The organism is Erwinia sp. SLM-02, assembly GCF_037450285.1.
In the GTDB taxonomy this organism is placed as follows: domain Bacteria; phylum Pseudomonadota; class Gammaproteobacteria; order Enterobacterales; family Enterobacteriaceae; genus Erwinia.
The window spans coordinates 2,455,210-2,512,880 of record NZ_JAQISN010000001.1; the positions used below are offsets into that span (position 1 = coordinate 2,455,210).

The 57,671-nt window shown below is 57.0% G+C and carries 50 protein-coding genes and 1 pseudogene (2 of these 51 only partly in view); 9 read left to right on the forward strand and 42 right to left on the reverse strand.

Annotated features, from left to right (window positions below):
- The 4 genes from menB to elaB form a co-directional block, all read right to left on the reverse strand.
- On the reverse strand, positions 1-60 hold the beginning of the coding sequence (gene menB / locus PGH32_RS11340) for a 1,4-dihydroxy-2-naphthoyl-CoA synthase (protein WP_337894075.1). It extends 798 nt beyond the left edge of the window; the window shows 60 of its 858 coding nt (coding positions 1-60); the start codon lies at positions 58-60; the stop codon falls past the left edge of the window.
- A gap of 11 nt (positions 61-71) precedes the next feature.
- Positions 72-839, reverse strand: coding sequence for a 2-succinyl-6-hydroxy-2,4-cyclohexadiene-1-carboxylate synthase (gene menH / locus PGH32_RS11345; protein ID WP_337894076.1), 768 nt, complete (start codon positions 837-839; stop codon positions 72-74).
- Positions 836-2,503, reverse strand: a complete 1,668-nt coding sequence (menD, locus tag PGH32_RS11350; RefSeq protein ID WP_337894077.1) for a 2-succinyl-5-enolpyruvyl-6-hydroxy-3-cyclohexene-1-carboxylic-acid synthase — start codon at positions 2,501-2,503, stop codon at positions 836-838. The genes menH and menD overlap by 4 nt, the downstream gene beginning before the upstream one ends.
- Positions 2,504-2,671: 168 nt before the next feature.
- Positions 2,672-2,983, reverse strand: a complete 312-nt coding sequence (gene elaB / locus PGH32_RS11355) for a stress response protein ElaB (RefSeq protein WP_123335182.1) — start codon at positions 2,981-2,983, stop codon at positions 2,672-2,674.
- Positions 2,984-3,321: 338 nt separating this feature from the next.
- On the opposite strand from elaB, the gene PGH32_RS11360 reads away from it, so the two are divergent.
- Positions 3,322-4,980, forward strand: coding sequence for a glucan biosynthesis protein D (locus tag PGH32_RS11360; protein ID WP_314420754.1), 1,659 nt, complete (start codon positions 3,322-3,324; stop codon positions 4,978-4,980).
- A 179-nt stretch (positions 4,981-5,159) separates the two neighbouring features.
- Here the strand turns inward: PGH32_RS11360 and PGH32_RS11365 are convergent, their stop codons facing one another.
- The 15 genes and pseudogenes from PGH32_RS11365 to lrhA all read right to left on the reverse strand — a co-directional run bounded on the left by PGH32_RS11365 (position 5,160) and on the right by lrhA (position 22,235).
- The gene (locus PGH32_RS11365; RefSeq protein WP_314420755.1) at positions 5,160-5,615 is read right to left on the reverse strand and encodes a GNAT family N-acetyltransferase; all 456 of its coding nucleotides are present in this window, start codon (positions 5,613-5,615) and stop codon (positions 5,160-5,162) included.
- 64 nt (positions 5,616-5,679) lie between these two features.
- On the reverse strand, positions 5,680-7,137 hold the full coding sequence (gene nuoN, locus PGH32_RS11370) for an NADH-quinone oxidoreductase subunit NuoN (RefSeq protein ID WP_314420757.1): 1,458 nt from the start codon (positions 7,135-7,137) through the stop codon (positions 5,680-5,682).
- A 6-nt stretch (positions 7,138-7,143) separates the two neighbouring features.
- Entirely contained in the window at positions 7,144-8,664 is a 1,521-nt protein-coding gene (gene nuoM, locus PGH32_RS11375; protein WP_123335188.1) for an NADH-quinone oxidoreductase subunit M, read from the reverse strand.
- A gap of 71 nt (positions 8,665-8,735) precedes the next feature.
- The gene (gene nuoL, locus PGH32_RS11380; protein ID WP_314420759.1) at positions 8,736-10,574 is read right to left on the reverse strand and encodes an NADH-quinone oxidoreductase subunit L; all 1,839 of its coding nucleotides are present in this window, start codon (positions 10,572-10,574) and stop codon (positions 8,736-8,738) included.
- Positions 10,571-10,873, reverse strand: coding sequence for an NADH-quinone oxidoreductase subunit NuoK (gene nuoK / locus PGH32_RS11385; RefSeq protein WP_105591279.1), 303 nt, complete (start codon positions 10,871-10,873; stop codon positions 10,571-10,573). The genes nuoL and nuoK overlap by 4 nt, the downstream gene beginning before the upstream one ends.
- Entirely contained in the window at positions 10,870-11,424 is a 555-nt protein-coding gene (nuoJ, locus tag PGH32_RS11390; RefSeq protein ID WP_314420762.1) for an NADH-quinone oxidoreductase subunit J, read from the reverse strand. Before nuoJ ends, nuoK begins: the two co-directional genes overlap by 4 nt.
- Before the next feature lie 10 nt (positions 11,425-11,434).
- A complete protein-coding gene (gene nuoI / locus PGH32_RS11395; protein ID WP_105591277.1) occupies positions 11,435-11,977 on the reverse strand; it encodes an NADH-quinone oxidoreductase subunit NuoI in 543 nt (180 codons plus the stop codon).
- A 12-nt stretch (positions 11,978-11,989) separates the two neighbouring features.
- On the reverse strand, positions 11,990-12,967 hold the full coding sequence (gene nuoH / locus PGH32_RS11400; RefSeq protein WP_123335192.1) for an NADH-quinone oxidoreductase subunit NuoH: 978 nt from the start codon (positions 12,965-12,967) through the stop codon (positions 11,990-11,992).
- Positions 12,964-15,690 (reverse strand): NADH-quinone oxidoreductase subunit NuoG, encoded by a 2,727-nt coding sequence (gene nuoG, locus PGH32_RS11405; RefSeq protein WP_337894078.1) that lies wholly within the window; start codon positions 15,688-15,690, stop codon positions 12,964-12,966. Before nuoG ends, nuoH begins: the two co-directional genes overlap by 4 nt.
- A gap of 50 nt (positions 15,691-15,740) precedes the next feature.
- Positions 15,741-17,081 carry an NADH-quinone oxidoreductase subunit NuoF gene (gene nuoF / locus PGH32_RS11410; RefSeq protein ID WP_314420769.1) on the reverse strand — a complete coding sequence of 447 codons (1,341 nt, stop codon included), beginning with the start codon at positions 17,079-17,081 and terminating at the stop codon, positions 15,741-15,743.
- Positions 17,078-17,593, reverse strand: a complete 516-nt coding sequence (gene nuoE / locus PGH32_RS11415) for an NADH-quinone oxidoreductase subunit NuoE (RefSeq protein ID WP_105591273.1) — start codon at positions 17,591-17,593, stop codon at positions 17,078-17,080. The genes nuoF and nuoE overlap by 4 nt, the downstream gene beginning before the upstream one ends.
- Before the next feature lie 2 nt (positions 17,594-17,595).
- A pseudogene (gene nuoC, locus PGH32_RS11420) lies at positions 17,596-19,409 on the reverse strand (NADH-quinone oxidoreductase subunit C/D).
- Between the two features lie 105 nt (positions 19,410-19,514).
- Complete coding sequence (locus PGH32_RS11425; protein ID WP_123335200.1) at positions 19,515-20,189, reverse strand: NuoB/complex I 20 kDa subunit family protein; 675 nt, start codon at positions 20,187-20,189, stop codon at positions 19,515-19,517.
- Between the two features lie 17 nt (positions 20,190-20,206).
- Entirely contained in the window at positions 20,207-20,644 is a 438-nt protein-coding gene (locus PGH32_RS11430; protein ID WP_314420773.1) for an NADH-quinone oxidoreductase subunit A, read from the reverse strand.
- Positions 20,645-21,308: 664 nt separating this feature from the next.
- Complete coding sequence (gene lrhA / locus PGH32_RS11435) at positions 21,309-22,235, reverse strand: transcriptional regulator LrhA (RefSeq protein WP_314420775.1); 927 nt, start codon at positions 22,233-22,235, stop codon at positions 21,309-21,311.
- A 1,036-nt stretch (positions 22,236-23,271) separates the two neighbouring features.
- Between lrhA and PGH32_RS11440 the strand changes: the two genes are divergently transcribed.
- Both PGH32_RS11440 and yfbR read left to right on the forward strand, forming a co-directional pair.
- Positions 23,272-24,486 carry a pyridoxal phosphate-dependent aminotransferase gene (locus tag PGH32_RS11440; RefSeq protein WP_123335202.1) on the forward strand — a complete coding sequence of 405 codons (1,215 nt, stop codon included), beginning with the start codon at positions 23,272-23,274 and terminating at the stop codon, positions 24,484-24,486.
- Between the two features lie 68 nt (positions 24,487-24,554).
- The gene (gene yfbR / locus PGH32_RS11445; protein WP_105591267.1) at positions 24,555-25,151 is read left to right on the forward strand and encodes a 5'-deoxynucleotidase; all 597 of its coding nucleotides are present in this window, start codon (positions 24,555-24,557) and stop codon (positions 25,149-25,151) included.
- A 62-nt stretch (positions 25,152-25,213) separates the two neighbouring features.
- On the opposite strand, the gene PGH32_RS11450 is transcribed toward yfbR, so the two are convergent.
- Positions 25,214-26,056, reverse strand: coding sequence for an energy transducer TonB (locus PGH32_RS11450; protein WP_314420778.1), 843 nt, complete (start codon positions 26,054-26,056; stop codon positions 25,214-25,216).
- A 209-nt stretch (positions 26,057-26,265) separates the two neighbouring features.
- Positions 26,266-28,944: a TonB-dependent receptor gene (locus PGH32_RS11455; protein WP_337894291.1), complete on the reverse strand. Its 2,679-nt coding sequence runs from the start codon at positions 28,942-28,944 to the stop codon at positions 26,266-26,268.
- Between the two features lie 953 nt (positions 28,945-29,897).
- Here PGH32_RS11455 and PGH32_RS11460 point away from each other — a divergent pair.
- A protein-coding gene (locus tag PGH32_RS11460; protein ID WP_337894079.1) for an IS3 family transposase occupies positions 29,898-31,081 on the forward strand; the annotation gives its coding sequence in 2 pieces (ribosomal slippage) (positions 29,898-30,189 and positions 30,189-31,081; 1,185 coding nt in all).
- 100 nt (positions 31,082-31,181) lie between these two features.
- Here the strand turns inward: PGH32_RS11460 and PGH32_RS11465 are convergent.
- The 4 genes from PGH32_RS11465 to yfbV form a co-directional block, all read right to left on the reverse strand.
- Positions 31,182-33,011, reverse strand: coding sequence for an SLC13 family permease (locus PGH32_RS11465; protein ID WP_337894080.1), 1,830 nt, complete (start codon positions 33,009-33,011; stop codon positions 31,182-31,184).
- 80 nt (positions 33,012-33,091) lie between these two features.
- Complete coding sequence (locus PGH32_RS11470; RefSeq protein ID WP_314420782.1) at positions 33,092-33,751, reverse strand: sugar phosphatase; 660 nt, start codon at positions 33,749-33,751, stop codon at positions 33,092-33,094.
- Positions 33,752-33,764: 13 nt separating this feature from the next.
- A complete protein-coding gene (locus PGH32_RS11475; RefSeq protein ID WP_314420783.1) occupies positions 33,765-34,259 on the reverse strand; it encodes a YfbU family protein in 495 nt (164 codons plus the stop codon).
- 143 nt (positions 34,260-34,402) lie between these two features.
- Complete coding sequence (gene yfbV, locus PGH32_RS11480) at positions 34,403-34,855, reverse strand: terminus macrodomain insulation protein YfbV (protein WP_314420784.1); 453 nt, start codon at positions 34,853-34,855, stop codon at positions 34,403-34,405.
- A gap of 340 nt (positions 34,856-35,195) precedes the next feature.
- Here yfbV and ackA point away from each other — a divergent pair, with 340 nt between their 5' ends.
- Both ackA and pta read left to right on the forward strand, forming a co-directional pair.
- The gene (gene ackA, locus PGH32_RS11485) at positions 35,196-36,398 is read left to right on the forward strand and encodes an acetate kinase (protein WP_314420786.1); all 1,203 of its coding nucleotides are present in this window, start codon (positions 35,196-35,198) and stop codon (positions 36,396-36,398) included.
- 136 nt (positions 36,399-36,534) lie between these two features.
- Positions 36,535-38,679, forward strand: a complete 2,145-nt coding sequence (pta, locus tag PGH32_RS11490; RefSeq protein WP_314420788.1) for a phosphate acetyltransferase — start codon at positions 36,535-36,537, stop codon at positions 38,677-38,679.
- Between the two features lie 222 nt (positions 38,680-38,901).
- Here pta and yfcD read toward each other — a convergent pair whose 3' ends face one another.
- Together yfcD and yfcF are read right to left on the reverse strand one after the other, a co-directional pair.
- Complete coding sequence (gene yfcD, locus PGH32_RS11495; protein WP_314420789.1) at positions 38,902-39,417, reverse strand: NUDIX hydrolase YfcD; 516 nt, start codon at positions 39,415-39,417, stop codon at positions 38,902-38,904.
- Positions 39,418-39,540: 123 nt separating this feature from the next.
- Complete coding sequence (gene yfcF, locus PGH32_RS11500; protein WP_337894081.1) at positions 39,541-40,182, reverse strand: glutathione transferase; 642 nt, start codon at positions 40,180-40,182, stop codon at positions 39,541-39,543.
- A gap of 244 nt (positions 40,183-40,426) precedes the next feature.
- On the opposite strand from yfcF, the gene PGH32_RS11505 reads away from it, so the two are divergent.
- A complete protein-coding gene (locus PGH32_RS11505; RefSeq protein WP_337894082.1) occupies positions 40,427-41,332 on the forward strand; it encodes a TIGR01777 family oxidoreductase in 906 nt (301 codons plus the stop codon).
- 154 nt (positions 41,333-41,486) lie between these two features.
- On the opposite strand, the gene hisP is transcribed toward PGH32_RS11505, so the two are convergent.
- From hisP to PGH32_RS11580, 15 genes are all read right to left on the reverse strand, one after another.
- Positions 41,487-42,260 carry a histidine ABC transporter ATP-binding protein HisP gene (gene hisP / locus PGH32_RS11510; protein WP_314420793.1) on the reverse strand — a complete coding sequence of 258 codons (774 nt, stop codon included), beginning with the start codon at positions 42,258-42,260 and terminating at the stop codon, positions 41,487-41,489.
- A 7-nt stretch (positions 42,261-42,267) separates the two neighbouring features.
- On the reverse strand, positions 42,268-42,984 hold the full coding sequence (locus tag PGH32_RS11515; protein WP_314420795.1) for an ABC transporter permease: 717 nt from the start codon (positions 42,982-42,984) through the stop codon (positions 42,268-42,270).
- Positions 42,981-43,667 (reverse strand): histidine ABC transporter permease HisQ, encoded by a 687-nt coding sequence (locus tag PGH32_RS11520; RefSeq protein WP_314420797.1) that lies wholly within the window; start codon positions 43,665-43,667, stop codon positions 42,981-42,983. The genes PGH32_RS11515 and PGH32_RS11520 overlap by 4 nt, the downstream gene beginning before the upstream one ends.
- Positions 43,668-43,741: 74 nt before the next feature.
- The gene (argT, locus tag PGH32_RS11525) at positions 43,742-44,524 is read right to left on the reverse strand and encodes a lysine/arginine/ornithine ABC transporter substrate-binding protein ArgT (protein WP_314420800.1); all 783 of its coding nucleotides are present in this window, start codon (positions 44,522-44,524) and stop codon (positions 43,742-43,744) included.
- A 261-nt stretch (positions 44,525-44,785) separates the two neighbouring features.
- A complete protein-coding gene (locus PGH32_RS11530) occupies positions 44,786-45,355 on the reverse strand; it encodes a UbiX family flavin prenyltransferase (protein WP_314420801.1) in 570 nt (189 codons plus the stop codon).
- A gap of 69 nt (positions 45,356-45,424) precedes the next feature.
- Positions 45,425-46,942, reverse strand: a complete 1,518-nt coding sequence (gene purF, locus PGH32_RS11535; RefSeq protein WP_314420804.1) for an amidophosphoribosyltransferase — start codon at positions 46,940-46,942, stop codon at positions 45,425-45,427.
- 35 nt (positions 46,943-46,977) lie between these two features.
- On the reverse strand, positions 46,978-47,463 hold the full coding sequence (gene cvpA, locus PGH32_RS11540; protein ID WP_105591244.1) for a colicin V production protein: 486 nt from the start codon (positions 47,461-47,463) through the stop codon (positions 46,978-46,980).
- 286 nt (positions 47,464-47,749) lie between these two features.
- Entirely contained in the window at positions 47,750-48,550 is an 801-nt protein-coding gene (gene dedD, locus PGH32_RS11545) for a cell division protein DedD (protein ID WP_337894083.1), read from the reverse strand.
- Positions 48,540-49,802, reverse strand: a complete 1,263-nt coding sequence (gene folC / locus PGH32_RS11550) for a bifunctional tetrahydrofolate synthase/dihydrofolate synthase (RefSeq protein ID WP_337894084.1) — start codon at positions 49,800-49,802, stop codon at positions 48,540-48,542. Before folC ends, dedD begins: the two co-directional genes overlap by 11 nt.
- 66 nt (positions 49,803-49,868) lie before the next feature.
- Positions 49,869-50,780, reverse strand: a complete 912-nt coding sequence (gene accD / locus PGH32_RS11555) for an acetyl-CoA carboxylase, carboxyltransferase subunit beta (protein WP_314420811.1) — start codon at positions 50,778-50,780, stop codon at positions 49,869-49,871.
- A gap of 169 nt (positions 50,781-50,949) precedes the next feature.
- Positions 50,950-51,612, reverse strand: a complete 663-nt coding sequence (locus PGH32_RS11560) for a DedA family protein (protein WP_314420812.1) — start codon at positions 51,610-51,612, stop codon at positions 50,950-50,952.
- A 29-nt stretch (positions 51,613-51,641) separates the two neighbouring features.
- The gene (gene truA / locus PGH32_RS11565) at positions 51,642-52,457 is read right to left on the reverse strand and encodes a tRNA pseudouridine(38-40) synthase TruA (RefSeq protein ID WP_314420814.1); all 816 of its coding nucleotides are present in this window, start codon (positions 52,455-52,457) and stop codon (positions 51,642-51,644) included.
- On the reverse strand, positions 52,457-53,467 hold the full coding sequence (locus PGH32_RS11570; RefSeq protein WP_314420815.1) for an aspartate-semialdehyde dehydrogenase: 1,011 nt from the start codon (positions 53,465-53,467) through the stop codon (positions 52,457-52,459). The genes truA and PGH32_RS11570 overlap by 1 nt, the downstream gene beginning before the upstream one ends.
- 106 nt (positions 53,468-53,573) lie before the next feature.
- Positions 53,574-54,701: a 4-phosphoerythronate dehydrogenase PdxB gene (pdxB, locus tag PGH32_RS11575; protein ID WP_337894085.1), complete on the reverse strand. Its 1,128-nt coding sequence runs from the start codon at positions 54,699-54,701 to the stop codon at positions 53,574-53,576.
- Positions 54,702-54,791: 90 nt separating this feature from the next.
- Positions 54,792-55,568 carry an AraC family transcriptional regulator gene (locus PGH32_RS11580; protein ID WP_314420818.1) on the reverse strand — a complete coding sequence of 259 codons (777 nt, stop codon included), beginning with the start codon at positions 55,566-55,568 and terminating at the stop codon, positions 54,792-54,794.
- A gap of 108 nt (positions 55,569-55,676) precedes the next feature.
- On the opposite strand from PGH32_RS11580, the gene PGH32_RS11585 reads away from it, so the two are divergent.
- Positions 55,677-56,573: a DMT family transporter gene (locus PGH32_RS11585; RefSeq protein WP_337894086.1), complete on the forward strand. Its 897-nt coding sequence runs from the start codon at positions 55,677-55,679 to the stop codon at positions 56,571-56,573.
- Between the two features lie 111 nt (positions 56,574-56,684).
- Positions 56,685-57,671, forward strand: the 5' portion of a protein-coding gene (flk, locus tag PGH32_RS11590) for a flagella biosynthesis regulator Flk (protein ID WP_337894087.1). Its footprint extends 27 nt past the window's final position; the window shows 987 of its 1,014 coding nt (coding positions 1-987); its start codon is at positions 56,685-56,687; its stop codon lies off the right edge, out of view.

Sequence of the window (57,671 nt, forward strand, 5' to 3'; positions counted from 1 at the left end):
AATGGGGACCGGCAGCCACTGTACCGGGGCGGTCAGCAGGGATTCATCGGGAGAAATCATCGGAGCTCCTATTAAGAGTGATTCAGTACCAGCGAAAGCTGATGGGCGAATGCCATTGGGTTAGCGAGGTGCGTGTTATGCCCGGCATCGCGGATCACCAGCGGGTTCATTCCCGATCGCTGCGCCAGCTGTAAGAATTTGAGGTCCCATTCGCCACACAGGTAATGGACAGGGATCGTTTTTTGCCGCAGTTCCGCCAGCAGATCGGGCTGAACGGAAAGGGAGGTGGCTTCCAGCATGGCCGCCAGGCCTTCCGCGCGATTATTCAGACGACGGGCAATCACTTCCTGCCGCTGCGGGTTAGTCAGCTCGGCAAATACCGGTTGTTGATACCACTGGCTGAGGACCAGCGGCAGAGGCTGCTGACGGAAACGCTGCGCCCAGCCAAAATCGTGCTCGCGGCGCGTTTCACGCTCGCTTTGACGGCTCAGCCCAAAATGCCCGGCTTCGGCAAGCAGACCACACAGGCGGCCATCATCGTGGCGACAGGCATGATAAAAGGCCAGCCGCGCACCGAGCGAGTAGCCGACCAGCCAGTAGCGTTCGACTTCATGGTAGTTCAGCGTCGCGGTCAGGCGCTGCGACAGCTCATCAAAACCGCTAACGGTTTGCGCCTGAGAACCGCCGTGGCCCGGCAGATCGACGCTGAGCATCGGCCAGTGGCGGAAGTAGTGCTGCACCGACAGCCAGTCATCCGCGCTGCCGAGGAAACCATGCAGCCAGACCAGCACCGGCCTGATGCTGTGATGATGTCCCTGCCAGCGCGCATGAAGAATCACAGCGTTATCACCTCTCGGAACAGGCTCGCCAGCGTCTGCGCACCGGCATCCCCCTCGCAGACCGCTTCAATCAGCGTGACGCCGCGGGAGAATCCTTCATCGACCGCGGCCGCCAGCGCCGGCCAGTTGTCAGCACGCCGGTACTGCAGGCCAAATGCCGCCGCCGCATGGCTGAAATCCACCGCTGGCGGCATGGCGAAGAAACGCTCCCGTTTATCGGGTGGGGTCGGCAGCATGGAGAAGATCTGCCCGCCCTGATTATTCACTACCAGCACCACGACCGGGGCGGAGGAGTGCTGCAGCAGCGCCAGACTGTTTAAATCATAGAGAGCGGAGAGGTCGCCGAGCAGCAGCATTAACGGCTGCCCGAGCCCGCGCTGAACGCCTGCGGCAGAGGCAATTAATCCATCGATGCCGCTGGCACCGCGGTTGCTATAAAGCGGGTATCCCGCAGGCAGTTGGGCCAGCGCATCCACCAGCCGGATAGCCAGGCTGTTGCCGAGAAACAGCACGCCTTTTTCCGCCAGCAGCTCAGGCAGCCGATGTGCCAGCTGCGCCTCCCCGAAGGCGGTCAGGTGCTGCGCCAGGTAACGGCGGGTTTTCTCTGCCAGTAACGCCAGCTGCGGGCACCAGGGCTGGCGCGGCATCGCCGGATGGCGGGTCAGCCACTCCCCCGCACGGGCTTCGACCCGAATGCCCTGATGAAAAGCGGGATCACGCTGTCCGGGTAGCGGATCGATTAACCACCATGTAGCTGACCGGCACTGCTGCTGGAACTGTAAAAGGTTACGCCCGGTCAGGCTGCTGCCGAACTGTATTACCAGCTGCGCATCATTCAGCGCCTTGCGGGCCTGAGGATGCCCGAGCCAGAGCGCGGAATGCGGTAGCGGCTGGCCGCTCTGCGACAGGACATCACCCAGCAGCGGCCAGCCAAGCTGCTCAGCCCACGCGGCAATCTGCTGCCCCTCAGCGGCACTGACTCTGCCAACGATCACAACGCCACGCTGCTGGCGGGCAAAAAACCAGTCCGGCATCAGCGGAACGCCTGGCGCAGCAGGATAGTGAAGCCAGGGGTCCTGGCCGTGCCACCACTCGCCCAGGTCATCAACCCACGAGCGGTAGTCGTCGTTATCTTCGCCGTAAAGCGGCTCGGCAAACGGACAGTTGATGTGCACCGCCCCGCTTTTCTGCCCTGCCAGCAGCGTATCCAGCGCCGACACCAGCCAGCGAGCCGGAATTTCCGGGGTGGGACGAGGGAGGTTAAGGGCAGCGCTGACGTGGCTGGCGAAAATCCCCGGCTGCGCAATGGCCTGATTGGCCCCGCAGCCTGTCAGCTCTGTCGGGCGGTCGGCGGTTACGGCGACCAGCCTCTCACCCCCCTGCCGGGCTTCCACCAGGGCAGGATAGAGGTTGGCAACGGCGGTTCCCGAGGTCACCACGATGGCCACGCGCTGGCCGGTACTTTTTGCCAGCCCCAGCGCTAAAAAGCCGAGGCCGCGTTCGTCAAAATGGGTGTGGCAGACCAGCTTCTCACTGGCAGCGGCCGCCAGCGCCAGCGGGGCCGAGCGCGATCCGGGTGCAATACAGAGATGCCGGATACCGTGACGGGTAAGCGTTTCAACAAGAACGGTCGCCCAGCGGCGATTGAACGTTGCGTGCGACATTGCCACTCCAGATCAACTTGACTGAAATCATTATAGGCAGGCAGTTTGGCGATCTTATTGATTTAAACCCGTATTACGCAGGTTTTAGTCAGAGTTATAGCGGGGGAATGGCGGCGGGAATCATTTGCAAAAAACCGGTGCCCGTGAGAGGGCACCAGGGTGTTCGCCTTAGCGACGAGCCAGCAGCAGCCCGATCACCAGGCCCAGCGTAGCACCAACACCAATGCCCTGCCACGGCTTATCATGCACGTAGTCATCGGCGCGGGATACGGCCTGACGGGCACGATAGTAGTAGGTATCAGATGCATTGCTGATGCGCGATTTCACTTCATGCAGTGAATTCTCCGCTCTGGCTTTGAGTTCTACATATTTCTGGTCAGCCGGATCGCCCGATGACTTCAACACCTCTTCCAGCGTTTTAGTCAGTAAGGCCAGATCGTCATCCAGTCGAGTCTCATGCGGTTCAGTCTGTGTAGCCATTATCATCCTCCGTGGGCGAATTACACATTGCTTGCTGAATAACTATAGACCCTATTTTTTGCCGTGCATGGCAAAAAGGGCCAGCATCCCTCCACAGCCCCCGTGTCGGGCGCGGGGGATTGTTGGTAAAGATGCTGTTTATTGCACCTTCCACGCCTGTCTGCCGTGGAAATCACTGCGGTTTTTGGATTTATCTGATAAATTTTGCGTGAACTGAATTACTCACCAGGCAAGCTGTCGTAACTCCCTGTAGTCGGGCCAAATCCGGCGACGCGAATGCGTGTAGTACGCGCGACAGTCAACACAAGCTCCGTTCAGCAAAGGATATGATTTCTGGCATGAATCGAAGAATGTTTATGAAAGCGTCAATGGCATTCGCCACCTTAAGTGGAATGTCTGGTATCTCCACCCTGTTCTCTCAGGCCGCCTGGGCAGACAGCGAGATTGCCGACGGCACCGCCGTGCGATTTGATTTTGACGTGCTCAAAAAATTAGCCGCCGATCTGGCGAAAAAACCCTACGGTGGCGCGCCGGCACCGCTGCCGGAAACCCTGGCCACCTTAACGCCGCAGGCCTATAACGAAATCCAGTACGACGCCAACCACTCGCTGTGGAACGGCATCGATAACCGTCAGCTTGACGTTCAGTTCTTCCACGTGGGGATGGGATTCAAACGCCGTATCCGCATGTTCTCCGTGGACAGCGGCAGCCGCGAAGCGCGTGAGATCCATTTCCGCCCCGAGCTGTTCAACTACAATAATGCACACGTAGATACCGCCCAGCTGGAAGGCAAAACCGATCTCGGCTTCGCCGGGTTCCGCGCCTTTAAAAAACCCGAGCTGGCACGCCGTGATATCGTCTCGTTCCTGGGGGCCAGCTACTTCCGTGCGGTCGATGAAACCTATCAGTACGGGCTTTCCGCACGCGGCGTGGCGATTGATACCTTCAGCAACGGTAAAGAAGAGTTCCCTGACTTCACCGCCTTCTGGTTTGAAACGCCAAAAGCCGATGACACCACCTTCACCGTCTACACCCTGCTGGATGGTGCAAGCTGCACCGGCGCATTTAAGTTCGTCATCCACTGCGAGGAAAAGCGCGTGGTGATGGAGGTGGAAAACCACATCTATGCGCGTAAGGATATCTGGCAGTTGGGTATTGCACCGATGACCACCATGTTCAGCTGTGGCAACAACGAGCGCCGCATGTGCGACACCATCCATCCGCAGATCCACGACTCCGATCGTCTGGCCATGTGGACCGGCACCGGTGAGTGGATCTGCCGCCCGCTGAACAACCCGCAGCGCCTGACCTTCAACGCCTACCAGGATGAAAACCCGCGCGGCTTCGGTATGCTGCAGCTCAATCACGATTTCCAGGACTATCAGGACGTGATCGGCTGGTACAACAAGCGCCCGAGCCTGTGGGTGGAACCGGTCGGTAAATGGGGCAAAGGGGCGGTGAATCTGATGGAGATCCCGACCACCGGCGAGACGCTGGATAATATCGTCTGCTTCTGGCAGCCGGCCGATCCGATCAAGGCCGGCAGCGAGCACAGCTTCCAGTACAAGCTTTACTGGAGCGGCCTGCCGCCGGTCCGTAGCGGCCTGGCGAGAGTGAATGCGACCCGTACCGGTATGGGCGGTTTCCCTGAAGGCTGGGCGCCGGGCGAGCACTATCCGGACGTCTGGTCGCGTCGTTTTGCCGTGGACTTTGTCGGTGGCGATCTGAAAGCCGCCGCGCCGAAGGGCATTGAACCGGTGATCGAAGTCACCTCCGGCACGATCAAGCAGGTCGAGATCCTCTTCGTAGAACCGATCAACGGCTATCGTATTTTGTTTGACTGGTATCCGAACAGCGACTCTACCGCGCCGGTGAATATGCGTATGTTCCTGCGTACCAAAGATGACACGCTGAGTGAAACCTGGCTGTATCAGTACTTCCCGCCGCCGCCGGATAAGCGTAAATACGTTGATGACCGGATTATGACCGCCGGCTAACATCGCTATCGCTTCCCAGCAAGCCGGGGAATGCTACAAGGCGGCCTTTCATGGGCCGCCTTTTTATGAAATCCGTGGTAAATTTTCTCTGGGAACGCTTCTTCCTGCGCGGCTAAAGTTCATCGCTAATCCTGGGCTCAAGCCAGCCCACAGATCCCTGCTTATTCTGCTGAACCTGATTAACCTGCCCGTAGCATATCGACATGCGGAATATCATCTTCAAGATATTCATCGCTGACCGCCACAAAACCCAGACGTGCATAAAATCGCTGCAGATGTGCCTGCGCTGACAGAAAAAGCGCCCGCTGCGGCCAGTGGCGTTCGCTGCTGTCGATCGCCTGCTCCATTAACCGGCTGCCCAGGTTCAGGCCTCGCGCCTCCCCGGAAATGATTACCCGCCCGATCTTTACCGGCTGGTCGGCCTCCTGCGGCACCAGAATGCGTGCGTAGGCCACCAGGCGATCGTCAAGAAGCCCGAGAAGATGGCGATTGTCCCCGGTCAGATCGCTGCCGTCGATATCCAGATACGGGCACTGCTGTTCAACAATAAAGACCGCGTTACGCAGCGCCAGCAGCTGGTAAAGCTGGCCGGTAGTGAGTTCACTGTGGTGTAAATCATGCCAGTTCAGATCCATATAATTCCTCTGAGCAAAAAAAATCGGGCCACAAGGGCCCGATTATTACCTGGATCGCCGTAAGTTACATTAACGGCTGTGCCAGATTGACCAGCGAAATCAGCGGCTGAGGATAGATACCCAGCAGCAGCACCAGAATCGCAGAGATCAGCACCACGATACCGCCAGCGGTAAACGCCCAGTTAGACGGCGCATCGCGCATCGCCATTTCCGGCGGGGTCAGATACAGACTAACGGTAACGCGCAGGTAGTAGTACAGGCCGATGGCACTACCGAGCACCACCGCACCGGTCAGCCACCACAGGTCGGCGCTCACGCCCACTGCCAGCACGTAGAATTTACCGATAAAGCCCAGCGTCATCGGAATACCCGCCAGCGACAGCATCACCACCGTCATCACCGCAGACAGCACCGGACGATGCCAGAACAGTCCACGGTATGAGTAAAGTGAATCCGCATCCGGGCCGCTGTAAGGGCTGGACATCATGCTGACTACGCCGAAAGCGCCCAGGCTGCTGAACAGATAACCGGCCAGATACACTCCAACTACTTCCAGCGACAGCTGATGGGTCTGAATGGCGACCAGCGCCACCAGCAAATAACCCATATGTGCAATCGAGGAGTAGCCCAGCATACGCTTGATGTTGCTCTGCGAAATCGCCATCAGGTTACCGAACAGCATCGAGGCCACGGCAATAATGCCCAGGACCGTGCGCACGCCCTCGCTGTCGGTCATCGGCGCATACATAAACAAACGCATCAGCACGGCGAAGATAGCGATTTTACTGGCGGTAGCAAGGAACGTGGTTACCGGCGCAGGTGCGCCCTGGTAAACGTCCGGCGTCCACAGGTGGAACGGGACCAGCGACAGCTTGAAGCCAAAGCCCACGATCATCAGGCCAAGACCGGCCAGCAGCAGAGGCTGGTGGATCAAACCGTCAGTCAGGCTCTTGCCCAGTGCCACAAAACCAAGGTTACCGGAATCTGCATACACCAGCGCCATACCGAACAGCAGGAATGACGAGGCTGCTGCAGAGAGGATGGTGTACTTGATAGCGGCTTCCAGTGAGCGCTTCTGCTGGAAGGCGTAGCCTACCAGGCCAAACAGCGGCAGGGAGATCAGCTCAATACCAATAAACAGCGACGCCAGGTGATTGGCACTGGCCAGCACGATGCCACCCAGTGCCGCGATCAGCACCAGCAGATAGAACTCTTCGCGGTTATCCGGGTAGGTAGCCAGCCACGGATAGGCAAAGGTGCAGGTCGCGAGGCTGGCCAGGATCACCAGACCGGTATAGAGAATGGAATAGCCATCCACGCGCAGCAGCGGAGTGACGTCCATTGGCCCTGCCTGGCCGACGAAGTAAAGAGAAAACAGCGCCAGGTTCAGGCCAATTACCGCCAGTGTTGCATTGACGAAATGGTTGCGTCGCCACGCAATGGACAGCATCACAACTACCACCGTCAATCCGACGATCAGCAGCGGCAGAAGTGCGATCAGTTGTTGAGGAGTTATTGTCATGGCGAATTACGGCCTTGTAGTTGAAATTGAAGCGGTAAACCACTGCTGGATGTTACTCATCGCAGCGTGGGAGGTATCCAGAATCGGCTGCGGATAAACGCCCAGCAGCACCAGCAGGACAACCAGCACCATGATCATCAGGAACTCACGCGCTGACATGCCGCGCAGTGGCGTATCTGACTTCGGCGCGCCGTAGTAAGCACGCTGCATCATGATCAGTGAGTAAACCGACGCAAACACCAGTCCAAATGTGGCAATCAGAATGATCGTTGGCACGCTCTGGAAGCTGCCGGTCAGGATCATAAATTCACCGACGAAGTTACCGGTACCCGGCATACCCAGGTTCGCCACCGCAAAGAACAGCGACAGGCCCGGCAGCCATTTGATCCGCGACCACAGGCCGCCCATCTGGCGCATATCTCGCGTATGCAGACGCTCATAAAGCTGACCACACAGAATAAACAGCGCCGCTGCAGACAGGCCGTGTGCAATCATCTGGATCACCGCGCCCTGGTAAGCCAGCTGGCTGCCGGTGTAGATGGCAATCAGGACAAAGCCCATATGCGAGATCGAGGTGTAAGCAATCAGACGTTTGATATCGTACTGAGAGAACGCCATCCATGCGCCATAGAAGATACCGATAATCCCCAGCCACATGGCAATTGGCGCAAACTCTGCGGACGCATTCGGGAACAGCGGCAGGGCAAAGCGCAGCAGACCGTAGGCCGCGGTTTTCAGCAGAATACCCGCCAGGTCAACGGAACCCGCAGTCGGTGCCTGACTGTGCGCGTCCGGCAGCCAGCCGTGCAGCGGTACCACCGGCATTTTTACCGCGAAGGCGATAAAGAAGCCAAGCATCAGGACATATTCAACCGTATGCGACATTGGCGTTTTCAGCAGATCTTCGTAGTTGAAGGTCCACACGCCGGTGGCGTTGTAGTGAACAAATACCAGCGCCAGAATGGCGATCAGCATGATCAGACCGCTTGCCTGGGTATAAATGAAGAACTTGGTTGCTGCGGTGATACGCGTCTTCCCGTCGGAGGCTTTATGGCCCCAGAGCGCGATCAGGAAGTACATCGGCACCAGCATCATTTCCCAGAAGAAGAAGAACAGGAACAGGTCTACGGCAAGGAACACGCCGATAACGCCACCCAGGATCCACAGCAGATTCAGGTGGAAGAAGCCCTGCCACTTCTCGATTTCATTCCATGAACAGAGAATGGCCATCAGACCGAGCAGACCGGTCAGCACCACCATCAGCAGCGACAGACCGTCCAGCGCCAGGTGGAAGTTGATACCAAAGCGCGGTATCCACGGCACGTTAAATTCAGATTGCCACTGCGGCAGCCCGGAAGCCTGGGTCAGTGAGTAACCACCCTGCAGCCACAGCTGCAGTGACAGCACCAGCGTCAGCCCCATCGCGATCAATGCAATCCAGCGCGGCACTTTGGGACCAAAGCGTTCGAGCTGCCAGCACAACAGACCACCGACGAAGGGGAGGAGTATAAGCCAAGGTAATAACATGGCGGTTTGTTCCCTTTATTTCGAATTTTTCTACTGGGGTGAAGCCCGGCTTCACCCCAACTCACTAACCTTTACAGCACCATCAGCAGATACAGGACCACAACGGCACCGATGCTCGTCGCGGCCAGATACCAGCGCAGATAACCGTTTTCGCTGATGATCAGGCCTTTGTTGCCCACTCGCGCCAGGATGGCCGGTAAATTCATCACTGAATCCAGCGGATCGCGCTGCAGCAACCGGGCAATGGCGAGATAAGGCTTAACGAAGACTTTGTCATACAGCCAGTCGAAGCCCCAGGCGGCAAACCACCAGGTCGAGAAGAAACGGCCCGGTGCGCTGTTGGCAACCGCAGTTACCAGCGTGCGTTTGCCCAGCCACAGTGCGGCGGCCAGCAGAATACCGACAATCGCCACCACGCCGGAGACAATTTCCAGCATCATCACGCTGCCGTGGGCCAGCTCGGTGGTCTCCGGCAGTACGCCTTTCAGCGGCGGTACGATCATCGCACCAATAAAGGTTGAGAGAACTAACAGCACAATCAGCGGCAGATGGTGAGTAATCCCTTTCCCTGCGTGAGCATGAATCTTCTCTTTACCGTGGAAGGTAATAAAGATCATACGGAAGGTGTAGAGAGACGTCATAAAGGCGCCCGCCAGACCCGCCACCATCAGATTGATATGGCCGTTCGCCAGCGCACCCGCCAGGATTTCATCCTTACTGAAGAAGCCTGCGGTGATCAGCGGCAGCGCCGACAGCGCCGCGCCGCCCACCAGGAAGCAGACGTACACCAGAGGAATGCTCTTACGCAGGCCACCCATTTTGAAGATGTTCTGCTCGTGGTGGCAGGCAAGGATCACCGAACCGGACGAGAGGAACAGCAGCGCTTTGAAGAACGCGTGGGTCATCAGGTGGAAAATAGCTGCATCCCACGCCTGAACGCCCAGCGCCAGGAACATATAGCCAATCTGACTCATCGTTGAATAAGCCAGCACGCGTTTGATGTCGGTCTGCACCAGCGCGGCGAAGCCCGCCAGAACCAGCGTAATCGCCCCGATAATGCCCACCAGATGCAGCACTTCAGGCGTCAGCAGGAACAGGCCGTGGGTACGCGCAATCAGGTAAACACCGGCGGTCACCATCGTCGCGGCGTGGATCAGTGCGGATACCGGGGTTGGACCCGCCATCGCATCGGCCAGCCAGGTCTGCAACGGCAGCTGCGCGGATTTACCGACCGCACCGCCCAACAGCATCAGCGTGGCCCACTGCAGCATATGGTTATCAGCCGCAAAGTGCGCCGGAGCCAGCTCTACCATTTCGCGGAAGTTCAGCGTGCCCAGCTCGTTGTAGAGAATAAACAACGCGAAGGCCAGGAACACGTCACCGACGCGGGTAATGATAAACGCCTTCATCGCCGCCGCGCCGTTTTTCGACTCGGTATAGTAGAAGCCGATCAGCAGGTAGGAGCACAGGCCCACGCCTTCCCAACCCAGATACATCAGCATCAGGTTATCGGCGAGTACCAGAACGACCATGCTGGCGATAAACAGGTTGGTATAGGCGAAGAAGCGCGAATACCCCTCTTCCCCACGCATGTACCAGGAGGCAAACATGTGGATGAAGAAGCCCACGCCGGTGACCACCGACAGCATGGTCAGCGACAGGCCGTCCAGCGTCAGGTTCACGTCGATTTTAAAGTTGCCAACGTGCATCCAGGTCCACAGCGCCTGGTTAAACACCTGCTGTCCATTGTTGAAAAAGTCGATCCCGGCATAAGCCGTGACCAGCGCCGCCAGTCCGACGGAACCCATTCCCACGGTAGCCGACAGGTTTTCCGACCAGCGGCCACGAGAGAACGCCAGCAGAAGGAAGCCGATCAGCGGAAACAGGATTGTTAAATAGAGAAGGTTCATCCGCGCATCTCGCTCACTTTGTCAATGTTGAGGTTCTGGCTGCGGCGATGTAACTGCAGCAGCAGCGCCAGGCCGATACTGGCCTCGGCAGCCGCCAGGCTGATCGCCAGGATAAACATCACCTGACCGTCGGCCTGTCCCCAATAGCTTCCCGCAACCACAAACGCCAGTGCCGCAGCGTTAATCATGATTTCGAGGCCGATCAACATAAACAGCATATTGCGGCGGATGGTTACGGCGGTCAGCCCAAGAACAAACAGCACGGCCGCCAGAATCAGTCCATGTTGCAGAGGGATCATACTCTCTCCTCCTTCTTACTTTTTAACGCGTCGTCCGCGCGGTTGCTCAGCAGTTCACCTGCACGCTGTTCGCGACCGATATGGAACGCCACGACCAGACCGGCCAGCAGCAGCATAGAGGCCAGCTCAACCGCCAGTACGTAAGGCCCGAACAGGCTGATACCGACCTGCTTGGCATCGATCATCGTGCCGTCAATGCCCTGGTCGTTAACGGTACGGATGGCGTAAACCAGCACCACCAGCAGCACCAGCGACAGCAGGCCCGGCCCCACCCATGCACCCGGCTTCAGCCATTCACGCTCCTGCTGCACTTCCGCACCGCCGAGGTTCAACATCATGACGACGAAGACAAACAGCACCATGATCGCGCCGGCGTAAACGATGATCTCTAACGCACCGGCAAAATAGGCCCCGAGCGAGAAAAACACACCGGACACCGCCAGCAAAGAGACAATCAGGTACAGCAACGCATGTACCGGGTTGGTGTGGGTGATAACGCGCAACGTCGCCAGCACCGCTACCAGTCCGCAAAGATAAAACGCAAATTCCATGCCTGGCTCCTTAAGGTAACAAGCCCTTGACGTCGATAGGTTTAGCTTCGTTTTCAGCAAAGCCCTTGTCTTTACCATCAATCGCCATACCCGCCATCCGGTAGAAGTTATATTCCGGATATTTACCCGGACCGGAGATCAGCAGGTCGTCTTTTTCATACACCAGATCCTGACGCTTAAACTCGCCCAGTTCGAAGTCCGGGGTAAGCTGAATCGCAGTGGTCGGGCAAGCCTCTTCACACAGGCCACAGAAAATGCAGCGCGAGAAGTTAATACGGAAGAATTCCGGATACCAGCGGCCATCCTGCATCTCTGCCTTCTGCAGCGAGATACAGCCAACCGGGCAGGCAACCGCACACAGGTTACAGGCTACGCAGCGCTCCTGCCCGTCCGGGTCACGCGTCAGCACGATGCGCCCACGGAAGCGCGGCGGCAGATAAACCGGCTCTTCCGGGTACATCATGGTTTCGCGCTTGGCGAAGGCGTTCAGACCAATCAGCCAGATACTGCGTACTGTCGTACCGAAACCAACGGCAATGTCTTTTAATGTCATGTTCTTAACCCCTTACTGCGCCGTGTACAGAATCACTGCGGCTGTCGCCAGCAGGTTCAACAGCGTCAACGGCAGACAAACTTTCCAGCCGAACGACATCATCTGGTCATAGCGCGGACGCGGTAACGCAGCACGGATCAAAATGAACATCATCATGAAGAAGGCCGTTTTGATGGCAAACCAGAAGATTGGCGGCAGCCACGGACCGTTCCATCCACCGAAGAACAGCGTCACGATCAGCGAAGACACGGTAACGATACCGATGTACTCACCAACGAAGAACAGGCCGAATTTCATACCGGCGTATTCAATGTGATAGCCGTCCGACAGTTCCTGCTCCGCTTCCGGCTGGTCAAACGGATGACGGTGACACACCGCTACGCCGCCGATGCAGAAGGTCAGGAAGCCGAAGAACTGCGGAATGACGTTCCACATATGTTCCTGGCTGTTGACGATATCCAGCATGTTGAACGAGCCCGCCTGCGCCACCACGCCCATCAGCGACAGGCCGAGGAACACTTCGTAGCTCAGGGTCTGGGCCGAGGCGCGCATGGCACCCAGCAGCGAGTATTTGTTGTTACTCGACCAGCCCGCGAACAGCACGGCATAAACCGCCAGACCCGCCATCATCAGGAAGAACAGCAGACCGATGTTCAGGTCCGCGCCCATCCAGGTGGAGGTGACCGGTACGATCGCCATCGCCAGCAGCAGCGAGGTAAAGGCAATCATTGGCGCAAGGGTGAAGATCACCCGGTCGGTAAACGGTGGGATCCAGTCCTCTTTGAAGAACATTTTGATCATATCCGCCACCAGCTGCAGCGATCCGCCCCAGCCAACGCGGTTAGGACCATAGCGGTTCTGGAACAGACCGAGAATTCGGCGTTCGCCGAAGCTCATCAGCGCGCCGCAGGCCACCACGACCATCAGGATGACCAGCGCTTTGCCGACGGCGATCAGAATGTCGATAACTTCCGGTGTCAACCAACTCATTGTGCCGCCTCCTGCAGATTGTCGATTTCAGCGCCCGACAGGAACGGAGGGATACCCGGTAAGCCCAGAGGCAGACCGACCTGCCCCGCCTGCAGCGTGCTTGAGAAGCGCACCGGCAGGCGCAGGGTTTCACCCTGGCAGTTGAACTGAACGGCGCTGTTAGCGTTAACGCCCAGTTTTGCCGCATCGTCCGGGTTAACCATCACATAAACGTCCGGCATCCGCTTTTGCATTACCGGCGAACGCTGGGTCATTTCTTCGCTACCAAACAGATGGAAGTAAGGCGCAACACGCCAGCGGTTATCGCTGCCCACAAAGGCGGCCGGGATATTTTCGAACCATCCCAGCTGTGACGGACCGGCTTCAAACAGACGCACGCCCGGATCGCCATTACGCAGATGACCGCCCACTTCGGCCTGGAATTTGTTCCACGCCTGCGGTGAGTTCCAGCCCGGAGCCCAGGCAAATGGGATCTGTGAACGCGCTGCGCCCGGCTGGTTGTTCCCTTCCATTGAGAAGGCAAACATCGTGTCTTTATCCTGCGGCTGACGCGGTTCATGCACGCTGATGTTGGCACGCATCGCGGTACGACCACTGGAGCGGATCGGTGAACGCGACAGTTTCTGGCCGCGAATACGGAAGCTGGCATCCGGGGCCGCATATTTGATCGCCGCCAGCTGCGGTAGCGCAACGATGCAGGAGTCAATCACGTGATCCAGCTGCGTCCAGTCCGGTTCGCGGCTGTTGATAGTGCTTTGCAGCGCGTGCAGCCAGCGCCAGCTTTCCAGCATCTCAACTTTGTTGTCGTAATACGCCGGGTCATAAACCTGGAAGAAGCGCTGTGCGCGGCCTTCCTGGTTAATTACCGTTCCGTCACTTTCTGCAAAGCTGGCGGTGGAAAGAATTAAACCGGCTTTCTCCGTGGTGGCGGTACGCTGGTGATCGATAACGATCACGTTTGGCGTATTTTTCAGTGCCGCATCCACCCGTGCTTTCGGCAGCTGACGATAAAGATCGTTTTCCAGAACGATGACCGCATCCGCCGAACCACTTTCCAGCTCCTGGAGCGCAGCATCCAGCGTGTTACCGCCGATCATGCCGAGGCCAATGCTGTTGCTGGCGGTCGCCAGCAGGGTGATACCGACATCCTGCCCACGGCTTTTCAGCGCTTTAGCGACGTTGGCGGCAGCCTGAATCACCGCTTCGCTGCCGGAGTTGGTGCCGGAAACGATTAATGGCTTCTTCGCGCCGGCCAGCGCCTGCACGATGACGTCGATTTTACCGTTCAGGGATTTATCCAGGTCGCTGACCGCCGGTGCGCTGGCGTCAAGCTCATGGGCAATCGCGAAGCCCAGACGGGCCTGGTCTTCTACCGGTGCGCGGTAGCTCCACGCGGCGATATCATCCAGACGAGTCTGGTCGACGTTGGTAACAAACAGCGGGTGTTTGGCGTTCTGGCCGATATTCAGGATCGCCGCAATCTGCCAGTCAGCCACTTTCTGTGCCGCTGCCATCTCACGGGATTTCCCCTTCACCGCCTGACGGACGGCAAGCGCAACGCGGGCACCGGTCTGGGTCAGATCTTCACCCAGCACCAGCACCGCATCATAGCTTTCGATGTCGTGCAGAGACGGGGTATGAATGCCGCCGTCGCGCAGAATTTCCAGCATCAGATCGAGACGCGCCTGCTCCCCTGCCGGGATGCCGGTCGAGAAGTTTTCCGCACCGACCAGTTCGCGCAGCGCGAAGTTGCTTTCCACGCTGGCACGCGGGGAACCGATACCGATGACTTTGTTGGCCTGACGCAGCACGTCGGCCGCACCCTGCATCGCCTGTTCGGCGTTCAGGCTGATCCAGTCATCGCCACGGCGCTGCAGAGGCTGGCGCGGACGATCTTTCAGATTCACATAGCCATAGCCGAAGCGGCCACGGTCGCAGAGGAAGTAGCTGTTCACGGTGCCGTTATAGCGGTTTTCGATACGGCGCAGTTCGCCATAGCGTTCACCCGGGCTGGTGTTACAGCCGATGCTGCACTGCTGGCAGATGCTTGGCGCATACTGCATATCCCACTTACGGTTGTAGCGTTCGGAGTGGGTTTTATCGGTGAATACGCCGGTCGGACAGATTTCAACCAGATTGCCGGAGAATTCACTTTCCAGCACGCCGTCTTCCGGACGACCGAAGTAGACGTTGTCGTGCGCACCGTAAACGCCGAGATCGGTGCCGTCCGCGTAATCTTTGTAGTAGCGAACGCAGCGATAGCAGGCAATACAGCGGTTCATTTCATGGGAGATGAACGGGCCGAGATCCTGATTGCGGTGGGTACGCTTGGTAAAACGGTAGCGGCGGAAACTGTGGCCGGTCATGACCGTCATATCCTGAAGGTGGCAGTTACCGCCCTCTTCACATACCGGGCAATCGTGCGGGTGGTTGGTCATCAGCCACTCCACCACGCTTTCGCGGAACTCTTTTGCTTCGCCGTCATCAATTGAGATGAAGGTACCGTCGGAGGCTGGCGTCATACAGGACATAACCAGACGGCCACGGGTATCTTCGGCATTTTGGAACTGCTTCACCGCACACTGGCGGCAGGCACCGACGCTACCGAGCGCAGGGTGCCAGCAGAAATAAGGAATATCTAAGCCGAGGGACAAACAGGCCTGTAGCAGGTTATTTGCGCCATCAACATCATATTCTTTACCGTCTACATGAATTGTAGCCATAGTGAACATGCTTCCGTAAGGCCCGATAAAAAACGGGCGTTAAACTTTGCTTACCAGCGAGCCTTTAACAGGTTTGGCTGGATGCCGCTAATCGCGTGCGCGTTGCTGTATACCTGAGGTGCCATACCCGCTTCGAACTCTTCGCGGAAATATTTGATGGCACTTTGCAGTGGCTCTACTGCACCAGGCGCATGCGCACAGAAGGTTTTACCCGGGCCAAGCTGGCGGCAGAGCTGCAGCAGGGTTTCGATGTCCCCCGGCTGTCCCTGTTTACGTTCCAGCGCGCGCAGAATTTTCACGCTCCACGGCAGGCCATCGCGGCACGGCGTACACCAGCCGCAGGACTCGCGGGCAAAGAACTCTTCCAGATTGCGTACCAGCGAAACCATATTGATCTCATGGTCAACGGCCATGGCCAGCGCGGTGCCCAGACGGCTGCCCGCTTTACCAATGCTGGCAAATTCCATCGGCAGGTCGAGGTGCTGTTCGGTCAGGAAGTCAGTCCCTGCCCCGCCCGGCTGCCAGGCCTTGAACTTCAGACCGTCACGCATACCACCGGCATATTCCTCAAGGATCTCACGCGCGGTAGTACCAAACGGCAGCTCCCACACGCCCGGATTCTTAACGCGACCGGAGAAGCCCATCATCTTGGTACCGGCATCTTCACTGGTGGAGATGTTTTTGTACCAGTCAACGCCGTTGGCAATAATCGCCGGAACGTTCGAGATGGTTTCCACGTTGTTGACGCAGGTCGGCTTGCCCCATGCACCGGCAGAGGCCGGGAACGGCGGCTTGGAGCGTGGGTTAGCGCGGCGGCCTTCCAGCGAGTTGATCAGCGCCGTTTCTTCACCACAGATATAGCGGCCCGCACCAGTGTGAACGATCAGTTCGAAGTCAAAACCGGTGCCGAGGATATTTTTACCCAGCAGGCCCGCTTCGGTCGCTTCGGCAATCGCACGGCGCAGGTTCGCGGCCGCCTCGATATATTCACCGCGCAGGAAGATGTAGCCACGGTAGGCTTTCAGCGCGAAAGCACCGATTAACATGCCCTCAACCAGCTGGTGAGGCATCTGCTCCATCAGCAGGCGGTCTTTATAGGTGCCAGGCTCCATTTCATCGGCGTTACACAGCAGGTAACGGATGTTCATGGATTCATCTTTCGGCATCAGGCTCCACTTCAGACCGGTAGAGAAGCCCGCACCGCCGCGGCCTTTCAGCCCGGAGTCTTTCACCTGGCCTACAATTTCTTCCGGCGACATGGATTTCAGCGCTTTTTCAGCACCGGCATAGCCATTCTTACTGCGGTACTCGTCGAAGAATACCGGCTGCTTATCGTCACGCATGCGCCACGTCAGCGGATGCGTTTCGGCAGTACGAATAATCGTTTTCATTGATACTGCTCCAGTAAGTTGGCAAGACCTTCCGGCGTCAGATGAACGTGGGTATCTTCGTCCACCATCATCACCGGCCCCTTGTCGCAGTTGCCGAGGCAGCAGGTTGGCAGCAGCGTAAAGCGTCCGTCAGCGGTCGTCTGGCCAGGTTTGATATTGAGCTTATTTTCCAGCTCGGCCTGAATGCCCTGGAAGCCGGTGATGTGGCACACCACGCTGTCACAGTAGCGGATCACGTGGCGCCCTACCGGGGTGCGGTAGATCTGGCTGTAAAACGTTGCCACACCTTCCACATCGCTGGCCGGGATGCCCAGCACGTCGGCAATCGCATGGATTGCGCCGTCCGGTACCCAGCCGCGCTGTTTCTGTACGATTTTCAACGCTTCAATTGACGCTGCGCGGGCATCTTCATAGTGGTGCTTTTCATGCTCGATGGCGTCGCGCTCTGCCGCACTCAGCATGAAAGCCCCGGATTCATCGATCGTTTCGATCGCAATTCTTTGATCGTGCATAATTAGCGGTCCACGTCTGACATAACAAAATCGATACTACCCAGGTATACGATCAGGTCGGATACCAGGCTGCCGTTGATCACCGAAGGGATCTGCTGCAGATGCGGGAAGCTCGGAGTACGCACGCGCGTGCGGTAGCTCATCGTGCTGCCGTCGCTGGTCAGGTAGTAACTGTTTATCCCCTTCGTCGCTTCAATCATCTGGAAGGATTCGTTAGCAGGCATGATTGGCCCCCACGAAACCTGCAGGAAGTGCGTGATCAGGGTTTCGATATGCTGCAGCGTGCGCTCTTTAGGCGGTGGCGTCGTCAGCGGATGATCGGCTTTGAATGGACCAGCAGGCATGTTTTTCAGGCACTGTTCGAGGATACGCATACTCTGGCGCATCTCTTCCATTTTGAGCATCACGCGGGTGTAAGCACAGCTCACCCCACCACCGATTGGCACTTCGAAATCAAAGTTTTCGTAACCGGAGTAAGGGCGCCATTTACGCACGTCAAAGTCCAGACCGGTTCCACGCAGGCCGGCACCGGTGGTGCCCCAGGTCAGTGCTTCTTCCATGTTGTAGGCAGAAACACCCTTGGCACGGCCAATCAGGACGGTATTCTTCAGCGCGGTCTGTTCGTAGGCTTTCAGACGTTTCGGCAGCCAGTCGAGGAAATCACGCAGCAGGCGTTCCCAGCCGTTCGGCAGGTCATGCGCCACGCCGCCAATGCGGAACCAGGCCGGATGCATACGGAAGCCGGTAATCGCTTCCACCACGTCATAAATTTTCTGGCGATCGGTAAAGGCAAAGAACACCGGAGACATAGCACCGACGTCCTGAATAAAAGTAGAGATGTAAAGCAGGTGACTGTTGATACGGAACAGTTCTGACAGCATGACGCGAATCACTTCCACGCGCTCCGGCACTTTTATTCCGGCCAGTTTTTCTACTGCCAGTACGTACGGCATCTCGTTAACGCAGCCGCCGAGGTACTCAATGCGGTCAGTATAAGGGATGTAGCTGTGCCAGGACTGGCGCTCACCCATTTTTTCCGCACCGCGGTGGTGATAGCCGATATCCGGCACGCAGTCGACGATCTCTTCGCCATCCAGCTGCAGGATGATACGGAACGCACCGTGCGCTGACGGGTGGTTAGGACCGAGGTTGAGGAACATATAGTCCTCATTGTTGGTCCCACGCTTCATGCCCCAGTCTTCCGGCTTGAAGGTCATGTTTTCCATTTCCAGATCTTCTTTTTGCTTGGTCAGCTCAAAGGGATCGAATTCGGTCGCACGTGCCGGATAGTCTTTACGCAGCGGGTGCCCTTCCCAGCTCTGCGGCATCATGATGCGCGTCAGGTGCGGGTGGCCCACGATATTAATCCCGAACATCTCCCAGGTTTCGCGCTCATACCAGTTGGCATTGGCAAAAATCTTGGTGATGGTCGGCACATTCAGATCGTTTTCAGACAATGCCACCTTGAGCATAATGTCGCGATTACGTTCAATGGAGATGAAGTGATAGAAAACGGAAAAATCCGCCGCCGGTAAACCGGCACGGTGGGTACGCAGACGCTCATCCATGCCATGCAGGTCATACAGCATGACATAAGGTTTTGGCAGCTTGCGCAGGTATTCAATAACTTCTAACAACTGCTCACGTTTCACCCAGACAACCGGGATCCCGGTACGGGTTGGCTGTACGGTAAAGGCATCTGGCCCAAAACGGTTACGCAGCTCGCCGATCACCGGGTCATCCAGGTGGTCGCGGGTTTGCCATAAAGGCTGTGCGAGATCTTGCGTGGTTAAATCTGTCATAAGTTGTTCACCATTCTGGCCTGTCCGACAGGCACTCAGTGTTGGCGTAAGGCGGGTCGGCGCACGTTGCTTTGTCGTCTTGTTGTGCTGTTGCTGACCTCATCCATAAACTGCCTGGCTTAAATCTCGTCAGGGCTGCGCAGGTTAGTCACCGCGATGCGCTCTGCGTGTTTACGCTCACGCTCGGATTGCATATTGGCGCGGTACACACCCTGATCGCCGACCACCCACGACAGCGGGCGACGCTCCTTGCCAATCGATTCCTGCAGCAGTAACAGCGCCTGCATATAGGCTTCAGGACGCGGTGGGCAGCCTGGAATATACACATCAACCGGCAGGAACTTATCGACACCCTGAACCACGGAGTAGATGTCGTACATGCCGCCCGAGTTGGCGCAGGCACCCATACAAATCACCCATTTCGGCTCCAGCATCTGGTCATACAGGCGCTGAATGACGGGGGCCATTTTGGTAAAGCAGGTTCCTGCAACCACCATGAAGTCGGCCTGGCGAGGCGAAGCACGAATAACTTCTGAGCCAAAACGCGCAACGTCGTGTACCGAAGTAAACGACGTCGTCATTTCGACATAACAACAGGAAAGACCGAAGTTAAACGGCCAGAGGGAGTTCTTGCGTCCCCAGTTCACCAGGTCATGCATGGCGTGTTCGAGCTTGCCCATGTAGACGTTCTGATGAACGTGCTTTTCCAGGGGATCGGCTACGATCTCCTGTTTTTGCAGGGGGTAACGGTCATTCTCACCGTTCGGGTCTATGCGGGTGAGCGTATAGTCCATGTCTTTTTGCCTCGCTGTTACTGCGTATTACGGTTGGAGTGCGAGATGGTGGTTGGCTTCACGTCAAAACGACGGCGGGCAGGAGCCCAGTCCAGCGCGCCGATGCGAACCAGATAAACCAGACCAGCAAGCAATACCAAGATGAAAATGGCGGCTTCCACAAAACCGACCCATCCGCTTTCGCGGATCGCAGTCGACCATGCGTAGAGATAGAGGGCTTCAACGTCAAAGATAACGAAGAACATAGCGACCAGATAGAATTTGGCAGACAGACGCAGTTTCGCGCTACCAACGGAAGGAGCTCCCGACTCAAAAGGCGTGTTTTTATACCGTCCCTGGCCTTTTCCGCCCAGGAACCACGCTCCGGCCAACATCAGGCAACACAGACCGACTGAAACGATCAGAAAAACAGCGAATGCCCAGTGATGGGCGACGACTTCTGTGGTTGTTGACATACTCTGCTTACTCACCAAAAGTGGTGTTTCGCGTCCTGCTCTAATCTCTGGCAGTTAACACACCACATCGATTCAAGGGAAAAATAAAAAACCTTATAAATTTTACTGCCTCTTTTGATTAGGCAGCTATTTTATGGGGTTTTTTACTCCTTTCAATAACCTTTTGTCAACTTTGACAAAAGTATCCGCATGCTAATTTACAGATGCAACATAATTTTAACAATTAATGCTCAAAAAATAAGCTAAATCGTGTCAGTGGTAAGACCTGATAAAAATGTAGCAGCTAAAACCCTGTGCGGATCGCGTATTTAACAATCTCTATTTTGGCAGGAATAATCATATTTTCCTGCCCCTTAATAGGGTTATTTTTTTGATCGAGGACACACTTCTGTGTTTTATGGGCAAAATTTGGTCAGCGGAGATTGTGCAAAATCAATTCATCGCGCGAATGATACTGGGGTCTTTGACGGGAGATCTTGCGCTTTCATGACGTTATGGACCGCAGCGTATGCAGTGCATTTTACTCATACCGAAAACGCGATTACGTGACATAAAAATGACAAAAAAAAGCCTTTCAGGTTAAATAAACACTGAAAGGCGTATATCTGATGCTAAGCTGACTTAAGCAATGAAAATGAAAGGCATTCTCGTTTATAACGTTGCCTTATTCATCCTCATCCAGCAGCGCCGCACTGTCCGGACTGGCGTTGATCAGGGCATAAGGATCGTTGCTTGACTCCATGGCGTTAAAGATAGCCAGCGCCAGCTCGTTGTCGCTGTCTGGGTTACGGCACAACAGATACTCCGTATCCGGCAGGACCGGCAGGCCTTCCGCTGCGCCCATAACGCGCAGTTCAGGGCTCATCATCTCAACCGGGCGGGCTGTCACGCCCAGCCCGGCTTTCACCGCCGCGCGCACCGCAGCCAGCGTGGAGGCAACATAGGAGATGCGCCACGGAATACCGGCTTCGTTAAGGTGATCGATGGCCATATCGCGGTACGGGCTTGGCTCGTCCAGCAGAACCAGAGGAATCGCTTCTCCGCGCTGGAAAATGTAATCCGCGGCACAGTACCACAGCGTCGGCGATGTACGCAGGACCTGCCAGGCAAAGTTCATTGGGCTGGAGGTCGTCACAACCAGATCCACTTCCCCCTGATTCAGCATCTCCATCATGAATGGATTACGCTTTACCCGCACATCAATAGCCAGCTTAGGATAAACAGAGGTCACGCGGTTAAGCAGGAATGGGAGGATGGTGTCGGAAGTATCGTCTGAAGCCCCGATCGTCAGCACACCCTGAACGTTGCTGTACATCAGCGAAGTGCAGGCTTCATCGTTAAAGCGCAGAATTTTGCGCGCATAGCCCAAAAGCTGAATACCGTGTTCCGTTAATAACTTGTTACGTCCATGTCTGGCAAACAGCTCTTTGCCAACCAGCTGCTCAAGACGCTGCATCTGCTGGCTGACGGCCGACTGGGTTCTGCATACTGCAGCAGCAGCGGCAGCAAACGTATTCAGATCGGCTACGGCCACAAAAGTTCTCAGCAGATCGAGGTCGAGATTGAGTATCGGACGATTTGCATTAGTCATGTTTTTCTTCACTTTATAAGTTTTTTACGAACAGCTACCCTGGTGTTATTACTTTTTTATCAACGAGATAAGTCGATAATTGTTGCGTAATGGCATCGCCTGACGCGGTGTAAACTCATCTGATGCATCACTAAAACGCTTAATATAAAACACCGCTATTCGCCCCGGCCAGGTAAAAATCCTGACCAACCTGGGCGGATTAAAGGTGTCTTACTCTGATTAATCACGATTGCATACTGTACTGACCCATAAGCGGCATGAGGCGACATTGTTAAGGTTCAACAAGGCAGGCTTCACTGGAAAAAGTGCACCTGTTTGGATCTGACAGCACAGCATCTGGCAGGTACCGTTACGGGCTCCGCCGGTGACCAATACAGCGTGAATATTAAGTTTTTCTTACCCTTTTTGGGTATAAAAATCGTTTTTTTATTACCAGAAGGCCCCTGCAAACCGCCGGAAAGTCTCCTGAAAGTTATCCTGACATACTGCCGCCTACTTTTTAAGCCTAAATACGATTATTCTTATCTCTAAAGTAAGATTTTATCAGCAACGGCACTCAGCAGAGACTCAAATAGACTAAAATCAAACTTCCGTATAAGAATTAGACGCATTCAATCATCTGAGCGGCACGATGCGTTTGCAAACGATTGGGCGCGTCCCGGCAGTGACGGGTGTAGATAAAACACCCAAATAGTAAATATATTTTGACTGTTTCAGCAATCATCAATCCATTTTTCGTTAATGAATTGTGCAATATCCCGCAACTATTCTTCTTCATAAGAGGAATTTTCGCTCTGTTTTACGCTGAGTATTGTTCGCTTATGACCAGTTTTAAGTGGTGAATGTTCCTGGTTTTACAGTATTTAATTCCACAATTCGTACAGACTCCATGCAGTCGTGTGAGCCGCTTGAAAAAAGCGCGATTAACGCGCCAAACCCGGCGGCCACCCTTCAAAAGCATTAAGGAGAGGAGTACATTGTGTAACGTTTAGTTTTCCACGGCAGGAAAACCCTCCTGCAAGTCAAGGTGACCGAGATGACCCAAATTGATAAGTCCAGCAAACTGGATAATGTGTGTTATGACATTCGCGGCCCGGTGCTGAAAGAAGCGAAGCGCCTCGAAGAAGAAGGTAATAAAGTTCTTAAACTTAACATCGGTAACCCTGCCCCCTTCGGTTTTGAAGCCCCGGACGAAATTCTGGTCGATGTGATCCGTAACCTGCCCAGCGCTCAGGGCTACTGCGACTCAAAAGGCCTGTACTCCGCGCGTAAAGCCATCATGCAGCACTATCAGGCGCTGGGCGTTCGCGATACCACCGTTGAAGATATCTACATCGGTAACGGCGTCTCCGAGCTGATCGTTCAGTCGATGCAGGCGCTGCTGAACAGCGGCGATGAAATGCTGGTTCCGGCACCGGATTACCCGTTGTGGACCGCCGCCGTGTCGTTGTCCAGCGGCAAGGCCGTGCATTACCTGTGCGACGAATCCGCAGGCTGGTTCCCGGACCTGGACGACATTCGCAGTAAAATCACACCGCGCACCCGCGGCATTGTGATTATTAACCCCAACAACCCGACGGGTGCGGTATACAGCAAAGAGCTGCTGCTGGAAGTGGTCGAGATCGCCCGCCAGCACAATCTGATTATTTTTGCTGACGAAATCTACGACAAAATTCTTTACGATGCCGCCCGCCATCATTCGATCGCCGCACTGGCACCGGATCTGCTGACCATCACCTTTAACGGCCTGTCAAAAACCTACCGCGTGGCCGGTTTCCGTCAGGGCTGGATGGTGCTGAACGGGCCGAAGAAGCACGCGAAAGGTTATATTGAAGGTCTGGAAATGCTGGCGTCGATGCGCCTGTGCGCCAACGTTCCGGCGCAGCACGCCATTCAGACTGCGCTGGGCGGATATCAGAGCATCAGTGAGTTCATCCAGCCGGGTGGACGACTGTACGAACAACGTAACCGTGCCTGGGAGCTGATCAACGATATTCCGGGTGTCAGCTGCGTGAAGCCGGACGGCGCGCTGTATATGTTCCCAAAAATCGACGCGAAAAAGTTCAACATTCACGATGACCAGAAAATGGTCCTCGACTTCCTGCTGCAGGAAAAAGTCCTGCTGGTTCAGGGCAGCGCATTCAACTGGCCGTGGCCGGACCATGTGCGCATCGTCACCCTGCCGCGCGTAGACGATCTGGAAATGGCCATCACCAAATTTGGCCGTTTCCTCGGCGGCTACCACCAGTAAGTCACCTCTCTCGAGATATCAGTCCCGGATAGCGGCAGCGCGGCTATCCGGGCAAGCGGAATGCCCTGATGAATCAAAGTCATTTTTTTGCCCACCTTTCCCGTCTGAAACTGATTAATCGCTGGCCGCTGATGCGCAACGTGCGCACTGAAAATGTGTCTGAACACAGCCTGCAGGTTGCAATGGTTGCCCATGCGCTGGCGGTGATTAAAAACAAGAAATTTAACGGCAATCTCGACCCGGGCCGCATCGCCCTGATGGCGATGTATCATGATGCCAGTGAGGTGCTGACCGGGGATCTTCCGACCCCGGTGAAGTACTACAATGCGCAGATTGCCCATGAGTACAAAAAAATCGAGAAGATTGCGCAGAAGAAGCTGATTGAAATGCTGCCGGAGGAACTGCGCTCGGCCTGGGCGCCGCTGATCGATGAACATCAGCACAGCGAAGCGGAAACGGCGATCGTTAAGCAGGCAGATGCGCTTTGTGCCTACCTGAAATGCCTGGAGGAACTGTCGGCGGGCAATAACGAATTCCTGCTGGCGAAAGCCCGACTGGAGAAAACCCTCTCCCAGCGTCACAGCCCGGAGATGGACTATTTCGTTGAGGTCTTTATCCCGAGCTTCAGTTTATCGTTGGATGAGATAAGCCAGGAATCGCTGTAGCGCCTCCGGCAGCCTTCAACCGTGCAGCCAGATGTGCTGCACGGGGCTGTCTTTATGCGCTCTCAGCTACGTTTGGGGAAAAATGCCACCGGAGCGGTCAGCGTTTTCTGCGCCCCGGGTGGTGGCGCAGGCACCGGCGAGGCGCGTCTGACCAGCGCCATCACCTCGCGATCCAGCTCGGCCACGCCCGAACTTCTCGCCAGCGAAACGCTCAGCACGTTCCCCCGATCGTCGATAGTGAAACGAACCAGCACGGTGCCGGTATCGCCGCGCGCCTGCGCCGCTTCCGGATAGCGCTTACGCTTCTCCAGATGAGCCATTACTCTCCCTGCCCAGCTCGCCTCCTGCGGCGTGGAGACCGAACTGCTGGCGTTGGTTTTCTGTGCGGCGGTGCGCTCGGCCTGCTGAGTCTGCACCTGGGCCTGAACCGCCTGCTTTGCCGATACCTGCTCCTGGTGCTGCGCCTGCTGCAGCTTTTGCTTTTTCTGTTTTTCCTGCTGCGACTTGCCCTTCTGGTCTTTTTTCGTTTTCGCCCCCGCTGCGGCTCTCAGAGCGACCTCCGGTTTTTCGGTCTCGGGTACCGCTTTCTCCGGCTCTTTTTCCGGCTGCTTCTGGGGATCGACGGCCGGTGCAGCGGCGGCATCGCTCTGAGTCTCCGCCTTCACCTTCTCTTCGCTGGCCTGCGAGTTCTGGCTTTCCGGTGAGATGTCGTTTCGTTCGGTCAGTACCGCCTGGGCGGTATCCGCCATTTCGATCATAATCGCTGCGGGCGGCGTATTGTCGGCGGCGGTAATCGGTGGCATCCACATCAGCCACAGCGCGGCACCAGCATGCAGGCCCAGCGCCAGCAGGCTGCCCGTCAGCCAGCTCGTCGTTCCGGCGCGGCGTGCATCTTCAAACGTCACTGGCGTTGCCCTTTCTAACCAACCTCATTACAAAATCCCTACGGCATCCCCGGGAATTCGGGTCTCTGGTTAATAAAACGAATAAGGGGGATAAATTTTCTGTTAAATCGGCAGTTTTTTTACTTCGGGGCGACATTGGCAAGAAATCAGTACGGGCAGAAGAAGTGGATGGCGAATTCAGGGCGAGGCGGATGCCCCGCCCTGGATTATCAGAACTTCAGCGTGACGCTTCCGCGCAGCGTCCGGCCAGGGCCCGGCTGCGGCATGATGCTCATCGCTTCAACATAGTAGCGATCCGTGAGGTTATCGATATTCAGATCGAAGATGGCATTTTTGTTCAGCTGATAGCTGGCATACAGATCGATCAGCGCGTATGGGTTCCATTTAGAGGCCTGGATTGAACCTACACCTAATGACTGAATCGTTTTTTCACTGCCGTCGCCGATCCCTTCGGTATAGCGGCTGCCGATCCAGTTAAACCGCGTGCCCACGGTCAGCTTGTCGTCAAGGAAGCGGCTGCCGAGGTTCATCGTGACGGTATCCTTCGGGGGCACCTGCTGCAGGGCGAAGCTGTTGTAGATCCCGCCCGCCGCGCATTCGGTGTATTCCGGGTTAATGCTGCCCGGGACGGCGCAGAACATCACGTGGGTGTAATGGTTCCAGCCGATGCTACCGAACACTTTCCCCGTATCGTACTCGGCGGTCACTTCATAACCGCGCATCTCAGCCGACTTAAGATTCACACGACCCAGTGCGTACCAGGTAAACCATGGGGTTTCCATCGGAATATTGGAACGGGTAATGTAGTTATCAACGTTGTTATCAAAGTACGCCGCGTGCAGGCGCAGTTTATCTTCAGGCAGGAACACGCCGTCGCGCAGGAAGTTAATCCCCAGCTCGTAGCTGCGTGCCTGCTCCGGCTTCACCGGGTTATCAGAAACCGGCATGCCGAAGGACGGGCTGGTCAAGGATTCAAAGATGCTTGGGTTGCGCATCACGTTGCTGTATTTCACATACGGCTTAACGCCTTCCCAGGGTTCCACGGTCACACTGGCGATCCGCGACCAGCCTTTGTCCGTGCGCTCGTACGGCTCCGCCAACGTGGGGGCATTATCCAGTGTTTTGTAATGCTGATAGCGCAGGTTCCCGTTCAGCGTCAGCCAGTCCTGTGGTTTCCACTCTACGGTGGTAAACGCGTTACTCTCGCGGCGATTGCCTTCGCGCGGCTGCGGAATGGAAAGGAATGTGCTCGGGGTATAAACGATGCCATCCGGGCTACCTACATCTTCACGCGTGTAGCCACCGCCGTATTCCACGCTGACGTCGCCTGCCGGGGTGTTCAGCAATGAGGTATTCGACAGCGTACCGCCCCAGCGCTCCGATCCCACCAGCATTCCCGCATCGTTCAACACGTACTGCGTGTTGCTATAGTTAGTAGCGTTCGCCCGGTTATCCACCTTATTGTAGAAGGTGTTGATCTTCAGGTTGATGAGGTCGGTTTCTTCAGGCTGCCAGTTATAGCGTGCGGTCCAAGTATCCAGAGTGATATTGCTGAGCCGCCCCTGATAAAGCCCCTGAGTGATATAGTAGGTCGATCCCAGCTGGTAACCATAGTCGCTGATGTACTTACTGTATCCCACTTCCAGCGTCTGATTATCCACCATCTTCAGCTTGCCTTTCAGCAGCCATGACTCATTGTTCAGCGAGGTGTTAAGTACCTGTTCGCCAGCGCGATAGGGGCTGACGCCACCATTTATCCAGCGTTCATTACCATAATTATCAACATCAAAAGCGGGATGAGGCTGGTTGCCGCCGTGCTTACCGGCGTAATAGTTACCGTTGTAGCGTTGGGCGTAGGCCGCTACGCCTTCAAAATATTCACTGGTTCCGGCGATGGCGATACTGCCGGATCCCCCGGTGGCCTCAAACAGCCCGGGGCGGTTTGTATCGTTTTCATAATACATATCGGTCGGCGGGCCATCCCAGACGTAGCCCAGCGTTTTCTTCATCCCCGCTCGGGTGCCCTCACGCGGCACGCTGCCGCTGTTGCCGTTGAATCCGCCCTTCAGCCGCACGCCGATGCTCTCGCCCGGCAGCAAAATATCTTTCGCACTGATGGTGTTAACACGAACCACGCCACCGGTAGCACCGACGGCATCTGCACCCATACTCGCGCCCTTCTCAATCGAAACTGAGCCGATAAAGTCCGGGTCAATATAGCTGCGCGAGTTAGAACCGTTATAGCCCTGATAGATGGTCGTTTCCTGACTGGATCCATCGACGATCACCGGTACGCGACCCTGGCCCTGCATACCGCGAATATTCACGTCCAGCGCGCCGGAGTTGCGGCCGTCACCGTTCAGTACGCCCGGCACGCCGGAGAGGAAGTCGCCCACCGACGTGCCGCGGAAACGATCCACCTGCTCACCAGACAGATAAGCGCTGGATCCTGCAGATTCATAAGGCGCATCGGCAGGTGTACCGCCCGCTTTAGCATTAACGGTAATGGTGCCGAGCATCAGTGAATCATCGCCTGCCGCAGCGGTGGTTGCCGACTGGCTCAGCGTGACCGTGTTGCTGCCGGTAAAGCTGTAGCTGAGCCCGGTTCCCTGTAACAGTCGGGAGAGCGCGTCAGCCGGTGTGGTGGTCGCCGTAACGCCGGCAGAACGCTGCCCTGCTGCATATTCCGGTAGATAGCTGACCTGCATGCCGGACTGGCTGCCGAAGTCGGCCAGCGCCGACGAGAGCGAACCGCCGGGAATACGGAAGTTAACCTGTTTTGCCTCTTCCGCCTGCACGGAAAACGGCAGCGCAGCCAGCGGCAGCGTGATACTGCCGAGCAGCGTGACGCTAAACAGTCGTGTTCCGACACGGCGCCCCACATTCATTTTCACTGACGAACTCATTAGATCCCAGTCCCCTGATAGTAAGCACGATGTTATGCATCGATTTTTAGTCCATCGATGTCTGTCTGGTTACTACAACGAATGAGAACGGGATTTTTTTTGTGTTTATGAAAATAAATGCGTTTTTATTTTATAAATTCTGTACAGGTCTCAGTTATTTACGTACTGATTTCAGGGGTAATACAGAGATAAGTGGTTGCGCTGCGGATTACCCGCTCGGGGGCACTGCCAGCCGGCTCTTTGACTTTCGTGTTGCCTGAAAAATCTAAGGATTTAACGGTGAGTTTCTTCTTCACAATCTGAATCCAGATTGATTGCAAACCTGGGAGTTGGCTTAAGCTGTCCATGCCCCTGCTCAGGCAGATCCTAGCCCCCTTTGCGATGCTTTCACTGCGTTCGTCCGCGTCCCTGCAGCCGAATTGGGGCTTTCATATTGAGTTCTGAATTACAGATTCCCATGGCGGACAGGCCACACGTCTGATGTTGAATTCTGGTGTCGACTTTTAAGAAAACACAATCGGACTTTGAAGCCATTAAAACTTAACGTCACAACCAGCGAGCACTATGTGGAAAAGGGGCCAGTCTCTGCGGCTGTTGGGCAATCCGCAGCGCTGAAGCGTAAGCAGCGGGGCCGGAGAGCCAGGCATGGATGCCTGGATCAGGCGCGGCGCGGGCAGGACGCCCGCTCTGCGCCGATCCGAAAGGCCGGATGCTGGAGCTGAAGAGACCGCATAGCGGCGCGAGGACCGCCCGACAGCCGCAGAGACTGGCCCCAAAGCATCATACCAACAGCGAAGAGCCCACAGTCCCGATGCTGGAGCTGAAGAGACCACATAGCGGCGCGAGGACCGCCCGACAGCCGCAGAGACTGTAGTGGTCTAATAGATTCGGACACTCTCAGAGGTTATAAAGTTAATAACCAGAGAGGTGACACGATGAGTGGAAGAACGTTTACCCCCGAGTTCAAGCGTGAATGTGCTGAACTCGTTCTCGATCATGGCTACACCACACAACAGGCTTGTAATACTGCAGATGTCGGTTCCACAGCAGTGCGCCGCTGGGTCAGGCAACTGCTGGCAGAACGGAGTAGTGGTATAGAGGCTCCCGGTTTGACTGTTTCGTCCTCAGCCACACCGCTAACGCCAGAGCAACAACGTATCCGCCAGCTTGAAGAACGCATTCTTCGACTGGAACGGGACAAAGAAATATTAAAAAAAGCTGCGGCTTTGCTGATGTCGGACTCCACAAGATCCTGACGTTCATCACCGCATTAAGCGGGCCATACAGCATAAAAGAACTTTGCGCGGTGCTGGGAGTACACCGTAGCCAGTTTTATTACCATAAAAAACAGCAGCAGAAAGAAACGGCTGCGCGCGATGCTCTGCGTCAGAAAGTAGCCGAGCTTCACAGGATGAGCCGCGGTTCTGCTGGCGCACGCACGTTATCATCAATGCTGAAGAAAGAGGGCCAGACTGTAGGACGATACAAGGCCAGAAGGCTTATGAAAGAAGCCGGGCTTGTCAGTATGCAGCCTTCCAGGCATCGTTATCGCGTGTGTGAGCAGCCGTCGATGATGGCGAAAAATGTACTGGCCCGGGGATTTAATGTGGCAAAACCGAACAAGGTCTGGTGCGGAGATATTACCTTCATCAGGACAGAGAAAGGATGGTATTACCTTGCTGTAGTGCTGGCTCTGTACGCGCGTAAGGTGGTTGGCTGGGCGTTCTCAATGACGGCGGACAGTCAGCTGACACAGCATGCTCTGACAGTCGCCTGGCACAACCGTGGTCGTCCATCAGGCATCCTGTTCCACTCCGATCAGGGTACGCAGTACAGCAGTCACTCTTACCGTGCGACGTGTTCAAGGTATGGAATGACAGCCAGCATGAGCCGGAAAGGTAACTGCTGGGATAACGCAGTAACAGAAAGGCTGTTCCGAAGTCTGAAAACGGAATGGCTTCCCCACAAAGGTTACTGTAGTGCAGAAGAAGCGAAGAGAGATGTGTCGTTATATCTGAGTGGTTATTACAACAGGATACGACCACACAAGTACAACAGCGGGCTGTCGCCCGCAGAAAAAGAAAGACAAATGCAAAAAGAACCTCTGGCTATGTCCTAAATGACTGGACCACTACAGACTGGCCCCAAAGCACATAGCCAGCAGCGAAGAGCACACAGTCCCGATGCTGGAGCAGAAGGAACCTTGCAGCGACGAATCTTCAAAACGGAAACAAACGCGGAATCAACAGCACGCTGACCACCATCACGATCAGCGTAAACGGCACGCCAATCTTCACAAAATCAAAGAAACGATATCCCCCCGGCGCGCACACCAGCGTATTCACCGGAGAGGACACCGGCGTCATAAACGCCGCCGAAGCCGCCACGGCCACCACCATGGTAAACGGATAGGGCGATACGCCCATCTGATGTGCCGCCGCCACGCCAATCGGCGCCATCAGCACCGCCGTGGCGGTATTGGAAATAAACAGCCCAATGGTGGCGCAGAGAACGAACAGACACACCAGCATCACCTGCGGACTGTGCCCTCCTGCCAGCTGCATCAGGCCATCGACGATTAACGTCACGCCCCCGGTCTTTTGTAGCGCCAGCGCAAAAGGCATCATCCCGATAATCAGAATCAGCCCCGGCCAGTGAATCGACCGCCACGCGCTTTCCGCATCGATGCAGCGGAATTTTCCCATCAGCAGACAGGCAATAATCGCGGCAATCGGATTGGGGATCTCCTCGGTCAGCATCATCGCTACCATCAGCGCCAGGCAGAACAGCGCATGCGGAGCCTGACTGCTGGCCGGAGCAACCTCATCCACCTCGGCAGGCAAATTCAGCACCATAAAATCACGCTGGGTCTGCTGCTGGATCTGGGCGATTTTTTTCCAGTCGCCCATCACCAGCAAAATATCCCCCAGCGCCAGCGGTTCATCGGTGAACGCGTTCTCCAGCACCTCGCTTCCGCGCCGCATCCCCACCACGCTGATGCCGTAGCGCGAACGGAAAGCGATTTCACGCAGGCTTTTTCCCTGCAGCGGCGAGTCGGCCAGCAGCGAAACTTCGGCCATACCAACGTCGCGGGCGCGATCGGAAAAGTATTCGCCGCGCAGCACCATTGGTTCCAGCTGCTGGCTGGCGCAAAACTCCCGCAGGTCGATCTCGGCAGCAGACATATCAATCAGCAGCACGTCGCCGCTGCGAAACTCGGTGGTCCCGGTCACCGGCACCATTACCCGACGGAATTTACGCCAGCGCTCCAGGCCAACTACGCTGGCACCGAAACGCTCACGCAGCTGCAGGTCGTCCAGCCGATGCCCGATCAGCGGGGAGTCAGGGCGGATCGCCAGACGCCTGGCGCGGCCGCTTAGCCGGTACTGATGAATCAGCTCGCGGAAGGTACGCCGGGCCTGGCCGGGACGATCGGCGGCGGGCGTGACCAGCCAGAAGCGTGCCAGCAGCATATAACCGATGCCCAGCAGCAGAACCACCAGCCCAATCGGCGTCACCGCAAAAAAGCCGAAACCGTTCAGCCCTTCACGCACCAGTTCACTGTTGACCACCAGGTTAGGCGGGGTGGCCACCAGCGTCATCATTCCGCTGATCAGTCCGGCAAAGCTCAGCGGCATCATCAGGCGGCCCGGGGAGCTGTTGATTTTCACGGCAACGCTCAGCACCACCGGGATAAAAATCGCCACCACGCCGGTAGAACTCATTACCGCGCCCAGCCCGGCCACGGTGAGCATCAGCAGCACAACTACCCGGCTTTCACTGTTGCCAGCCACTTTTATCAGCCACTCGCCCAGTTGGAGCGCCACGCCGGTCCGCACCAGCCCTTCACCCACCACAAACAGCGCAGCAATCAGGATCACGTTCGGATCGCTGAACCCCTGCGTCGCTTCCTGCAACGTCAGCGTGCCGCTCAGTACAAAGGCAATAATCACCAACAGCGCGACAATTTCCATACGCAGCCTGCCGGTGATGAAAAGCATCACGACCATTGCCAGCAGGCAAAGTACCCAGAGCAGTTGATTGTTCACGGCGAATTCCCGTCATACAGCCATCATTACCCGCAGCATGACATAAAAAAACCCCGCAATAGCGGGGTTAAATCAAGGGATTAGTGCTTACGATGGACATTGACCGACCCGTCGGGGTCACGGTGAACGATCAGTTCTTCCAGCGAGGTCAGTGCCATGTCCACCTCGCCAAGCCGCGGCGCATCGGCCGGGGCGTTGACCGCCACCACGTGGCACCCTGCGGCAAGACCGGAAAGAATGCCGGCAGCGGCATCTTCCACTACCACACACTCTTCCGGCTCCAGGCCCAGCAGATGCGCACCAAGCAGATAGGCATCCGGCTCCGGTTTTCCGCGCTCAACGCGTTCAGCGGTGACAAACGCCTGCGGTTCCGGCAGTCCGGTTGCACCGTGGCGGGCGCTGGCCACTGGCACGGAACCGGAGGTAACGATAGCCCAGGGGATCTCCAGCTCATCCAGCGTTGCCAGCAGGGATAATGCCCCCGGCAGGGCCACGATGCCGTCCGTGTCCTCCGCTTCCAGGCGCTCAAGGGCCAGAAACTCCTGCTGAACCTCTTCAGCCGAAGCACCCTGCATAAAGTGACGCAGTGAGGTGATAGCCTGCTTACCGTGGATAAAAGCCAGAACCTCGTCGGTATCGATCCCCCGGCGACGGCCCCAGTTACTCCAGGCACGCTCCACAACCGCAAGGGAATCTACCAGCGTGCCATCCAGATCGAACAGAAAACCTTTACACTTCACTGCGACTTCCTCATCAGGCGTTAATAACGTGTGCGATCTCGTTCGCACTCAAATGATACTGTCGCGGACAATTGTGCCATACGGCAAGCATTCGTTGATACTTTTCCCACATCGGTACCTGGGCATCAAAGCGGTGGCTGCCGGTCGGGAAATGCGTATACCGCCCTTCGCGCTCCACCATAAAGCGCGTGTAGCCAAGGTAACGCCCTTCGGTATTGCTATCAAAACCGAGAAACTGCAGCCTGCGCGGATCGATATCCTGCGAATCTTTCAGATTACTCCAGGATATGTGCAGCGCATGATGCATCTCCATCATTGCCAGCAGCGTGCGGCATTCGGCTTCCGGCAGCTGGCTGAGTTCGCTGTCCAGCTCGCGCATCTGTAAACCATAACCGCGCTTAATAATGGTCTGGCAGCGCTGATAGTGCGCGGCATTTTCAGCATCAAGCATGGCCATAATCTGGTACTGATTGGAGAGGATTAAACGTTGGGCTGGGGTCATGTCCATCGGGGGGCTCCCTGTTGCGAAAAGTAGATTGTGGACAAGGATCTCACAGCCGCATGGGGAGCTTCTTTGATACAAAACGGGTTTCCAGATGAAAACCCGGCCGGAATAACGGAACGCGTTAACCGATGACCAATCGCGATAACTTACAGATCGTCGAGAAAGGTTTTATCCAGCTGCTTAAACGCACGTTTCAGCACGTCGGCCAGCGACTGGTAGGTCGGCTTCCCCTCTACCGGAGCGATAGCCTGTCCCGCCGCCTGGAGTTTTTCACGCACATCGTGGAACCAGGTCAACAGCGTCGGCGGTAATGGGGTCACCGAACGCCTGCCCAGCCACCACAGCCCCTGCATCGGCAGGCTGCAGGCAAACAGTGCCGTCGCCACCGCCGGGCCGAGCTGGCCACCGAGGGCAATCTGCCAGGTCAGCGTAAATACCGCCAGCGGCGGCATAAAGGCAATTGCAAAGCGTGTGGCGCGCGTCACCCGATTTTCGGGGAACACCGGCGCAAGACGCTTATCAACAGGCCAGGTTTTCATATAATGCTGCCCATTTTGGAACAGCTTGAACCAACCCACGGAGCCGGATTCATTCGCCATAGCGGACCTCAACTTCAGAGATAAAAATTAAAAAAAAACCGCAATACGCCAACTTTACATGACATTATTCAAAATATTTTGTCTTTGTGAGCCACTCTGGTTATCCTGAGCGCGTTTCTGGAGCCTGTACAGCGAGCAATGGTGGTCAACAACAAGTCAGGCCATATAAAGATCATTCAGGATTTAAATAAATCCCGCAAAATATCAAAAATTTTTTACTGCCGGTCACTGTAAAGTTATCGTCAGTATGACATGTATCATTAATGTACCAGCTTTCATGCGCTACGCTGATAGTCTGTTTGACTTTTATTTCGCCACTTTTAGATAAATAGGACCTTCCATGTCGAGTAAGTTAGTACTGGTTCTGAACTGCGGTAGTTCTTCCCTCAAGTTTGCCATTATCGATCCGGCAAACGGTGACGAATTCCTGTCAGGTTTAGCTGAATGCTTCCACCTGCCGGAAGCCCGTATCAAATGGAAGCTGGACGGCGCTAAACAGGAAGCGGCTCTGGGTGCCGGTGCGGCGCACAGTGAAGCACTAAACTTCATGGTTAAAACTATTCTGGCACAAAAACCAGAACTGTCAGCACAAATCGCAGCAATCGGCCACCGTATTGTTCACGGCGGCGAGAAGCTGACCCAGTCCGTGCTGATTGACGACTCCGTAATTCAGGGCATCAAAGACGCCTCTGATTTTGCTCCGCTGCACAACCCGGCACACCTGATCGGGATTGAAGAGGCGCTGAAAAACTTCCCGCACCTGGCTGATAAAAACGTCGCCGTTTTTGACACCGCTTTCCACCAGACCATGCCGGAAGAGTCTTACCTCTACGCCCTGCCGTATAAACTGTATAAAGAACACGGCGTTCGTCGCTACGGTGCACACGGCACCAGCCACTACTACGTGACTCAGGAAGCGGCGAAGGTACTGAACAAGCCGGTTGAAGACGTTAACATCATCACCTGCCACCTGGGCAACGGCGGTTCTGTGTCGGCCATCCGCAACGGCGTCTGTGTTGACACCTCAATGGGTCTGACCCCGCTGGAAGGCCTGGTCATGGGCACCCGCAGCGGCGACATCGACCCGGCGGTCGTCTTCTTCCTGCACGACACGCTGGGCATGAACGTTGATGCCATCAACAAGCTGCTGACCAAAGAGTCCGGCCTGCTGGGCCTGACCGAAGTGACCAGCGACTGCCGTTACGTAGAAGATAACTACGAAACCAAAGCCGATGCAAAACGTGCAATGGACGTTTACTGCCACCGCCTGGCCAAATATATCGGTGCCTACGCGGCGCTGATGGATGGCCGCCTGGACGCGGTTATCTTCACCGGCGGTATCGGCGAAAATGCGGCAATGGTGCGTGAACTGTCGCTGGGCAGACTGGCGCTGCTGGGCTTCGAGGTTGACCACGAACGCAACCTGGCCGCCCGCTTCGGCAAATCAGGCTTCATCAACAAAGAAGGTACCCGTCCGGCTATCGTGATCCCAACCAATGAAGAGTTGGTTATCGCGCAGGACGCAGCCCGCCTGACCGCATAGTTCACTTTTCTCCGTCAGCCCAGGCTGGCGGAGTTGTTTTCAGAGAGCAGAAGTTACTGTATAGCCCTGATGTGCGTTGTAGCATGCCATCCGTGCGGCTACAGCCGAATACATGCAGGCTGTAAGAGAGGTTATCGTGTCTCGTACTATTATGTTGATCCCTACCGGCACCAGCGTCGGCCTGACCAGCGTCAGCCTGGGCGTTATCCGTGCTATGGAACGTAAAGGCGTCCGCCTGAGCGTGTTCAAACCGATCGCCCAGCCGCGTACCGGCGGCAATGCACCCGATCAAACCACCACCATCATCCGCAAAAACTCCAGCATCCCGGCCGCCGAGCCGCTGGCAATGAGCCGCGTGGAGTCTCTGCTGGGCTCCAACCAGCAGGACGTGCTGATGGAAGAGATCATCGCCCGCTACCACGAAAATACCCGTGATGCGGAAGTGGTGCTGGTAGAAGGTCTGGTACCTACGCGCAAACACCAGTTCGCGCAGTCGCTGAACTATGAAATCGCGAAAACACTGAATGCGGAAATCGTGTTCGTGATGGCGCTGGGCAACGATTCCCCGGCGCAGCTGAAAGAGCGCATCGAGCTGACTCAGAGCAGCTTCGGCGGCGGCAAAAATAAAAACATTACCGGCGTAATCATCAACAAGCTGAACGCCCCGGTGGACGAGCAGGGCCGCACGCGCCCGGATCTGTCAGAAATTTTCGATGATTCCACCAAAGCCAGCGTCGCCAATATCGATCCCAAGCAGCTGTTTGCCAACAGCCCACTGCCGGTTCTGGGTTGCGTACCGTGGAGCTTCGATCTGATTGCCACGCGTGCCATCGATATGAGCCGCCACCTGAACGCGCGCATCATCAACGAAGGCGATATCCAGACCCGTCGCATTAAGTCCGTAACCTTCTGCGCACGCAGCCTGCCGCATATGCTGGAGCATTTCCGCCCGGGTTCGCTGTTGGTAACGTCCGCTGACCGTCCTGATGTACTGGTTGCCGCCTGCCTGGCCGCGATGAACGGCGTGGAAATCGGTGCGATCCTGCTGACCGGTGGCTACGCGATTGACGCGCCTATCCAGAAGCTGTGCGAGCGCGCCTTCCAGACCGGCCTGCCGGTCTTTATGGTGGACACCAACACCTGGCAGACGTCTCTCAGCCTGCAGAGCTTCAACCTGGAAGTGCCAACCGACGATACCCAACGTATTGAGCGCGTGCAGGAATACGTTGCCAGCCATATCGACGCCGACTGGGTCGAGTCGCTGACTGCGGCTTCCGAGCGCAGCCGTCGCCTGTCTCCTCCAGCCTTCCGCTACCAGCTGACCGAGCTGGCGCGTAAAGCCGGTAAGCGTATTGTTCTGCCGGAAGGCGACGAACCGCGTACCGTCAAAGCGGCAGCTATCTGCGCCGAGCGCGGCATCGCGACCTGTATCCTGCTGGGCAACCCGGAAGAGATCCAGCGCGTTGCGGCAGCACAGGGCGTGGAGCTGGGCAAGGGTATTGAGATCGTTGACCCGGCTGTGGTGCGTGAAAACTACGTTGCCCGCCTGGTGGAGCTGCGTAAGAGCAAAGGCATGACCGAGGTGGTTGCGCAGGAGCAGCTGGAAGATAACGTCATGCTCGGCACGATGATGCTGGAAGGTGGCGAAGTTGACGGCCTGGTATCCGGTGCGGTTCACACCACGGCGAACACCATCCGTCCACCGCTGCAGCTGATCAAAACCGCCCCGAACAGCTCGCTGGTTTCCTCCGTATTCTTCATGCTGCTGCCTGAGCAGGTGCTGGTTTACGGCGACTGCGCCATCAACCCGGATCCAAACCCGGAGCAGCTGGCAGAAATCGCCATCCAGTCAGCGGATTCCGCGACGGCGTTCGGTATTGAGCCGCGCGTTGCGATGATCTCCTACTCCACCGGTAACTCCGGTGCCGGTAGCGACGTTGAAAAAGTGCGTGAAGCGACCCGCATTGCGCAGGAAAAACGCCCGGATCTGGTTATCGATGGTCCGCTGCAGTATGACGCCGCGATTATGGACGATGTTGCCAAATCCAAGGCACCAAACTCTCCGGTTGCCGGCCGTGCTACCGTGTTCATCTTCCCGGATCTGAACACCGGTAACACCACGTACAAAGCGGTACAGCGTTCTGCGGATCTGATCTCCATCGGTCCAATGCTGCAGGGTATGCGTAAGCCGGTGAACGACCTGTCTCGCGGTGCACTGGTGGATGATATTGTCTACACCATCGCACTGACTGCGATCCAGTCCAAGCAGGCCGAAGGCTGATTTAGCCGTGATGCTGTAGCGGGCCTCGGGGTCTGATGCAGAGAGATTGAAGCCGTTATCTTTTGAGATAGCGGCTTTTTTTATGGCTGATGGTGTGGCTGTGATGCCTGGAGCTGGGTGCCCAGCCTGGTTGGGGACTTGCCGGCGGTCATCGCGCTTTGCGAGGCTGAAACGAAACGGGGCGCAGCCTGCGCCACGCCCCGATGTCTGAACAACAAGCGATTACTCGGCTTCGCCGTTGCGGGTCAGCCACAGCGACAGCGCCTTCAGCGAGTCGTCGGTAAATTCATCGCAGCGCGTGGTGATCTCTTCCGGCGTCATCCAGATAATCTCATCCACTTCCTCTTCCTGCATGGCGAACGGACCGTGGGAAACGCAGCTGAACAGACCGCCCCAGACGCGGCAGTGCTCATCTTCGTAATAAAACAGGCCGTGCTCCGCAAACGGCACGGCCGCAATGCCCAGCTCTTCTTCCGCCTCACGACGGGCGGATTCCAGCATCTCTTCACCGCTCTGCACGACGCCGCCGGCGGTGGCGTCCAGCATGCCCGGCATGAAATCTTTTATCTCGGTACGTCGCTGTACCAGAATTTTACCCATGCCATCGTGAACCACGATATAGGTAGCCCGGTGTCGTAAACACTGGGCCCGCATCTGTGCGCGGCTGGATTGGGCGATAACCTCGTTGTCTTCGTTAACGATATCGACCCACTCAGTGCCTGGCTCTTGCTCCACCATCCGTATCCCTTTTTGTTCTGGCGCTTTGCGCCGTTTGGTCATTATTATTCGCGGCGCAGCGCGGTCCGCCTAAATTAATGATTAACGCCCCGCGACGCAATCATCAATTTGTGCGCATTCAGTTCAGGCCAGTCTGGCCGATTCCGCCAGCCACAGCTGAACGGACGCGCGCTGCCACTGGAAGTGCGCATAGTCGGCAATCCGCTGCGGTACGGCATCCCCGTGCAGAACCAGACGGTTCAGCATGACGGCAAAATCGGTGTCCGCAAGGGTCCATTCCCCGAACAGATTCTGCTGTCCTTCGGGCAGCAGACGCTCGGCGGCGGCAATCAGCGTTTCGGCAGCGGCCTGCCCTGCTTCGTCCAGGGGGGCCAGACGCACACCGGCGAACAGCACGTCCGTCGGGCGCTGCTGGCGAATGGGCATAAAATCACTGCGCAGCCAGGCCTGAAGCTCGCGCGCTCTGGCCCGCTTTTGACGATCGCGTGGATACAGGCGCTCGTACTCCGGCGCCGGGAAGCTGTCTTCCAGATACTCAGCGATCGCCGACGATTCCGAGAGCAGGAAATCATCAATCTGCAGCGTCGGAACGCGACGCGTGAGGGATATCTCCCCGTAGGCCTGTTCGCGATGTTCCTGACTGGCCAGATCGACGCGTTTCAGCGTAAATGGCAGCCCTTTCTCACTGAGCGCGACGTAAACTGACATCACATACGGACTGAAAAAGTTAGCATCTGACCACAGAATGATATTCGGGTGACTCATCGGGCGTCCTTCGACGTTACGGATTGAAACACCTGTTTAGCTGGTTTTTCGGCCGAAGGCAAACATCTCGTGTGAGCCGGATAGCAAATCAGAATGGCAGCAACCCCTGGCACGATTTATCCAGCCAGAATGCACTAAAAAACCATTGTTATCAGCCATCGTGCGCATTATCACAGGTGGTAAAGCTATCTTGTCCTATGCTGAAAGTGACCGTCACTGCGACTTACTGAAAAGGATAAACAGCATGCATATTCTGCTTACCGGCGGTACCGGGCTGATCGGCCAGCCGCTCGTTGCCCGTCTGCTTCAGTCCGGTCACGAGGTCAGCGTGGTCACCCGCGACGTTGCCGCCGCGCGGGGAAAACTCGGCGAGAAGGTCCGGCTGTGGTCCGGGCTTGAGAAACAGCGCGATCTCAACGGCATAGATGCGGTGATCAATCTGGCCGGCGAGCCGATTGCCGCGAAACGCTGGAGCGAGACGCAGAAACAGCTGCTGTGCCGCAGCCGCTGGCAGATAACCGAACGGCTGGCCGCGCTGATCGCGGCCAGCAGTTCCCCGCCCGCCGTGCTGATATCGGGGTCCGCCACCGGTTTTTATGGCAATACCGGCGAGCTGGTGGTGACCGAGGACGACCCCGGCCACGATGAGTTCACCCACCGCCTGTGCGATACCTGGGAGAAGCTGGCGATGCTGGCTGCAGGTGAGCACACCCGCGTCTGCCTGCTGCGTACCGGCGTGGTGCTGAGCCGCACGGGCGGCGCGCTGGAAAAAATGAAGCTGCCGTTTAAGATAGGCGTCGGCGGGCCGCTCGGCAGCGGCAAGCAGTTTTTGCCGTGGATCCATATCGACGACATGCTGAATGGCATTCTCTGGCTGCTGGAGCATCCGGCACTGAGCGGGCCGTTTAACCTGGTTGCCCCCTATGCGGTGCGCAACCAGCAGTTCGCTGCCGCGCTGGGTGAAGCGATGCATCGCCCGGCATTTATGCGCACCCCGGCCAGCGCAATCCGCCTGCTGATGGGGGAGTCTGCGGTACTGGTGCTCGGCGGTCAGCACGTACTGCCGCAGCGCCTTGAGGCGTCCGGTTTTCGCTTCCGCTGGTATGAGTTAGATCGGGCGCTGGCAGAGGTAATTGGCAGTAAAAAATAACCCCCTGACGGTTAACAACCGGTCTTACGCAGGCCAACGCACCCGACAGCCACTTTACAGGCCAGAGCAGGATTGCACGATGAATAACACGGAGTTAAGCAGGGGATCGGGGTTAGCAGGGGAAAGCCTCACGCGGCCTTCCCCTGTCAATGGGTTACTTCAGTGCGCCGGATAAAAACTGCTGCAGGCGGGCGCTTTTCGGGTTGTTAAACAGCTCGTCCGGCGCGCCCTGCTCTTCAATTTTCCCCTGATGCAGGAAAATCACGTGGCTGGAGACATGGCGGGCAAACTCCATCTCATGCGTCACCACCACCATGGTTTTCCCCTCTTCCGCCAGCTTTTGCATAATGCGCAGCACTTCGCCGACCAGTTCAGGATCCAGCGCCGAGGTTGGCTCATCAAACAGCAGCACTTCAGGCTCCATCGCCAGCGCGCGGGCAATCGATACGCGCTGCTGCTGGCCGCCGGAGAGATGCACCGGGTATTTGGCGCGCGCACGCTCGTCAATGCCCACCTTATCCAGATAGCGGATCGCCCGCTCGCGCGCTTCGCTTTTGCCCAGCCCCAGCACCTGAATCGGCGCTTCCATAACGTTTTCCAGCACCGTCATGTGGCTCCACAGGTTGAAGTGCTGGAACACCATGGTCAGCCGGGTACGCAGGGTGCGCAGCTGCTCTTTATTGGAGACTTTCAGCTGGCCGTCTTTGTCACGCACCAGGTGAATGTTTTCATTGTTGACCGAGATGGTGCCTTCGCTGGGCTTCTCCAGGAAGTTAATGCAGCGCAGGAAGGTACTTTTCCCCGAACCGGAAGATCCGATAATACTGATCACATCGCCGGCATTGGCCTGAAGCGATACGCCCTTGAGCACCTCATGTTCACCATAGCGTTTGTGCAGTTCGGTAACGCTTAATTTATTTTCAGCCATAGTTTACTCAGTGTGACGATGAAGGTTTAACGTGTGCCAGCCAGCGTTTTTCCGCTTTGCGGAACAGGCTAATCAGCACATAGGAAATAATCAGATACAGCACCGCCGCCAGTCCGAAGGCGATAAACGGCTGGTAGGTTGCCGAGTTAATATCGCGCGCCACTTTCAGCAGGTCCGGCACGGTCGCGGTAAACGCCAGCGCCGTGGAGTGCAGCATCAGGATCACTTCATTACTGTAGGCAGGCAGCGCGGTGCGCAGTGCCGAAGGCATGATAATGCAGCGGTAAAGCTTAAAGGTGGAGAAACCATAGGCGCGCGCGGCTTCAATCTCACCGTGCGGCACCGAACGGATCGCACCGGCAAAAATCTCCGTGGTATAGGCACAGGTGTTCAGCGTGAAGGCCAGCAGCGTACAGTTCAGGCCGCTGCGGAAGAACGCATTCAGCATCTCGGTGCCCTTCACGATCTCCAGCGTGTACATGCCGGAATAAAATACCAGCAGCTGCACGTACAGCGGCGTACCGCGAAACACATAGGTAAACAGCCACACCGGGAACCACACGGCTTTGTGCTGCGACACGCGGGCAATGGACAAAAACACCGCCATACAGCCGCCGATCACCACTGATATAATCAGCAGCCACAGGGTCATTGCCACGCCGGTAAAGCGATAGCCGTCGGTCCACAGCAGGGCTTTCCAGTATTCCTGAACAATCTCAATCATAAATCAGCCCTTTTCACACCCACGGTATAACGACGCTCCAGCCACCACAGCACGCCGTTAGACAGCGTGGTAAAGATCAGATAAATCACCCCGGCGACGATGGCAAAGTAGAACGGCTGCCAGGTGGTTTTGCCCGCCAGCTGCGTCGCTTTAACCACGTCTTCCAGCCCGAGGAGGGAAACCAGCGCGGTTGCCTTCAGGATCACCTGCCAGTTGTTGCCGATGCCCGGCAGCGCATAGCGCATCATGCCGGGGAACAGCACGCGGCGGAAAGTTTGTGAAGAGGTAAAGCCATAGGCGGTAGCCGCTTCAATCTGACCCTTAGGCACCGCCATATAGGCACCGCGGAAGGTTTCAGTAAAGTAGGCTCCGTAAATAAAGCCGAGCGTGATAATCCCGGCCACCATCGGGTCGATATCAAACTGCCCGACGCCCATCAGGTCGGTAAGGTGGTTCAGAACGATTTGCAGACCGTAGAAGATTAACAGCATCAGAACGAGGTCAGGCACGCCACGAATAAGCGTGGTGTAACCTTCAAAAATCATCGCCAGCGGACGGTTACTGGAGAGTTTAGCCCCGGCACCGATTAACCCCAGCACGACCGCAAGCACCACCGAGCTGAGTGCCAGCTCAAGCGTCACCATCGCGCCTTTAAAAATGACTTCAGAATAGCCATACAGCATAAATATTATCCTGTCGTAGTGGTCAAAAATGCAGCCTCACCGCAAGCACAGTGAGGCTGGCAGACAGGGACTACTTAATCGCCGTATACATTAAAGTCGAAATATTTTTTTGCCAACTTATCGTAGGTACCATCTTTACGAATTTCGTCGAATGCCTTATCGATCGCTGCTTTTAACGCCGGATCGTCTTTACGCATGCCCATACCGGTACCAATACCGAAGATTTTTTCATCTTTCACTGACGGACCGGCAAACGCATAGTCCTTACCGGCAGGCTGCTTCAGGAAGCCTTCGCTGGCGGCGACTTCATCCTGGAATGCGGCGTCGATACGGCCCGCGGTCAGATCCTGATACACCAGGTCCTGGTTTGCGTAAGGCGTTACGGTTACGCCTTTTGGACGCCAGTTATCGTTGGCGTAGGTTTCCTGGGTGGTGCCCTGCAGCAGGCCGATGTTTTTGCCCTTCAGCGACTCCAGCGTCGGCTGGATTTTAGAGCCTTTTGGTGCGATCAGACGGGAGTCCGCCGCGTACAGTTTTTCTGAGAAGGCGATCTCCTGCTGGCGTTTTTCGGTAATTGACAGGGAGGAGATGATGGCGTCAATTTTCTTCGCTTTCAGCGACGGGATCAGCGCATCAAAATCGCTTTCCACGAAGGTACATTTGGTTTCCATACGCTTACAAATTTCGGTGGCCAGATCGATATCAAAGCCAACCAGCTGCCCCTGGGCATTTTTCATTTCAAACGGAGCATAGGTCGGATCGGTGCCGATGCGCAGCGTTTTTGGACCGGCAGCAAATGCGCTGCCTGCTGAGGTGATAGCCAGCAACAGGGAAAGAGCCAGGACCTGCTTTTTCATAGATTACCCTCGAGTCGTCTTATTATAGGATTCGTGATGTTTGTCCACGCAGTTTGTTTTGCAGATTTCATGCCACATTTTGTGGCAATCTCCGCTTTTTTCAGCGTGTTAAGCAGGGCAGCGTAAATGCCCGGTTTGCTGGGGAATATATAGCAGGTTTGAAAGGACTTAGCGGCAACAATGTTTCACAATGGTGCAACATCTGCACGAAATGCGATTCAGCACCAACATTTGTACCATGATGGTGCAGTGCACCATCGGCTATGCACCCTGCCAGCGCGTGAACAGATCGTGGTCGAGGGTGATATCAAACTGGTCGAGCACGCGGTTCACCGTCTGGTCGACAATCTGCATGACATTTTCAGGGCGGTGATAAAACGCCGGCACCGGCGGCATAATGATCGCCCCCAGCTCCGCCGCGGTGGTCATCATCCGCAGGTGGCCGAGGTGCAGCGGCGTTTCGCGCACGCAGAGCACCAGTCGGCGACGCTCTTTCAGCACCACATCGGCCGCACGGGTCAGCAGGCCGTCGCTGTAGCTGTGAACAATACCGGAAAGGGTTTTCATCGAGCACGGCAGGATCGCCATGCCGTCGGTTTTGAACGATCCGGAGGAGATGCTGGCGGCAATATCGCGCGCATCGTGGACCACGTCGGCCAGCGCCTGCACCTCACGCAGCGTGTAGTCGCTTTCCAGCGCCAGCGTTTGCCGCGCGGCCTGACTCATTATCAGATGCGTCTCCACATCGCTGACCTGCTGTAACACCTGCAGCGTGCGAATGCCGTAGATCACACCACTGGCACCGGAGATGCCGATAATCAGTCTTTTCATACCAAATCCTTAAAAAAAACGGGCCGGAATTGCTTCCGGCCCATCTTACCTGCTTACACCCCGAAGCGCTTAGCCTTCGTTATGAATTTCCAGGTTTTCGACTTCGTTCTGACGCGCCATCGCTTTGGCATCGTCGTTACGCAACGACTGCAGATACTCAAGGTACTGCTGATCGACGTCTTTGGTCACGTAAATACCGTTGAACACCGAACACTCGAACTGGGCGATATCCGGGTTCTCTTCCTTCACCGCTTCAATCAGGTCGTCGAGATCCTGGAAAATCAGCGCATCAGCACCGATCAGCTGGCGGATCTCCTCAACTTCACGACCGTGAGCAATCAGCTCGGTGGCGCTTGGCATATCGATGCCGTAGACGTTAGGGAAGCGAATTTCCGGTGCCGCCGACGCCAGGTACACTTTTTTCGCACCGGCTTCACGCGCCATTTCGATAATCTGCTCGGAGGTGGTACCGCGGACGATAGAGTCATCCACCAGCAGCACGTTCTTGCCGCGGAACTCAGCGCGGTTAGCGTTCAGCTTACGGCGAACCGCATTACGGCGCAGCTGCTGCCCCGGCATGATAAAGGTACGACCCACGTAGCGGTTCTTCACAAAGCCCTGACGGTATGGCTTATCAAGAATACGCGCCATCTCCAGTGCGATATCGCAGGAGGTTTCCGGGATTGGGATCACCACGTCGATGTCCAGGTCTTCCCACTCGCGGGCTATTTTCTCACCCAGCTTGGTGCCCATGCGCACGCGTGCGCTGTACACCGAAATCTTATCGAGGAAGGAGTCCGGACGCGCGAAGTACACGTACTCGAACAGGCACGGGTTAACCTTCGGGTTCTCAGCGCACTGGCGGGTAAACAGCTGGCCTTTTTCCGTCACGTAAACCGCTTCGCCAGGGGCGACATCGCGCAGGAATTCAAAGCCCAGCGTATCCAGCGCCACGCTCTCAGAGGCCACCATATACTCGGTGCGGCCATCAACCAGCGCGCGCTTGCCGATCACCAGCGGGCGAATGCCGTTAGGGTCGCGGAAGGCAACCAGACCGTGGCCGATGATCATCGCCACGCAGGCATAGGCACCGCGTACGCGCTGATGCACGGCGGCAACGGCGGAGAAGATGTTTTCGGCTTCCAGCGGATCCTGTTGGAAACGGTCCACTTCCTGCGCAAAGATGTTCAGCAGGATTTCAGAATCCGACGTGGTGTTAACATGACGGCGACCGGTTTCAAACAGCTCTTTACGCAGCTCGTGCGCATTGGTCAGGTTGCCGTTATGGGCCAGTGTAATCCCGTAAGGAGAGTTCACGTAGAAGGGCTGGGCTTCAGAAGCGCTGGAGCTTCCTGCCGTCGGGTAGCGCACGTGGCCGATACCCATATTACCCTGCATACGCTGCATGTGGCGGGCTTCAAATACATCGCTGACCAGACCGTTTGCTTTACGCAGGCGGAAGCAATTTAATGCATCGATGGTCACGATGCCTGCGGCATCCTGCCCACGGTGCTGAAGCACCGTTAACGCGTCATAAATCGACTGGTTGACCGGCATGAAACCGGCGATCCCGACAATACCGCACATATTGACATTTCCTCATAGCCGCAACCCCGGTGCGATTACCGGGGCAAAAAACTCGACGTGCTCTTCAGGTAGTCAAAGAACCACCCGATGATGTAACTGAACTGAGGGATTAACTTCGACTGCTGCCAGTCGAGGCTTTTGGAAAAGCCGGTGAATGTGTCGAGGAAAAACAGCATAGCGGCCACAATCAGTACGCCACGCAGTGCCCCAAAACAGACGCCCAGCACTCTGTCGGTACCCGACAGGCCGGTTTTCTCAACCAGCGAACCAATTACATAGTTAACGATTGCGCCCACGATTAAGGTGGCAACAAATAACACTGCAATGGCGATTCCATTCCGAATCAGCTCGTCTTCAAATCCTGTGAACCAGACGGCAAGATAGGAGAAGTAATGACTGGCGACAAAGAATGCGCACCCCCAGGTCACGAGAGAAAGTGCTTCCCGAATAAACCCACGGATCAGGCTAACCAGAGCCGAAAAAGCTATAACCGCAATAATGACGTTATCTATCCAGACCATGAACTCTTCCAGTGACAGTAATCGTGAAAACGCCCCTGCATCCAGTTCGGGGCGAATTCTAACAGAAAAAGAAAACGTTTGCGTAGGGTTTTCCTGCGTCGTTTTAAATAAACGAAAACGCTGAAAAAACCGGCGGAGGGCGACATTCCTGCCGCTCACGACGCCAGAATGCAATTCGTTGATTTGCTTTATATCAGGTTGCTTTCGGCCAAACGCAGGCCGGTGCCACGCCGTCAATCAACGGGTGGCACCTGTTGCAGTGATTGCTGATTCCGCTCAGTGGCGGTTAGCGCGCACCCCAGGCTTTGACGACGCCGCCAAGACCCGAAATGCCCTGCAGCTCACCGACCGAGGCCTGCATTTTGGCTTTCGATGCATCCGGCCCGACGTAGATGCGGGTTATCTGCCCGGCAACCGGCGTCGCCGGCACGGTGAATGCACGATAGCCGGAAAGCCGCAGCTGCGCGACGATTTCGTTCACCTTGGCCGCATTTTTCAGCGCGCCGAGCTGGACCACCCAGGCCTGGCCGGACGGTGCCGTTTCAGCCGGTGCCGGTTTCTCCGCCGGAGTTTCCACCTTAGGCTGAGTTTGAGGCTGCTGCTGCTGCTGCTGCTGCTGCTGCTGCTGCTGCTGCTGCTGCTGCTGCTGCTGCTGCTGCTGAACAGGAGGCTTCTCAACCGGCTTCGGTTTTTCCACCGGTTTCGGCTTCTCTACCGGCTTCGGCTTCTCAACCACTTTTGGCGGCTGTTGAACCGGCTGTTGCTGCACCGGGGGCGGCGAAACCAGCGTCGGCTGATTGTTCGACTTCGGCGCGGTCGATCCGCTGTCGGCCTGCGAGGAGTTCTCCCCGTCGGCACGGCCTATCGCCTCACCCGCCCCTTCCGGCGGCTGCGCTGGCAGCGACTGCGTCACCGGCGGCACCAGATCGGTCTCCTGCTGGTCGCCCGGTTTCGGCACCAGCGGGATCGCCGCGAACTCTTCCTTATAGTGCTTCTTTTTACCATCCAGCAGGCCGGGCAGCACGATAACGCCCAGCGCAACAATAATAACGGTGCCGACTAAACGGTTTTGAAACTTACTTGCCACTGCCGTTCTCCGTTGCCATCGTTTCCATTACGTGCGCGACCGTGTGGAATGACCCACACACCAGCACAATGTCCTGCTCCGCCGCCTGCTGCAGCGCCTGATGCCAGGCATCCGCCACGGAATCAAACGTCTGCGCGCCGTTAAGATGGGCGCTGAGCTGGCCGGCGGAGGCACCCCGCGGGCCTTCCAGCGGCGCGCAGTACCAGTAATCTACCTGCGGACTGAGGCAGGCGAGCGTTCCGGCGATATCTTTATCATGCAGCATCCCGACCACCGCATGAACCTTCCCGCGCTGCGGCAGTTCCGCCAGCCGCCCGGCAAGATACGCGGCCGCGTGTGGGTTGTGCGCCACGTCCAGAATCACCTGCGGCGAGTGCGCTACGGTCTGGAAGCGGCCGGGCAGGATCGCCTGATGCAGGCTGGCGCGAATCGTGGCTTCATCCACCGGCAGCCCCGACGCCCGCAGCGCCGCCAGTGCGGTAGCCGCATTCGGCAGCGGCACCTGCGGCAGCGGCAGATTTTCAATACTGCCATTAGCATCGCGGAACGACCAGCCGCCTTCGGTCAGGCTAAAGGACCAGTCGCGACCGCGCTGGTGCAGCCGTGCGCCAACCTCCCGCGCCACGTCGGCAATCGTTGACGGCATATCCGGTTCCCCGACGATGGCCGGTTTACCCTGGCGGAACACCCCGGCTTTTTCGCGGCCGATGCTTTCGCGGTCCGGGCCAAGCCAGTCAACGTGGTCCAGCGCGATGCTGGTGATTGCCGCGACGTCGGCATCAACGATGTTGGTCGCATCCAGCCGTCCGCCCAGCCCCACTTCGAGGATCACCACGTCCAGCTTCGCCTGTTTAAACAGCCACAGCGCAGACAGCGTGCCGTATTCAAAATAGGTGAGCGACGTCTCTCCGCGCCCGGCTTCAATGGCCGCAAACGACGCGGTGTGCGCCGATTCGGCCAGCTCTTCGCCCTGAATACGCACACGTTCAGTGTAGCGGATTAAATGTGGAGAGCTGTACACGCCAACGCGATAACCGGCGGCCATCAGCACGGTTTCCAGCGTGCGGCAGGTGGTGCCCTTGCCGTTAGTACCGGCAACGGTGAAGACCTTCGGGGCGGGTGTTAACAGATCGAGTGAGGTGGCAACCCGGCGGATACGGTCCAGCCCGAGTTCGATAGCCTGAGAGTGTAAATGCTCAAGATAATAAAGCCACGCGGCAAGAGGCGACGTGGCTTGAGGAAGATTATCCATGTGTCCCGTTCACAAAGTTACGGTTCATTGGTGAAAGAGGCCCGAAGACCTCTTTCTCATCATCGGTCAGGCCTCTTGGCTCTGCGGGCCGGTCGCTTCGGCCTCGTTGACTTCTTCTTCCTGCGGAGCAGGCAGATTCATCATTTTAGCCAGCAGGCTGGCCAGTTTGAAGCGCATAACCGGGCGGCGAATGATCAGGTCGATCGCGCCTTTTTCAATCAGGAACTCGCTGCGCTGGAAGCCCGGCGGCAGTTTTTCACGCACCGTCTGCTCGATAACGCGCGGGCCGGCAAAGCCGATCAGCGCCTTCGGTTCAGCAATATTCAGATCGCCCAGCATCGCGAAGCTGGCAGACACGCCGCCCATGGTCGGGTCGGTCAGCACCGAGATATACGGCAGACCGCGCTCCTGCATCTTGGCCAGTGCAGCACTGGTTTTCGCCATCTGCATCAGCGACATCAGCGCTTCCTGCATACGCGCGCCGCCGGAAGCGGAGAAGCAGATCATCGGGCAGTTATCTTCCAGCGCCTGCTCAACCGCACGCACGAAGCGCGCGCCAACCACGGAACCCATTGAGCCACCCATAAAGGAGAACTCAAACGCCGCCGCCACGACCGGCATCCCGTGCAGGGTGCCTTTCATCACGATCAGCGCGTCGGTTTCGTTAGTCTCTTTCTGAGCAGCCGCAAGACGATCTTTGTATTTTTTGGAATCCCGGAACTTGAGCACATCTTTTGGTTCCAGCTCGCTGCCCAGTTCAGTCGTTGAACCTTCATCCAGCATGCTGTTCAGGCGGTCACGACCGTGCATACGCATGTGGTGATCGCATTTCGGACAGACTTCCAGATTACGCTCCAGCTCGGCACGGTAAAGAACCTGCCCGCAGCTGTCACACTTGGTCCAGACGCCTTCAGGAATGCTTGCCTTACGCGATGGGGTGATTGTGCTCTTATTGAGAATTCGTTCAATCCAGCTCATTGATGACCTTTCTGTTTGAACCTGGTTTCCCCGCAGGGTAAGCCAGTTTTTCTTTTTTGTGCCGCAAATATGCCAGCGGCACAAACCATAAATTGTCGCTCATTAAACCATAACCGCCCGTGACTGTGGATAAAAATCTGGTCGGACGGGTATCGCCTGATGATTTCTGTTACTGCTGTTTCTGCTGACGTGCCGCGCGGCGGTGACGCCACACTTCGATTACGCCCGGCAAAATGGACAACAGGATAATCGCCACAATCAGCAGCTTAAGGTTTTCCTGCACCATCGGCATGTTACCAAACAGATAACCGGCATAGGTAAACAGCAGCACCCACAGCAGCGCGCCCGATACGTTGTAAAGGGCAAAATGACGATAGGACATTTTGCCCATTCCGGCCACAAATGGCGCGAAAGTTCGGACGATCGGCACGAAGCGAGCAAGAATAATCGTTTTCCCACCGTGACGCTCGTAAAAAGCGTGCGTCTTATCAAGATAGCTGCGGCGGAAAATCTTCGAATTCGGATTGCTGAACAGCTTATCGCCGAACAGCCGCCCAATCGTGTAGTTCACCGCATCGCCGATAATCGCCGCGACCACCATCAGCGCCACCATGGTATGAACGTTAAGGTCATTGCCCGGCAGTGCGGCCAGCGCCCCGGCCACGAACAGCAGCGAGTCTCCCGGCAGGAACGGCGTGACCACCAGCCCGGTTTCGCAGAACAGGATCAGGAACAGAATGGCGTAGACCCACACGCCGTACTGTGCCACCAGCTCCGCAAGGTGGACGTCGATATGCAAAATGAAATCGACAACGAAACGAATCAGTTCCATAAAGGCTTCCTTTAGAAATCCAGGCCAGATTAATCCCCGAGGAACAGCGGTCCCATCGGTGGACGTGGTAAAGCAAAACGATCGGGGTAATCCACCGCGACCAGATACAACCCTTCCGCTCGCGCCGTGGCGGCCGCCAGCGTGCGATCTTTCGCCGCTAACAGCTCGGCTATCCAGCCTTCATGCTGATTGCCGCAGCCCACTTCCATCAGGCTGCCGACGATATTGCGCACCATATGGTGCACAAAGGCGTTGGCTTTGATATCGACCACCACGTAGGCGCCGTGGCGGCTGACGTTGAGATGCATCACGTTACGCATCGGCGTGCGCGACTGGCACTGCACGGCGCGGAACGAGGTGAAGTCGTTCTCGCCCAGCAGGCACTGACCGGCACGCTGCATTTTTTCCACGTCCAGCGGATGATAAAAATGGGTCATTCCGCCGCCGAGGATCGCCGGGCGCAGCCGCTGGTTATAAATCACATAGCGGTAGCGCCGCGCGGTGGCGCTGAAGCGCGCGTGGAAGTCATCCGGCACCGCATGAACCCAGCGCACGGCGATATCGCCCGGCAGATTCGTGTTTGCGCCGAGCGTCCACGCCGCATCCTTACGCTGGACGGTGGTTTCAAAATGCACCACCTGCCCCGTGCCGTGGACGCCCGCATCGGTCCGACCGGCGCAGAACACCACTACCGGATGGTTGGCCACTTTTGACAGCGCCTTCTCCAGCTTTTCCTGCACGCTGCGCACTTCGTTCTGTCGCTGCCAGCCATAGTACTGGCTGCCATCATATTCAATGCCCAGTGCCAGCCTGTACACCGGCTGCGGCACGTTGATGTCCGACATCAGTACATATACTCCTGCACCAGCCTCTCGGCCGTTTTCACCGCCATCAGCGCGCCGCCGAAGCGCACGTTGTCGGCCACCGACCAGAACTGCAGCAGTTCAGGAATGCCGTAATCGTTGCGCAGGCAGCCGATGCTCAGGTGCGCGCTGCCGGAGGCGTCGCCCACCGGGGTCGGATAGTCCGTTTCATCGGTGACGTTGATATCTTCCGCTTCCAGCAGGATTTCCCGCGCCTCTTCCGCAGAAACCGGACGCAAATTCTCGATATGTACGATCTGGGCATTGCCATAGAACACCGGTGCCTGCACGGTACTGACCGCAATCGGCAGGCCTTCGTCCTGCAGCACCTTGCGCACCTGCTCCACCAGCTGACGCTCCTGCGCCACGCTGCCTTCGGCATCGGGCAGCAGCGGCAGCAGGTTGAACGCCAGCTGGCGGCCAAAGTGGCTCTCTTCCACCGGCATGCCGTTCAGCAGACGGGCGCTCTCACCGGCCAGCGAATCCACCGCCACCTTACCGTGGGAGGACACTGCCAGCAGGTTAGTCACCTGCAACCGGCCCAGGCCGGCATTATCCATCAGCGGCTTGATTGCGCTCAGCAGCTGGCTGGTTAAGCCGTCCGCCACGGTGACGATATTGCGGTTGCGGTAGTCGGCCAGCACCTGTGGATTGACGTCCGGCACCACCAGCGGCACGTCCGGCTCCAGCGCGAACAGATCGCTGCTGTCAATAACCAGGCATCCGGCGTTGGCGGCATCTTCCGCGTAGCGGGCCGAGGCGTCACGACCGGCGGCGAAAAAGGCCAGCTGCACCTGTGACCAGTCAAAGTCTGCCGCATCGGTCACCCGCACTGATTTACCCTCGAAGCGCCGCACTTCACCCGCGCTGCGCTCGCTTGCCAGCAAATACAGCTCACCAACCGGGAACTGGCGTTCAGCCAGTAATTCCAGTAAAGCTCCCCCTACTGCGCCTGTTGCGCCCAAAAGCGCGATATTCCAGCCGTCAGACATGTTGGTTTACTCCAGATAATGACATAAAAAAAGTGCGGTGTCGGAACACCGCAATGTTTCAGAATACTTCCCATAAAGGGAGAGGAACGCACGGTTTTACAAATACTTACTCACCGGTCGCATTAAAACCCAGCTTCGCCAGCAGCGAGGCCGTTTCGGCGTTATCGCACTGTACCCGCAGCGATGACCATTCACGGCGTTCCAGATAGTTCTTCCGCAGGCGGTCAAACTCACCCGGAATGGCGGCCACATGGCGCAGCGGTGCGTCATCGCGGCGCACATCATACACCAGATGCACCAGACGTTTCAGCGTTGGCTGATCCAGCTCGCCACGCAGGGTTATCGTGCCGAATTCCGGGGCGGGCAGCAGGGTATCCAGCGACACCTGCTGCGGCTGGCCGATAAACTGCGTCCAGGCTTCAAATACCTGGGTAGTGCCGCGCGCCTTGCCTTCCAGGGTGTACCCTGCGATATGGGCGGTGGCGATATCGACTTTATCCAGCAGCGGCAGCGACAGTTCCGGCTCCGGTTCCCAGACATCCAGCACCACGCTCAGATCGTCACGCTGTTCTAACACCTTCAGCAGCGCGGCGTTGTCTACCACCGGGCCACGGCAGGCGTTGATCAGGATAGCGCCGGGTTTTAACGCCCTCAGCAGCGCTTCATCGGCAATGTGCAGCGTCTGATATGGCCCCTGCTTGAACAGTGGGGTATGGAAGGTGAGCACGTCCGCCTCTGCCACCAGGGTGGAGAGCGGCAGGAACTCGCCCGCATCACCGCGATCGGCGCGCGGCGGGTCGCACAGCAGCGTGCGGATCCCGAGCGCTTCCAGCCGTGCCTGCAGCCGGCCGCCCACGTTACCCACGCCAACAATACCGACGGTGCGGTCTTTCAGCAGGAAGCCGTCGCGCTCGGCCAGCAGCAGCAGAGCGGAGAATACGTATTCCACCACGGCAATGGCGTTACAGCCGGGTGCCGCAGAGAAAGCGATATCCTGCTGGCTGAGGTACTCCTCGTCGATATGATCGGTGCCGGCCGTGGCCGTGCCAACAAACTTAACCGGCTTACCGTCCAGCAGTGCGGCATTCACTTTGGTGACCGAACGCACCATCAGGCCGTCGGCATCATCCAGCTCCGCCGCCGGGATCGGGCGTCCGGGAACGGCAACCACGGTGCCGGTGCGGCTGAACAGTTCGCGCGCGTAGGGCATATTTTCATCAACGAGGATTTTCACAGGGGGTATCCAGTCAGGCTCAATAAGGAGCGCTATTCTGCCATAAAGCCCCCTGCTGAATAACCCCCCGTTTGCCCGAAAGCCGCACCGTCAGATGCGCTGGCGATAGCGCTCCGGCGTGGTGCCGGACTGCTGCTGAAACATCACAATCAGTGCCGATGCCGAACTGTAGCCCAGCTCCAGCGCCACGTCCTGGACGCTTTTGTCCTGCTCCAGCAGCGCCACGGCGTGCAGAAAGCGCAGCCGCTGCCGCCACTCGCTGAACGACATCCCCAGCAGCGCCTGGCAGCGGCGCGACAGCGTGCGTTCGGTGGTGTAGACGCGCCTGGCCCACTGCGCCAGCGTGGTGTTATCGCCCGGATTCTGCTCCAGCGCCTGCAGGACCGGCGCCAGATATTTATCGCGGGTCGACGGCAGATAGCTGGGACCGATCTGCGCCTGATGCAGCTGATCCAGCAGCACCTCGCCCAGGCGACGATCCTCCTCCGTTTCCGGCAACGGCAGCTCGCGCGCGGCGAAATCATCCATAATGGCATGAACAATCGGGCTGACTCTGAGCAGGCAGGCGCGGTCAGGCAGCCGATCGCACAGCGAACCGGCAATGTTCAGCGTGCGGAAAAACGCCTGCTTGTGGTTATAGCTGGCGTGCATCTTGCCCGGCGGGATCCAGATAGGAATATTGGCCGGGGTCAGCAGCCGCTCGCCCTCCACCTGCATCTCCAGCACGTTGTATTTAACGAAGATCGCCTGGCCCCAGCTGTGGCTGTGGGGCAGATACTCCGTCTGCGCATTCGCCAGCTCATAGCGGAAAAACAGCCTCATCCCGGCGGCATTCTCCGGCGGCGTGTAGGTCAGTTGCTGAATCATCTTGTCCGGTCCCAGAGCAATAATGTCTGATTATCGTTATTTGTTTTTAATGAGACAAGTTTACACTTTGCCCCCTCTGGACTGTAAAGACAATAACGCGAGAATCTGATGAATTTTATGTTTCCCCTGCTGGCCGTGCTGATCTGGTCAGTTAATGCCATCGTCAGCAAAATGTCGGCCAGCGCAATCGACCCTGCGGCGATCTCCTTTTACCGCTGGCTGATTGCCCTGGTCGTACTGGCCCCCTTCGCGCTGCCCGGCGTCTGGCGGCACCGGCAGCAAATCGCGCAGGTCTGGTGGAAACTGCTGATCCTCGGCCTGCTGGGCATGGTGCTGTATCAGAGCCTGGCGTACTTCGCCGCGCACAGCGTCAGCGCGCTGTTTATGGGCATTCTTAACGCGCTGATCCCGCTGCTGACCGTGCTGCTGAGCATTTTTATTCTGCGGCTGGCTCCCACCGTGGGCATTCTGCTGGGCAGCGTGCTGTCGTTTGGCGGCCTGGTGTGGCTGGTCAGCCAGGGCAATCCGGCACAGCTGCTGACCCACGGCATGGGCAAAGGTGAACTGATGATGTTTGCCGCCTCCACCTCCTATGCGCTGTACGGCGTATTAACTAAACGCTGGGCGATACCGCTGCCGAACTGGCAGAGCCTGTGGATGCAGATCCTGTTTGGCGTCATCCTGCTGACGCCCGGTTTCCTGATGGCGCCGGATGTGTCGCTGAATATGCACAATATTCCGCTGGTGCTGTTTGCTGCCATTCCGGCCTCCATCGTCGCTCCGTTCGTCTGGATCCAGGGCGTAATGCGCCTGGGGGCCAGCACCGCCAGCATCTTTATGAACCTGGCTCCGATTTTTACCGCGATTATCGCCGTGGCTTTCCTGCACGAAACCCTGCAGAGCTATCACTTTATCGGCGGCGGCGTTACCCTGCTTGGCGTGATCCTCGCCCAGCAGCTGCGAATGCCGCTTACGCGCGGCCTTCATGATAAAAAACAGGGATAATACGCCTTATTCCCGCCCGGTGACCTTTCGATCGCCGGGTGGGATTGTTATCATGTGGCATTAATTTCTCTGTTACGGCACGCCCCGGAACCCGACTGAAGGATTTTTGCCATGCAACCGTTAAGTGGCCCCGGAGCGCCATCCCCCGGCGATCGTCCGACGATCGCGCCCCTGTCCGACGCACCGCGCACCGCCTCCGGCGACCAGCCGCTCTCCCCTGCCCAGCGCACCACGCTTGAACGGCTGATCGTCAGGATCATGTCCCTCAGCTCGCTGAAATCCGTGGAGCTGTGGGCCGGGCTGCGTCATGAAGTCGGCGTGAAGAACGATGCCGGACTGCTGGCCCGCCATTTTCCTCTGGCCGAACAGTTCCTGAATACCCGTCTGGCGCAGGTGCAGAATACCCACGCTACCCGACAGCTGCAGCAGCAGCTGACCGAACTGCTGCCCGCAGGGAATAACCGCCAGGCGGTGAGCGACTTTATCCGCCAGCAGTTTGGCCAGACCGTGCTCAGCTCGCTGAACCCCGATCAGCTGCGCCAGGTGTTGACGATGCTGCAGAACGGACAGATGACCATTCCGCAGCCGCAGCAGAACCGGGTAACCGATCGCTCCCTGCTGCCGGCCGAGCATCAGGCGCTGAATCTGCAGATCGCCCGCCTTGCGGCCGCAACCGGCGAGTCGCCGGTCAAACTGTGGGCCGCGCTGATGAAGGTGGTGAACCTGCAGAGCGGCGATCCGATCCCGTCACGATTTTTCCCGCTGCTGACCCAGTATCTGCAGGTCAGCCACACCCTCAGCCAGCACGGCAGCCCCACGCTGAGCCAGCTGATCGCGGCGCTGAAACAGCCGCCGGACGCCGCCGAACTGCGTCTGCTGGAGGATCACTGCCAGCAGCGCTTCCACGTGCAGCCGCTGACGCTACTGAGTACCGCGCAGGTGCAGGACCTGCTGAATGCGCTGTTTAAACATCGTGCCGCCCAGCTGCGGGCCGGGGGGGAAATTGCACCGCAGCCGCTGTGGAGCACGCTGCCGCCCGTGCTGCAACCGTTCAGCCGCCGCCCGGTGTTCACCGCATTTTCGCTGCTGCTGCTGGTC

What these genes read in the sequence shown, in the direction of transcription:
- nuoE (WP_105591273.1), bottom strand. Translation starts at nt 17,593, where the DNA reads ATGCACGATCAAAGAATTGCGATCGAAACGATCGATGAATCCGGGGCT.
- nuoM (WP_123335188.1), bottom strand. Translation starts at nt 8,664, where the DNA reads ATGTTATTACCTTGGCTTATACTCCTCCCCTTCGTCGGTGGTCTGTTG.
- nuoN (WP_314420757.1), bottom strand. Translation starts at nt 7,137, where the DNA reads ATGACAATAACTCCTCAACAACTGATCGCACTTCTGCCGCTGCTGATC.
- PGH32_RS11505 (WP_337894082.1), top strand. Translation starts at nt 40,427, where the DNA reads ATGCATATTCTGCTTACCGGCGGTACCGGGCTGATCGGCCAGCCGCTC.
- PGH32_RS11580 (WP_314420818.1), bottom strand. Translation starts at nt 55,568, where the DNA reads ATGATTCAGCAACTGACCTACACGCCGCCGGAGAATGCCGCCGGGATG.
- PGH32_RS11360 (WP_314420754.1), top strand. Translation starts at nt 3,322, where the DNA reads ATGAATCGAAGAATGTTTATGAAAGCGTCAATGGCATTCGCCACCTTA.
- purF (WP_314420804.1), bottom strand. Translation starts at nt 46,942, where the DNA reads ATGTGCGGTATTGTCGGGATCGCCGGTTTCATGCCGGTCAACCAGTCG.
- PGH32_RS11430 (WP_314420773.1), bottom strand. Translation starts at nt 20,644, where the DNA reads ATGTCAACAACCACAGAAGTCGTCGCCCATCACTGGGCATTCGCTGTT.
- PGH32_RS11530 (WP_314420801.1), bottom strand. Translation starts at nt 45,355, where the DNA reads ATGAAAAGACTGATTATCGGCATCTCCGGTGCCAGTGGTGTGATCTAC.
- PGH32_RS11425 (WP_123335200.1), bottom strand. Translation starts at nt 20,189, where the DNA reads ATGGACTATACGCTCACCCGCATAGACCCGAACGGTGAGAATGACCGT.
- nuoF (WP_314420769.1), bottom strand. Translation starts at nt 17,081, where the DNA reads ATGAAAACGATTATTCGTACTGCCGAAACGCATCCGCTGACGTGGCGC.
- truA (WP_314420814.1), bottom strand. Translation starts at nt 52,457, where the DNA reads ATGTCGGACATCAACGTGCCGCAGCCGGTGTACAGGCTGGCACTGGGC.
- PGH32_RS11365 (WP_314420755.1), bottom strand. Translation starts at nt 5,615, where the DNA reads ATGGATCTGAACTGGCATGATTTACACCACAGTGAACTCACTACCGGC.
- nuoH (WP_123335192.1), bottom strand. Translation starts at nt 12,967, where the DNA reads ATGAGTTGGTTGACACCGGAAGTTATCGACATTCTGATCGCCGTCGGC.
- PGH32_RS11570 (WP_314420815.1), bottom strand. Translation starts at nt 53,467, where the DNA reads ATGTCTGACGGCTGGAATATCGCGCTTTTGGGCGCAACAGGCGCAGTA.
- accD (WP_314420811.1), bottom strand. Translation starts at nt 50,780, where the DNA reads ATGAGCTGGATTGAACGAATTCTCAATAAGAGCACAATCACCCCATCG.
- ackA (WP_314420786.1), top strand. Translation starts at nt 35,196, where the DNA reads ATGTCGAGTAAGTTAGTACTGGTTCTGAACTGCGGTAGTTCTTCCCTC.
- elaB (WP_123335182.1), bottom strand. Translation starts at nt 2,983, where the DNA reads ATGGCTACACAGACTGAACCGCATGAGACTCGACTGGATGACGATCTG.
- yfcF (WP_337894081.1), bottom strand. Translation starts at nt 40,182, where the DNA reads ATGAGTCACCCGAATATCATTCTGTGGTCAGATGCTAACTTTTTCAGT.
- yfbV (WP_314420784.1), bottom strand. Translation starts at nt 34,855, where the DNA reads ATGGCGAATGAATCCGGCTCCGTGGGTTGGTTCAAGCTGTTCCAAAAT.
- nuoG (WP_337894078.1), bottom strand. Translation starts at nt 15,690, where the DNA reads ATGGCTACAATTCATGTAGACGGTAAAGAATATGATGTTGATGGCGCA.
- PGH32_RS11520 (WP_314420797.1), bottom strand. Translation starts at nt 43,667, where the DNA reads ATGCTGTATGGCTATTCTGAAGTCATTTTTAAAGGCGCGATGGTGACG.
- nuoK (WP_105591279.1), bottom strand. Translation starts at nt 10,873, where the DNA reads ATGATCCCTCTGCAACATGGACTGATTCTGGCGGCCGTGCTGTTTGTT.
- nuoL (WP_314420759.1), bottom strand. Translation starts at nt 10,574, where the DNA reads ATGAACCTTCTCTATTTAACAATCCTGTTTCCGCTGATCGGCTTCCTT.
- hisP (WP_314420793.1), bottom strand. Translation starts at nt 42,260, where the DNA reads ATGGCTGAAAATAAATTAAGCGTTACCGAACTGCACAAACGCTATGGT.
- PGH32_RS11515 (WP_314420795.1), bottom strand. Translation starts at nt 42,984, where the DNA reads ATGATTGAGATTGTTCAGGAATACTGGAAAGCCCTGCTGTGGACCGAC.
- folC (WP_337894084.1), bottom strand. Translation starts at nt 49,802, where the DNA reads ATGGATAATCTTCCTCAAGCCACGTCGCCTCTTGCCGCGTGGCTTTAT.
- PGH32_RS11440 (WP_123335202.1), top strand. Translation starts at nt 23,272, where the DNA reads ATGACCCAAATTGATAAGTCCAGCAAACTGGATAATGTGTGTTATGAC.
- nuoJ (WP_314420762.1), bottom strand. Translation starts at nt 11,424, where the DNA reads ATGGAATTTGCGTTTTATCTTTGCGGACTGGTAGCGGTGCTGGCGACG.
- PGH32_RS11585 (WP_337894086.1), top strand. Translation starts at nt 55,677, where the DNA reads ATGAATTTTATGTTTCCCCTGCTGGCCGTGCTGATCTGGTCAGTTAAT.
- lrhA (WP_314420775.1), bottom strand. Translation starts at nt 22,235, where the DNA reads ATGACTAATGCAAATCGTCCGATACTCAATCTCGACCTCGATCTGCTG.
- argT (WP_314420800.1), bottom strand. Translation starts at nt 44,524, where the DNA reads ATGAAAAAGCAGGTCCTGGCTCTTTCCCTGTTGCTGGCTATCACCTCA.
- nuoI (WP_105591277.1), bottom strand. Translation starts at nt 11,977, where the DNA reads ATGACATTAAAAGACATTGCCGTTGGTTTCGGTACGACAGTACGCAGT.
- PGH32_RS11455 (WP_337894291.1), bottom strand. Translation starts at nt 28,944, where the DNA reads ATGAATGTGGGGCGCCGTGTCGGAACACGACTGTTTAGCGTCACGCTG.
- yfcD (WP_314420789.1), bottom strand. Translation starts at nt 39,417, where the DNA reads ATGGTGGAGCAAGAGCCAGGCACTGAGTGGGTCGATATCGTTAACGAA.
- menD (WP_337894077.1), bottom strand. Translation starts at nt 2,503, where the DNA reads ATGTCGCACGCAACGTTCAATCGCCGCTGGGCGACCGTTCTTGTTGAA.
- yfbR (WP_105591267.1), top strand. Translation starts at nt 24,555, where the DNA reads ATGAATCAAAGTCATTTTTTTGCCCACCTTTCCCGTCTGAAACTGATT.
- PGH32_RS11560 (WP_314420812.1), bottom strand. Translation starts at nt 51,612, where the DNA reads ATGGAACTGATTCGTTTCGTTGTCGATTTCATTTTGCATATCGACGTC.
- PGH32_RS11475 (WP_314420783.1), bottom strand. Translation starts at nt 34,259, where the DNA reads ATGGACATGACCCCAGCCCAACGTTTAATCCTCTCCAATCAGTACCAG.
- cvpA (WP_105591244.1), bottom strand. Translation starts at nt 47,463, where the DNA reads ATGGTCTGGATAGATAACGTCATTATTGCGGTTATAGCTTTTTCGGCT.